This is a genomic window from Streptomyces sp. NPDC001393, from assembly GCF_053597455.1.
In genome coordinates, this window is record NZ_JBSFIH010000022.1 from 1 (window position 1) to 56149 (window position 56149).

Annotated in this window: 53 protein-coding genes and 3 pseudogenes; 37 read left to right on the forward strand and 19 right to left on the reverse strand. The window is 70.1% G+C overall.

Annotation, left to right across the window (positions count from 1 at the left end; all coding sequences use genetic code 11):
* Positions 1-580: 580 nt before the first annotated feature.
* The 3 genes and pseudogenes from ACWC2T_RS23175 to ACWC2T_RS23185 all read left to right on the forward strand — a co-directional run.
* Positions 581-1057 (forward strand): annotated as a pseudogene (locus ACWC2T_RS23175) (replication initiator); the annotation flags it as partial.
* A gap of 372 nt (positions 1058-1429) precedes the next feature.
* The gene (locus ACWC2T_RS23180) at positions 1430-3388 is read left to right on the forward strand and encodes a recombinase family protein (protein ID WP_450672245.1); all 1959 of its coding nucleotides are present in this window, start codon (positions 1430-1432) and stop codon (positions 3386-3388) included.
* Positions 3385-4122, forward strand: a complete 738-nt coding sequence (locus ACWC2T_RS23185; RefSeq protein WP_450672246.1) for an ABC transporter permease — start codon at positions 3385-3387, stop codon at positions 4120-4122. Before ACWC2T_RS23180 ends, ACWC2T_RS23185 begins: the two co-directional genes overlap by 4 nt.
* A 93-nt stretch (positions 4123-4215) precedes the next feature.
* Here the strand turns inward: ACWC2T_RS23185 and greA are convergent, their stop codons facing one another.
* Both greA and ACWC2T_RS23195 read right to left on the reverse strand, forming a co-directional pair.
* Positions 4216-4716, reverse strand: coding sequence for a transcription elongation factor GreA (greA, locus tag ACWC2T_RS23190; protein WP_450672247.1), 501 nt, complete (start codon positions 4714-4716; stop codon positions 4216-4218).
* 191 nt (positions 4717-4907) lie between these two features.
* A complete protein-coding gene (locus tag ACWC2T_RS23195; protein WP_450672248.1) occupies positions 4908-5306 on the reverse strand; it encodes a DUF4307 domain-containing protein in 399 nt (132 codons plus the stop codon).
* Positions 5307-5440: 134 nt separating this feature from the next.
* Between ACWC2T_RS23195 and mca the strand changes: the two genes are divergently transcribed.
* Both mca and ACWC2T_RS23205 read left to right on the forward strand, forming a co-directional pair.
* Positions 5441-6301, forward strand: a complete 861-nt coding sequence (gene mca / locus ACWC2T_RS23200) for a mycothiol conjugate amidase Mca (RefSeq protein WP_450672355.1) — start codon at positions 5441-5443, stop codon at positions 6299-6301.
* A complete protein-coding gene (locus ACWC2T_RS23205) occupies positions 6294-6548 on the forward strand; it encodes a hypothetical protein (protein ID WP_450672249.1) in 255 nt (84 codons plus the stop codon). Before mca ends, ACWC2T_RS23205 begins: the two co-directional genes overlap by 8 nt.
* A gap of 8 nt (positions 6549-6556) precedes the next feature.
* Here the strand turns inward: ACWC2T_RS23205 and ACWC2T_RS23210 are convergent, their stop codons facing one another.
* Positions 6557-9760, reverse strand: coding sequence for a tetratricopeptide repeat protein (locus ACWC2T_RS23210; RefSeq protein ID WP_450672250.1), 3204 nt, complete (start codon positions 9758-9760; stop codon positions 6557-6559).
* A gap of 241 nt (positions 9761-10001) precedes the next feature.
* Here ACWC2T_RS23210 and ACWC2T_RS23215 point away from each other — a divergent pair, with 241 nt between their 5' ends.
* From ACWC2T_RS23215 to ACWC2T_RS23235, 5 genes are all read left to right on the forward strand, one after another.
* Positions 10002-12062, forward strand: coding sequence for a thioredoxin domain-containing protein (locus tag ACWC2T_RS23215; protein WP_450672251.1), 2061 nt, complete (start codon positions 10002-10004; stop codon positions 12060-12062).
* Between the two features lie 215 nt (positions 12063-12277).
* Complete coding sequence (locus tag ACWC2T_RS23220) at positions 12278-13546, forward strand: glycosyltransferase (protein ID WP_450672252.1); 1269 nt, start codon at positions 12278-12280, stop codon at positions 13544-13546.
* Entirely contained in the window at positions 13543-15189 is a 1647-nt protein-coding gene (locus ACWC2T_RS23225; protein WP_450672253.1) for an ArnT family glycosyltransferase, read from the forward strand. Before ACWC2T_RS23220 ends, ACWC2T_RS23225 begins: the two co-directional genes overlap by 4 nt.
* Positions 15186-16355, forward strand: a complete 1170-nt coding sequence (locus tag ACWC2T_RS23230; protein WP_450672254.1) for a glycosyltransferase — start codon at positions 15186-15188, stop codon at positions 16353-16355. The genes ACWC2T_RS23225 and ACWC2T_RS23230 overlap by 4 nt, the downstream gene beginning before the upstream one ends.
* Positions 16352-18757, forward strand: a complete 2406-nt coding sequence (locus tag ACWC2T_RS23235) for a galactose oxidase-like domain-containing protein (RefSeq protein ID WP_450672255.1) — start codon at positions 16352-16354, stop codon at positions 18755-18757. Before ACWC2T_RS23230 ends, ACWC2T_RS23235 begins: the two co-directional genes overlap by 4 nt.
* Here ACWC2T_RS23235 and ACWC2T_RS23240 read toward each other — a convergent pair.
* From ACWC2T_RS23240 to trhA, 4 genes and pseudogenes are all read right to left on the reverse strand, one after another.
* Positions 18754-19476, reverse strand: coding sequence for a Mut7-C RNAse domain-containing protein (locus ACWC2T_RS23240; RefSeq protein WP_450672256.1), 723 nt, complete (start codon positions 19474-19476; stop codon positions 18754-18756). The two genes, ACWC2T_RS23235 and ACWC2T_RS23240, sit on opposite strands and share 4 nt — an antisense overlap.
* A 33-nt stretch (positions 19477-19509) precedes the next feature.
* A complete protein-coding gene (locus tag ACWC2T_RS23245) occupies positions 19510-20145 on the reverse strand; it encodes a TetR/AcrR family transcriptional regulator (protein ID WP_450672257.1) in 636 nt (211 codons plus the stop codon).
* An 11-nt stretch (positions 20146-20156) separates the two neighbouring features.
* Positions 20157-21781 (reverse strand): annotated as a pseudogene (locus tag ACWC2T_RS23250) (MFS transporter).
* A 117-nt stretch (positions 21782-21898) separates the two neighbouring features.
* The gene (trhA, locus tag ACWC2T_RS23255; RefSeq protein WP_450672258.1) at positions 21899-22609 is read right to left on the reverse strand and encodes a PAQR family membrane homeostasis protein TrhA; all 711 of its coding nucleotides are present in this window, start codon (positions 22607-22609) and stop codon (positions 21899-21901) included.
* Positions 22610-22917: 308 nt separating this feature from the next.
* On the opposite strand from trhA, the gene ACWC2T_RS23260 reads away from it, so the two are divergent.
* A complete protein-coding gene (locus tag ACWC2T_RS23260) occupies positions 22918-24738 on the forward strand; it encodes a phosphoenolpyruvate carboxykinase (GTP) (RefSeq protein WP_450672259.1) in 1821 nt (606 codons plus the stop codon).
* Positions 24739-25133: 395 nt separating this feature from the next.
* Here ACWC2T_RS23260 and ACWC2T_RS23265 read toward each other — a convergent pair whose 3' ends face one another.
* Together ACWC2T_RS23265 and ACWC2T_RS23270 are read right to left on the reverse strand one after the other, a co-directional pair.
* A complete protein-coding gene (locus tag ACWC2T_RS23265; protein ID WP_450672260.1) occupies positions 25134-25553 on the reverse strand; it encodes an SCO4983 family protein in 420 nt (139 codons plus the stop codon).
* Positions 25554-25651: 98 nt separating this feature from the next.
* Positions 25652-26863, reverse strand: a complete 1212-nt coding sequence (locus ACWC2T_RS23270; protein ID WP_450672261.1) for a pyridoxal phosphate-dependent aminotransferase — start codon at positions 26861-26863, stop codon at positions 25652-25654.
* A 315-nt stretch (positions 26864-27178) separates the two neighbouring features.
* Between ACWC2T_RS23270 and ACWC2T_RS23275 the strand changes: the two genes are divergently transcribed.
* Both ACWC2T_RS23275 and ACWC2T_RS23280 read left to right on the forward strand, forming a co-directional pair.
* Positions 27179-27790, forward strand: a complete 612-nt coding sequence (locus ACWC2T_RS23275; RefSeq protein ID WP_450672262.1) for a hypothetical protein — start codon at positions 27179-27181, stop codon at positions 27788-27790.
* A gap of 161 nt (positions 27791-27951) precedes the next feature.
* The gene (locus ACWC2T_RS23280; protein WP_450672263.1) at positions 27952-28797 is read left to right on the forward strand and encodes a trypsin-like serine peptidase; all 846 of its coding nucleotides are present in this window, start codon (positions 27952-27954) and stop codon (positions 28795-28797) included.
* Positions 28798-28808: 11 nt separating this feature from the next.
* Here ACWC2T_RS23280 and ACWC2T_RS23285 read toward each other — a convergent pair whose 3' ends face one another.
* Both ACWC2T_RS23285 and ACWC2T_RS23290 read right to left on the reverse strand, forming a co-directional pair.
* The gene (locus ACWC2T_RS23285) at positions 28809-30419 is read right to left on the reverse strand and encodes an N-acyl-D-amino-acid deacylase family protein (RefSeq protein WP_450672264.1); all 1611 of its coding nucleotides are present in this window, start codon (positions 30417-30419) and stop codon (positions 28809-28811) included.
* A 20-nt stretch (positions 30420-30439) separates the two neighbouring features.
* On the reverse strand, positions 30440-31723 hold the full coding sequence (locus ACWC2T_RS23290; RefSeq protein WP_450672265.1) for an alanine racemase: 1284 nt from the start codon (positions 31721-31723) through the stop codon (positions 30440-30442).
* Between the two features lie 161 nt (positions 31724-31884).
* Here ACWC2T_RS23290 and ACWC2T_RS23295 point away from each other — a divergent pair, with 161 nt between their 5' ends.
* The 5 genes from ACWC2T_RS23295 to ACWC2T_RS23315 all read left to right on the forward strand — a co-directional run bounded on the left by ACWC2T_RS23295 (position 31885) and on the right by ACWC2T_RS23315 (position 36343).
* Positions 31885-32925 carry a sugar kinase gene (locus ACWC2T_RS23295; RefSeq protein ID WP_450672266.1) on the forward strand — a complete coding sequence of 347 codons (1041 nt, stop codon included), beginning with the start codon at positions 31885-31887 and terminating at the stop codon, positions 32923-32925.
* Complete coding sequence (locus ACWC2T_RS23300) at positions 32922-33683, forward strand: IclR family transcriptional regulator (protein WP_450672267.1); 762 nt, start codon at positions 32922-32924, stop codon at positions 33681-33683. Before ACWC2T_RS23295 ends, ACWC2T_RS23300 begins: the two co-directional genes overlap by 4 nt.
* Positions 33680-34090 carry a RidA family protein gene (locus ACWC2T_RS23305; RefSeq protein WP_450672268.1) on the forward strand — a complete coding sequence of 137 codons (411 nt, stop codon included), beginning with the start codon at positions 33680-33682 and terminating at the stop codon, positions 34088-34090. Before ACWC2T_RS23300 ends, ACWC2T_RS23305 begins: the two co-directional genes overlap by 4 nt.
* Before the next feature lie 131 nt (positions 34091-34221).
* Positions 34222-35706 carry a GntP family permease gene (locus ACWC2T_RS23310; RefSeq protein ID WP_450672356.1) on the forward strand — a complete coding sequence of 495 codons (1485 nt, stop codon included), beginning with the start codon at positions 34222-34224 and terminating at the stop codon, positions 35704-35706.
* Positions 35707-35773: 67 nt separating this feature from the next.
* Positions 35774-36343, forward strand: coding sequence for a hypothetical protein (locus ACWC2T_RS23315; protein ID WP_450672269.1), 570 nt, complete (start codon positions 35774-35776; stop codon positions 36341-36343).
* Here the strand turns inward: ACWC2T_RS23315 and ACWC2T_RS23320 are convergent.
* Together ACWC2T_RS23320 and ACWC2T_RS23325 are read right to left on the reverse strand one after the other, a co-directional pair.
* Positions 36261-36503, reverse strand: a complete 243-nt coding sequence (locus ACWC2T_RS23320) for a DUF397 domain-containing protein (RefSeq protein WP_450672270.1) — start codon at positions 36501-36503, stop codon at positions 36261-36263. The genes ACWC2T_RS23315 and ACWC2T_RS23320 overlap by 83 nt on opposite strands.
* Positions 36504-36511: 8 nt before the next feature.
* On the reverse strand, positions 36512-37363 hold the full coding sequence (locus ACWC2T_RS23325; protein ID WP_450672271.1) for a helix-turn-helix domain-containing protein: 852 nt from the start codon (positions 37361-37363) through the stop codon (positions 36512-36514).
* Between the two features lie 192 nt (positions 37364-37555).
* Here ACWC2T_RS23325 and ACWC2T_RS23330 point away from each other — a divergent pair.
* Positions 37556-37976: pseudogene (locus ACWC2T_RS23330) on the forward strand (ATP-binding protein).
* 74 nt (positions 37977-38050) lie between these two features.
* On the opposite strand, the gene ACWC2T_RS23335 reads toward ACWC2T_RS23330, so the two are convergent.
* Positions 38051-39775 (reverse strand): chitinase, encoded by a 1725-nt coding sequence (locus tag ACWC2T_RS23335; protein WP_450672272.1) that lies wholly within the window; start codon positions 39773-39775, stop codon positions 38051-38053.
* A gap of 303 nt (positions 39776-40078) precedes the next feature.
* Here ACWC2T_RS23335 and ACWC2T_RS23340 point away from each other — a divergent pair, with 303 nt between their 5' ends.
* The 14 genes from ACWC2T_RS23340 to ACWC2T_RS23405 all read left to right on the forward strand — a co-directional run bounded on the left by ACWC2T_RS23340 (position 40079) and on the right by ACWC2T_RS23405 (position 51236).
* Positions 40079-40960, forward strand: a complete 882-nt coding sequence (locus ACWC2T_RS23340; protein WP_450672273.1) for a hypothetical protein — start codon at positions 40079-40081, stop codon at positions 40958-40960.
* A gap of 58 nt (positions 40961-41018) precedes the next feature.
* Entirely contained in the window at positions 41019-41726 is a 708-nt protein-coding gene (gene cpaB, locus ACWC2T_RS23345) for a Flp pilus assembly protein CpaB (RefSeq protein WP_450672274.1), read from the forward strand.
* A 12-nt stretch (positions 41727-41738) separates the two neighbouring features.
* Positions 41739-42980 carry an AAA family ATPase gene (locus ACWC2T_RS23350; protein WP_450672275.1) on the forward strand — a complete coding sequence of 414 codons (1242 nt, stop codon included), beginning with the start codon at positions 41739-41741 and terminating at the stop codon, positions 42978-42980.
* A 7-nt stretch (positions 42981-42987) separates the two neighbouring features.
* The gene (locus ACWC2T_RS23355) at positions 42988-43368 is read left to right on the forward strand and encodes a pilus assembly protein (protein ID WP_450672276.1); all 381 of its coding nucleotides are present in this window, start codon (positions 42988-42990) and stop codon (positions 43366-43368) included.
* A 1-nt stretch (position 43369) separates the two neighbouring features.
* Positions 43370-43717, forward strand: coding sequence for a TadE/TadG family type IV pilus assembly protein (locus tag ACWC2T_RS23360; RefSeq protein WP_450672277.1), 348 nt, complete (start codon positions 43370-43372; stop codon positions 43715-43717).
* Between the two features lie 16 nt (positions 43718-43733).
* On the forward strand, positions 43734-45071 hold the full coding sequence (locus tag ACWC2T_RS23365; RefSeq protein WP_450672278.1) for a CpaF family protein: 1338 nt from the start codon (positions 43734-43736) through the stop codon (positions 45069-45071).
* A gap of 6 nt (positions 45072-45077) precedes the next feature.
* The gene (locus tag ACWC2T_RS23370; RefSeq protein WP_450672279.1) at positions 45078-46022 is read left to right on the forward strand and encodes a type II secretion system F family protein; all 945 of its coding nucleotides are present in this window, start codon (positions 45078-45080) and stop codon (positions 46020-46022) included.
* A gap of 13 nt (positions 46023-46035) precedes the next feature.
* The gene (locus ACWC2T_RS23375) at positions 46036-46926 is read left to right on the forward strand and encodes a DUF5936 domain-containing protein (RefSeq protein ID WP_450672280.1); all 891 of its coding nucleotides are present in this window, start codon (positions 46036-46038) and stop codon (positions 46924-46926) included.
* Between the two features lie 231 nt (positions 46927-47157).
* Entirely contained in the window at positions 47158-48357 is a 1200-nt protein-coding gene (locus ACWC2T_RS23380; protein WP_450672357.1) for a sensor histidine kinase, read from the forward strand.
* Positions 48354-49094 carry a response regulator gene (locus ACWC2T_RS23385; RefSeq protein ID WP_450672281.1) on the forward strand — a complete coding sequence of 247 codons (741 nt, stop codon included), beginning with the start codon at positions 48354-48356 and terminating at the stop codon, positions 49092-49094. Before ACWC2T_RS23380 ends, ACWC2T_RS23385 begins: the two co-directional genes overlap by 4 nt.
* A gap of 119 nt (positions 49095-49213) precedes the next feature.
* Positions 49214-49411: a Flp family type IVb pilin gene (locus ACWC2T_RS23390; RefSeq protein WP_388764816.1), complete on the forward strand. Its 198-nt coding sequence runs from the start codon at positions 49214-49216 to the stop codon at positions 49409-49411.
* The gene (locus tag ACWC2T_RS23395) at positions 49411-49992 is read left to right on the forward strand and encodes a pilus assembly protein TadG-related protein (RefSeq protein WP_450672358.1); all 582 of its coding nucleotides are present in this window, start codon (positions 49411-49413) and stop codon (positions 49990-49992) included. Before ACWC2T_RS23390 ends, ACWC2T_RS23395 begins: the two co-directional genes overlap by 1 nt.
* 34 nt (positions 49993-50026) lie before the next feature.
* Positions 50027-50608 carry a hypothetical protein gene (locus ACWC2T_RS23400; protein WP_450672282.1) on the forward strand — a complete coding sequence of 194 codons (582 nt, stop codon included), beginning with the start codon at positions 50027-50029 and terminating at the stop codon, positions 50606-50608.
* Positions 50609-50615: 7 nt separating this feature from the next.
* Positions 50616-51236 carry an OmpA family protein gene (locus ACWC2T_RS23405; RefSeq protein ID WP_450672283.1) on the forward strand — a complete coding sequence of 207 codons (621 nt, stop codon included), beginning with the start codon at positions 50616-50618 and terminating at the stop codon, positions 51234-51236.
* Positions 51237-51254: 18 nt separating this feature from the next.
* Here ACWC2T_RS23405 and ACWC2T_RS23410 read toward each other — a convergent pair whose 3' ends face one another.
* Genes ACWC2T_RS23410 through ACWC2T_RS23420 form a run of 3 tightly spaced genes read right to left on the reverse strand, consistent with a single transcriptional unit; the run spans position 51255 to position 52692 of the window.
* Positions 51255-51674, reverse strand: a complete 420-nt coding sequence (locus ACWC2T_RS23410) for a DUF3224 domain-containing protein (protein WP_450672284.1) — start codon at positions 51672-51674, stop codon at positions 51255-51257.
* A 49-nt stretch (positions 51675-51723) separates the two neighbouring features.
* Entirely contained in the window at positions 51724-51915 is a 192-nt protein-coding gene (locus ACWC2T_RS23415; protein ID WP_450672285.1) for a hypothetical protein, read from the reverse strand.
* A 9-nt stretch (positions 51916-51924) separates the two neighbouring features.
* Positions 51925-52692, reverse strand: coding sequence for a DUF5753 domain-containing protein (locus ACWC2T_RS23420; RefSeq protein WP_450672286.1), 768 nt, complete (start codon positions 52690-52692; stop codon positions 51925-51927).
* Positions 52693-52754: 62 nt separating this feature from the next.
* Between ACWC2T_RS23420 and ACWC2T_RS23425 the strand changes: the two genes are divergently transcribed.
* Complete coding sequence (locus tag ACWC2T_RS23425) at positions 52755-53129, forward strand: type II toxin-antitoxin system RelE/ParE family toxin (protein ID WP_450672287.1); 375 nt, start codon at positions 52755-52757, stop codon at positions 53127-53129.
* Positions 53126-53464: a helix-turn-helix domain-containing protein gene (locus tag ACWC2T_RS23430; protein ID WP_450672288.1), complete on the forward strand. Its 339-nt coding sequence runs from the start codon at positions 53126-53128 to the stop codon at positions 53462-53464. Before ACWC2T_RS23425 ends, ACWC2T_RS23430 begins: the two co-directional genes overlap by 4 nt.
* 76 nt (positions 53465-53540) lie before the next feature.
* On the opposite strand, the gene ACWC2T_RS23435 is transcribed toward ACWC2T_RS23430, so the two are convergent.
* Positions 53541-53915: a DUF192 domain-containing protein gene (locus ACWC2T_RS23435; RefSeq protein ID WP_450672289.1), complete on the reverse strand. Its 375-nt coding sequence runs from the start codon at positions 53913-53915 to the stop codon at positions 53541-53543.
* A 163-nt stretch (positions 53916-54078) separates the two neighbouring features.
* Here ACWC2T_RS23435 and ACWC2T_RS23440 point away from each other — a divergent pair, with 163 nt between their 5' ends.
* Positions 54079-54234, forward strand: a complete 156-nt coding sequence (locus ACWC2T_RS23440) for a hypothetical protein (protein WP_450672290.1) — start codon at positions 54079-54081, stop codon at positions 54232-54234.
* A gap of 33 nt (positions 54235-54267) precedes the next feature.
* Here ACWC2T_RS23440 and ACWC2T_RS23445 read toward each other — a convergent pair whose 3' ends face one another.
* Positions 54268-54765, reverse strand: coding sequence for a DinB family protein (locus tag ACWC2T_RS23445; RefSeq protein ID WP_450672291.1), 498 nt, complete (start codon positions 54763-54765; stop codon positions 54268-54270).
* A 52-nt stretch (positions 54766-54817) separates the two neighbouring features.
* Here ACWC2T_RS23445 and ACWC2T_RS23450 point away from each other — a divergent pair, with 52 nt between their 5' ends.
* Positions 54818-55600 carry a methyltransferase domain-containing protein gene (locus ACWC2T_RS23450; protein ID WP_450672292.1) on the forward strand — a complete coding sequence of 261 codons (783 nt, stop codon included), beginning with the start codon at positions 54818-54820 and terminating at the stop codon, positions 55598-55600.
* Positions 55601-56149: the final 549 nt, after the last annotated feature.

Here is a 56149-nt window from a genome sequence, read left to right on the forward strand (position 1 = left end):
GCGAAAGGGCTCCCACTTCCTCGCCTTCCTCGGCCTGGCCGCCGCCCTGACCTGCTACAAGAAACTCGCGAAACTCGCCACGTGAGACAATCTCTAAGCTCGGAGATCTGGCATTTGCCAACGTCGTCGGCTGGAGCTGACACCAGCGTCTGACACCAACAGCAGCAAATGGCAGCGGTCAGTCAGGGATGGCGGCGGACTGCCGATCGAGGCCCGCGGCATGTGGATCGACCCCGAAGATGCTGCGTGATCGAGCTGATATGGAAGAGGCCGGACCGTGAACTCAGTGCCGGTGCCAGCAGTCGATGGCCGCGCTCCCGCCCTGCCTTGGCCATTGCGGGTCCGCTGGCCTTGAAGGTGCATTATTCCACTTTATGTTTCTCCCAGTATTCATCCATTCCCTCAAGGTTGGCGCCTCCGAGGTGATGAGCAGCATCTACTGCGAGGGAGCTGAAATGCTTCAAGATATTCTTAGGGAGGGATATTGAGCCAATGAAGATCCCGGAGTAAAGAACCACGCTGCGGCCGATTTCATTCAGGGAAATCAGTAGGCCGACCTCGTTATAGAGTCCACCAGCCATGGGTGGGCTGGGGCGTACAAGTCGACGTCCGGCCTCTGCACGTACACGGCGATGGCCCCGATGATGACGCGGTGGCCGCGTACGTGGCCAAGTACGTCACCAAAGGAGCGAGTGAGACAGGCGCTGGCGTAGACCACCCATTGACCGGCCGCGCAGAGATCGGGTTGGCACGCGTCAGCGAACATGTCCGCACCTTGATGCGTGCGTGTTGGCATCTCGGCGGCCTCTCCGAGTACGACGCCCTCCGCCTCAGGGCCTGGGCTCATACCCTCGGCTACCGGGGCCACATCCTCACCAAATCCCGGGCCTACTCCACTACTTACGCAGCGTTGCGTGCTGCCCGTGCTTCGCATAGCGCGGATGAGAGGGAGTTGGGAGAGAACACAGTCACAGAAGTTGCCTGGCACTACGTGGGCTCCGGCCACACCCCTGGTGCTGCTCAACTCGCCGCCGGAATCGCCGAAGACCTTAACTAAAACCGAGTGTTCGCCCGGGAAACCATGGCCGATCGAGGGTGGGACGAATGAGCTGCCCGAAGAAACGGAGACAGGCGCACCCCGGAGAAGTGGTTTCGCGATGGCGCGCTGTCGAGTGGGGGGAACATGAAGAGCAGCTTTTGGTCGATCTCTTGTTTGGTCGACTACCCAACAGACCCAAGAAGTCTGATGATTACCAAAATCGGCCTGTCGAGTAGCCGGTAAGACAGCTAACCTGAGTGAGCATCACATAGAGACCCCAGGGGGCGGGCACCCCCTGGGGCCAGGCCGGTCGTGGACCAGCCTGCCAGTCACGAAGGGACTGACATGGGGAAGGGTACCGTCATGCGCGGGCGCAGGACCGCTCGGGGCGTGATTCGGGTAGCCATCTACCTTCGAGTGTCGACAGCGAAGCAGATTGAGGGATACGGCCTCGACACTCAGGATAATCAATGCAAGGCATGGCTGAACTACAAGCTCGGTCCTGGCAAGTACAAGATTCACAGGATTTACGTCGATGGTGGAGAGTCGGGAAAGAAGGACTCTCGCCCCGAACTCGACGCGATGACCGAAGACATCGAAAAGGGTCTCATCGACCTCGTTGTCTTCGGCAAGCTGGACCGCATCGGGCGGACCATGGAGGACATCCACCTCTGGGTGTTCAACGCCACTAAGCACCACGGCATCAGGGTTGCCACGGCGGACGGCCGTCTGGACAGTGATGATGAACTGTTCGGCATCATGCTCAGCCTGCTGTCGTACATGGCAGAGCTGGAGCACACGCTGATCCTTGAGCGAACCATGGGTGGCCGGGATCAGAAGTTGGCGGCCGGCGGTTGGCCTCTCGGACAGCCTCCGTACGGCGTGACCCTCAGCGGCAAGAGAGGCAAGGCGATCCCTGTCCTCTGCGAGGACGAAGTGCAAGTGATCAACATTGCGACGAGTCTGCTCGTAGACCTCGGCTACTCACGTGACGAAGCTGCCGAGCACCTGAACAACCTTGGTTCTCGCACCCGCAAGGGCCTGCCGTGGACCGGTACCAACCTCGCCAAGCGCCTCAACTCCACAGCTCTCGACGGATACGTGGAGTTCCGCATCGAGCGCACCGCCGAAGACGATGAAGAGGAGACCTTCGAGGTCTTTCGGATCGAGGTGCCTCGACCGATCAGTGATCCGAAGCGGGTCGAAGCTCTGCGGAAGGCCCTCAACCGGCGCTCGTTCAAGAAGAAGCATCTGACTCACTACCTGCTCACCGGTCGCATGCACGCGCTGTGCGGCGGCTACTACACGGGTGGAAAGTCCGCCGACTCTCCCATCGGCTACTACCGGTGCATGGGCAAGCGGCTGGGGCTGGAGTGTGAGTGCGCGGAACTCCCTGCACCCGACGTCGAGAAGGCGGTCTGGGCCGAGATTGAGGCCCTACTCTCCGACGTGGGCAAGTTCAGGGCTCTTGCCTCGAAGTGGTTGGGGGCGATCCCGGCGCGCGCTGAGACGTACCGGAGGCGACTCGCTGAGCTGGACGCGCAGATCGAGAAGAAGCGGTCCAGCCGCAAGGGGCAGATCCTCGCGAAGCTCACCCAGCTCTTCGAAGACGAGCTTGGCGAGGGCGCCGGAGGTGAGATCGATGAGGACACCATCCGGGAAGTGAAGCAAGCCCTCCAAGCGAAGGAAGACGAGCTGACCGCTGAACGGGAGCGCTTGGCTCGCTGGCTCCGAGAAGCCGAAGAACAGCAGCACCGCGCCGACGAGATCATTGTCTTGGTGGAGGAGCAGGCAACCGAGATGGGCTCCTTCACGGCCGATCAGCGCCGGGACCTACTTGATCTTCTGGACATCCGCGTACAGATGACCGGCAAGGGACAGACGCGTCGGAAGGGGATCGCCGACCCCCTCACCGAGTGGCACAGGGAGACGGGCACGCTGGTGCCTCTCAAGGTCAGTGATCAGGAGTGGGAGACGGTTGACGCCGTCCTCCCGGACTCTCGCCAGAACTGGACACCGAAGCGTGAGATGTTCGAAGCGATCTTGTGGAAGCTTCGGACCGCTGCCCGATGGAACGAGGTGGAGGTCTCCGGGAACTCCTGGAGCGCCGTGCGACGGCGTGCGGAGGGCTGGCGCACCTCGGGTGCTTGGCAGGCTGCCATGGGCGCTCTGAAGGGCGCTGGCGGCGTCCCTGTCCCGCCGCTCTTGGTCCTGCCTCCCATGGAGGTCACGGGCAGTATCGATCCGAAGTTCGCGGCCCTGGAGCTGGAGGCGCTGGAGACCCACGAAGACGACGACGGGGCCTGCTGCAACCAGAACCACACCCACGCACACTCTTCCCCGAGATGATCATCTACGGGCTCATCCAGCCGATCATGTTCGTGGTGCTGTTCAGCTACGTCTTCGGCGGCTCCATGCAGATCGGCGGCTCGGCGAGCGCCGTGGACTACAAGAACTTCCTCATGGCAGGGATCTTCGCGCAGACCGTCACGTTCGCCACCGCGAGCTCCGGCGCAGGCATTGCCGACGACATGCACAAGGGGCTCATCGACCGCTTCCGCTCCCTGCCGATGGCACGCGGCGCCGTGCTGACCGGGCGCACCCTCGCCGATCTGGTGCAGACGGCCGTGACGCTGGTCGTGCTCGCCGTGGTCGCCCTGCTGGTCGGCTGGCGTGTCGGGTCCGACGGTGACACCAACGTCGGCAAGGTGCTCGCCGCCTTCGGCCTGCTGCTCCTGCTCGGCTATGCGTTCACCTGGATCGGCGCGCTGATCGGTATGTCCGTGCGCACCCCGGAGGCGGCCACGTCCAGCGGACTGATCTGGCTGTTCCCGGTGACGTTCATCTCCAACGCCTTCGTGGACCCCGGCCACATGACGCCGTGGCTGCGGCACATAGCCGAGTGGAACCCCTTCAGTGCAACCGCCCAGGCCTGCCGTGTGCTCTTCGCCAACCCTGGCCGGTCCACCTCGCACGCCTGGCCGATGGAGCACCCGGTCTGGGCCTCGCTGATCTACTCAGTCCTGATCATCCTCGTCTTCCGCACCCTCGCGGTCCGCAAGTACCGCTCGGCCACCGCCTGACGGCTCCGGGCACGGCTTCGGCATGACGCAGCCCCCGGTGTCGGGCGGGATCCGCCGGACGCCGGGGGCTGGAGGTCACATGGGGTGGGTGGATCAGCCCGAGTACGGCTCGGCCTTCAGGATCCGCACCGAGGCCTTCTTGCCGTTCGGCAGTTCGTACTCCGCGTCCTCGCCGACCTTGTGGCCGATGACGCCGGCGCCCAGCGGGGACTGCGGCGAGTACGTCTCGATGTCGGCGCTCGCGTACTCGCGGGAGGCGAGCAGGAACGTCATCGTGTCGTCCTCGTCACCGTCGAAGGCGATCGTGACGACCATGCCCGGCGCGACGGCACCGTCGGCGGAGACCGGGGCCTCGCCCACCTGGGCGTTCTCCAGAAGCTGGGTCAGCTGCCGCACACGCAGCTCCTGCTTGCCCTGCTCCTCCTTGGCCGCGTGGTACCCGCCGTTCTCACGCAGGTCGCCCTCCTCGCGCGCGGCCGCGATCTTGGCGGCGATCTCCGTGCGCGCAGGACCAGTAAGGTACTCAAGCTCGTCCTTGAGCTTGTTGTACGCCTCCTGGGTCAGCCAGGTGACGTTCTCGCTGGTCTGGGTCACAGGGTGCTCCTCGTCGGTACTGGGAATACAAAGCATCGCCCTACCCAGAAGAATGTTCCCTCTCGGGTGGGCGAAACCACGAGCCTAACAATTCAAGGCCGGAAGGGGGAGGACATAAGCCATCAGAATCACATCAACGCAGGTCAGCGTGTACGTATTCCGGGTGAAGCCGGGGAGTGTCCCGGCCCCGGTCAGCCGGTATGGCAGCCGAGCAGCTCGGCCGTGGTGCCCTTCGCCGTCGTACGCAGCGTGACGACCTGGTCGATACGCGTGGCCGACCCGGTGAAGCGGAAGTCGGCCCGGCCCACCTCGGAGCCGTCCGCCGCCTGGGAGCGCAGGGTGCAGTAGCCCGAGGTGCCGGAGTCCTTGCGGACCTCCAGGTGCACTTTCACCGCGTTGTCGGTGGCGTCGAAGGCGATCACCTGGGCGCTGATCCTGCTCTCCACCACATAGTGGTAGGCGAAGTAACCGACCAGTGCGAGCAGGGCCGCGCCGAGCACCGCACCGGCGACCTTGAGCTTGCGGTCGGCACGCTCGTCCGAGGAACGGCCGTAGCGCCCCTCGGGCAGCCGCGCGCTCGCCGTGCTCATGATCGTCCTCTCGGCAGAACCGGTCCCGGAATTATTCGCCCCCCGATTCCGTCACTATAGAAGCCGCCGATCGCGCCGAAGACACGGGGCGCCGACTGACCGAGGATTGAGTCTTGACTGACCAGCTGCGACTGATGGCCGTTCACGCGCACCCCGACGACGAGTCGAGCAAGGGCGCGGCCACCATGGCGAAGTACGTGTCCGAGGGGGTGGACGTGCTGGTGGTGACCTGCACCGGCGGAGAGCGCGGGTCCATCCTCAATCCGAAGCTCCAGGGCGACACGTACATCGAGGAGCACATCCACGAGGTACGCAAGAAGGAGATGGACGAGGCCCGGGAGATCCTCGGCGTGGGGCAGGAGTGGCTCGGCTTCGTCGACTCCGGCCTGCCCGAGGGCGACCCGCTGCCGCCGCTGCCCGAGGGCTGCTTCGCCCTGGAGGACGTCGACAAGGCGGCCGGTGAACTGGTCCGCCGGATCCGCTCCTTCCGCCCGCAGGTGATCACCACCTACGACGAGAACGGTGGCTACCCGCACCCCGACCACATCATGACCCACAAGATCTCCATGGTGGCGTTCGAGGGGGCGGCGGACGCCGAGAAGTACCCGGAGTCCGAGTTCGGCCCCGCCCACCAGCCGCTGAAGCTGTACTACAACCAGGGCTTCAACCGCCCCCGCACCGAGGCGCTGCACCACGCGATGCTCGCGCGCGGCCTGGAGTCGCCGTACGGGGAGTGGCTCAAGCGCTGGGACGAGATGCAGCGCACCGAGCGCACCCTGACCACGCACATTCCGTGCGCGGACTTCTTCGAGATCCGCGACAAGGCGCTGATCGCGCACGCCACGCAGATCGACCCCGACGGCGGCTGGTTCAAGGTGCCGATGGAGATCCAGAAGGAGGTCTGGCCGACGGAGGAGTACGAGCTGGCGAAGTCGCTCGTCGACACCTCCCTCCCCGAGGACGACCTCTTCGCGGGCATCCGGGACAATGCCTGACATGAGCGCAAGCGTGAGCCTGGCAGTGACGCATCTGGTCCCCCTCGCCAAGGAGGTGGACCAGAACAAGGTCACCCCCGGTGTCCTCGGCTTCATCGTCTTCGCGGTGATGGCCCTGGCGGTGTGGGGCCTGATGAAGTCGATGAGCAAGCACATGAACAAGGTCGACTTCAAGGAGCCCCCGGACCCCGAGGCCGAGCAGGCCGGGAAGGCCGAGAAGGCCGACTCCGCGGCCGAGCGGGGCTGACCCGGACCTCAGCGCTCCGCCGGCACCGCCACCCCCATCACCTCCCGGGCATGGCGGTCCGGAGTCATGCGCAGCCGCCAGGCCTGCCAGCCGTCCTCCAGACTGACCCCGCGCTCCAGCAGCAGGGCGTACGCCGGGACGTAGTCGGCCAGCTTCTCGTCCCGCAGCGGATGGCCGGCGCGGGCCAGCTGGGCCAGCTCCTCCTGGGCCACCGCCGTGCCCACCTCCGCCCCGCCGGGCGCCGCGTAGGGCAGCAGGGTGCAGCGCAGGAAGCGGGCCCAGTCCTCGCCGCGCCGGTCGCCGTAGGAGGCGAACAGCTCCAGCGCCTCGTCGCACAGGGCCAGCGCGGCCTGGGTGCGGGCGTTGCCCGCGTCGACCACCGCGAGCTCCAGGCAGGTCCACGCCTCGCCGTGGGCGACACCGATGCGCTGGAAGTCGGCCCGGGCGTCCATCAGGAGCTGCCGGGCGAAGCCGGAGTTGCGCAAGCCGCCGGTCTGCGCGGCCCGCTGGTCGCGGGTGACCCGCGCCGAGTGGTGCCGGGCGCAGGCCAGGCCGTAGCCGTCCCGCATCCGGGAGAACATCGTCCGGGACCGTTCCAGGTCGCGCACCGCGAGATCCAGGTCGCCGGTCTCCTCCAGCGCCTGGCCCAGGTAGTACAGCGTCCAGGCCTCGCCGCGCGCGTCCTCGTTCTCCCGGTGCCGGGCGGCGGCCTGCCGGAGGCCTTCCACGGCCGGTGAGGCGTCGCCCGCCACCAGACGGGCCCGGGCCAGCTGGGTCAGCGCCCAGGCCTCGCCGCGCGCGTCGTGCGTCCGGCCGTACCGCTGCAGGGCCGCCCGCAGCTCGGTCTCCGCACGCGGTACGTCTCCCATCCGCAGGGCCAGCTGGCCGAGCTGGAAGTGCGCCCAGGCCTCGCCGTGCACCGAACCGCCCTCGTGGTGCAGGACCAGTGAGCGGGTGAGCAGGTCCTGTGCCTCCGCGAGCCGGGCTCGGTCGCGCTGGACGGCGGCCAGGGCGTGCATCGTCCAGGCCCGGTCCGTGGCCAGCTCCGGCGCCGCCTGCAGATCCAGCGCCTCCTGCAGCCTGGCGGCGGCCTCGGTGAGGTTGCCCTGGTGGTGCAGGGTGATCCCGAGCGAGCACAGGGCGCGGGCCGCCCCCGCGTCATGGTGTGCCTCCCGGTACAGGTCCACCACCGAGGCCAGCGTGGTGCGCGCCTTGTCCAGCTCGCCCAGCTGCCGGGCCGCGATACCGGTGCGCCACTGCACCGAGCGCATCAGCAGCCCCTGGTCCACGGCCTCGGCCAGCTCGCTGATCTCCCCGAGCCGGTACAGGTCGCCGCGCAGCAGGCAGTAGTCGCACAGCGCGCCCAGCAGGTTCTGCACCGCCGACTCGTTCACGCCCTCGGCGTGGCGCAGGGTCGCGGTGATGAAGCTGGACTCGTCGTCCAGCCAGCGCAGCGCCTCGTCCAGCGAGGTGAAACCGTGCGGGCCGAACTGGTGCGAGCGCGTCGACACGTTCCCGTCGACCAGGCGCAGCACCGAGTCGGCCAGGTCGGCGTAGTTCACGATCAGCCGCTCCTGCGCCGCCGCGCGCTCGGCCGGGTCCTCCTCGTCCAGCAGCCGGGCCTGGGCGAAGGCACGCACCAGGTCGTGCAGCCGGTAGCGGCTGCCGCGCACATGGTCGATCAGGCCCGCCCGGGCCAGGGCGACGAGGTGGCGCATGGCCTCGGCCTCGTCCGTGGCGAGCAGCGCGGCGGCCGCCGCGGCGCCCAGCGAGGCCCGCCCCGCGAGCGCGAGCCTGCGCAGCAGCCGGCGCGCGGGCTCCGGCTGGTCGGTGTAGCGCAGCCACAGGGCCCGCTCCACCGGCTCCACCGGGCCGTACGCGCCCAGGTCCGTGGCCAGCTGCCGGGGCGAGCGCGGGCCGAGCGCGGAGCCGGCGATCCTCAGCGCCAGCGGCAGCCCGCCGGTGAGGTCCCGGATCCGGTCGGCGGACTCGGCGTCGTACGGACCCGTCGCGTCCTCGGCGACGGCGCTGAGCAGGTCCTCGGCACCCGCCGCGTCCAGCGGCTCGACCGGCAGATCGTGCACCCAGGCCGGCAGGTCCGCGGGCAGGTCCAGGGCGCTGCGGGCGGTGACCAGGACCAGGCTGTCGGAGCGCTCGGGCACCAGCGCCCGCACCTGCTCCGGGTCCGAGGCGTCGTCCAGCACGATCGTCACCGGCAGGCCGGACAGATGCTGGTGGTACAGCTCGCCGAGCCGCTTGACCTGCTGGTCCGGGGAGGAGCGCTCCCGGAACAGCAGTTGCTCGCGGGGCGCACCGAGCCGGTTGAGCAGGTGGAGCAGGGCGTCCCGCGTCGCCAGCGGCGCCTCTTCCCGTGTGCCGCCGCGCAGATCCACCACCACCGCGCCACGGAAGTGGTCCCGCAGCTCGTGCGCCGCGCGCACCGCGAGCGTGGTCCGGCCCGAGCCGGGCTCGCCGTGCAGCACGACCACCGTGGGCCGGGTCTCGGTGGCCGCCCGCGCGGCCTGCGCCCACTGCCGGATCCGCGCCAGCTCCGCCCGGCGCCCCGCGAACGGACCGTCCGCGACCGGCAGCTGCCCGAACGACTGCTCCAGCACCGTACGCCGACGGGCCGCCGCGCTCTTGTCCGCGCCGCGCAGCGTCGGGCCGCCCTTCTTCTTCGGGGCGGTGGAGGCGGTCAGCACCCGCTGCTGGTCGAGGAACGGGCGGATGCCGCGCACCTCGAGCGCGGTGAGCCACTGCAGCCGAAGCTGCTCGGGCCCACCGGGCTGGCCGGCCGCGCCCGCGCGGTGGTGCGCGGCGGGCAGATGGGCGCCGGCCACCTTCACCACGGAGGCGGCGGCACCGACCACGCCCGCGGTGACACCCGCGCCGACGGCCGGGCCGACGCCGGTGCCGAGGCAGAGGTCGGCCACGCCCGCGGCCACCGCGGCAGCCACCGCCACCAGCAGGGCGGTTCCGGCGCCCGCGCGGGCGTACCGCTGGCCGAAGGTCAGCCGGCCCGCCTCGGTCTCTTCTAGTGCGCGGACGTACGCTTCGTACTCCTCGCCGGCCGCCCCCGCCATCGCCTCCAGCGCACCGCGCGCCCGCGACAGCAGCAGCTGGCCGTCGATCCGCCCGCCCGAGCGCCGTACCTCCTCCTCGACGGCCCGTACCAGCAGCCGCTCGGCCTCCGCTCGATGGCCGTCCCGCATGTCCCGTCCCCCTCCGGTGCCAACTCCGTTGTCTACGAGTGTCCTTCGGGTGAGACGGGATGGCGAGGGGGTGACGATCAGCGGGTGCGGTGAGGATTTCGTGCCGACCGTCCGACGGGCGGCCGGCTTCGCAGCGGAGGACGGGTTCCGACCCCGCCACGATGACCACGCACGAGTGCGCCCGGTCCGCAAGGCCGAGCCGTCGCAGGACTGACCGGAACGTGTGGGGCAGGATGGAGGCATGCCGAACCGACTGGCCCACGAGACGTCCCCCTACCTCCTCCAGCACGCCGACAATCCGGTCGACTGGTGGCCCTGGTCGGCTCAGGCGTTCGACGAGGCGCGCAGGACGGACAAACCCGTCCTGCTGAGCGTCGGTTACAGCAGCTGTCACTGGTGCCACGTCATGGCGCACGAGTCCTTCGAGGACCAGGCCACCGCCGACTACCTCAACGAGCACTTCGTCAACATCAAGGTCGACCGCGAGGAACGCCCGGACGTGGACGCCGTCTACATGGAGGCCGTACAGGCCGCCACCGGGCAGGGCGGCTGGCCGATGACCGTCTTCCTCACCCCGGACGCCGCGCCCTTCTACTTCGGGACCTATTTCCCGCCCGCGCCCCGGCACGGCATGCCCTCCTTCCGGCAGGTGCTGGAGGGTGTGCAGCAGGCCTGGAGCACCCGTCGTGACGAGGTCGCGGAGGTCGCCGGGAAGATCGTCCGCGATCTCGCCCAGCGGGAGATCAGCCACCAGGGCGCCCAGCCGCCCGGTGAGCAGGAGCTCGCCCAGGCCCTCCTCGGGCTCACCCGCGAGTACGACCCGCAGCGCGGCGGATTCGGCGGGGCGCCGAAGTTTCCGCCGTCCATGGTGCTGGAGTTCCTGCTGCGGCACCACGCCAGGACCGGCGCCGAGGGCGCGCTGCAGATGGCGCAGGACACGTGTGAGCGGATGGCCCGCGGCGGGATCTACGACCAGCTCGGCGGCGGGTTCGCCCGCTACTCGGTCGACCGCGACTGGGTCGTGCCGCACTTCGAGAAGATGCTGTACGACAACGCGCTGCTGTGCCGTGTGTACGCCCACCTGTGGCGGGCCACCGGATCCGATCTCGCCCGGCGCGTCGCCCTGGAGACCGCCGACTTCCTCGTCCGCGAACTGCGCACGGACGAGGGCGGGTTCGCCTCCGCGCTCGACGCCGACAGCGACGACGGCACCGGGCGGCACGTCGAGGGCGCGTACTACGTGTGGACGCCCGAGCGGCTGCGCGCCGTCCTCGGCGACACAGACGGCGACCTCGCCGCCCGGTACTTCGGCGTGACCGACGAGGGCACCTTCGAGCACGGGCAGTCCGTCCTCCAACTCCCGCAGCAGGACACGGTCTTCGACGCCCAGAAGATCGCCTCCGTCAAGGAGCGCCTGCTCCAGGAGCGGCGGCGGCGCCCCGCACCCGGCCGGGACGACAAGGTCGTCGCCGCCTGGAACGGCCTCGCCGTCGCGGCGCTCGCCGAGACCGGCGCCTACTTCGGCCGGCCCGACCTGGTCGAGGCCGCCCTCGCCGCCGCCGACCTGCTCGTCCGGGTGCACCTGGACGAGCACGCCCGGCTCGCCCGCACCAGCAAGGACGGCCGCGTCGGCGCGAACGCCGGCGTGCTGGAGGACTACGCCGACGTCGCCGAGGGCTTCCTCGCGCTCGCGTCCGTGACCGGCGAGGGCGTCTGGCTGGACTTCGCCGGACTGCTCCTCGACCAGGTGCTCGCCCGCTTCACCGACCCCGCCTCCGGCGCGCTCTTCGACACCGCCGCCGACGCCGAGCGGCTGATCCGCCGGCCGCAGGACCCCACCGACAACGCCACCCCGTCCGGCTGGACCGCCGCGGCGGGCGCACTGCTGGGCTATGCCGCGCACACCGGGTCCGAGCCGCACCGGACCGCCGCCGAGCGGGCGCTGGGCGTCGTGAAGACCCTCGGGCCGCGCGTGCCCCGGTTCATCGGCTGGGGGCTCGCCGTCGCCGAGGCCCTCCTCGACGGGCCCAAGGAGGTCGCCGTCGTCGGACCGGGACCCGGAACCGGAGCCGTATCCGCCCTCGCGGACGAGAAGACGGCCGCCCTGCACCGTACGGCACTTCTGGGCACCGCCCCGGGTGCCGTCGTCGCCGTCGGGGCTGCGGACAGTGACGAGTTCCCGCTCCTCGCCGACCGGCCCCTGCAGCAGGGCGAACCGACCGCGTACGTCTGCCGTAACTTCACCTGTGACGCGCCGACGACCGATCCGGAACGGCTCCGTGCGTCCCTGAACAGCGCCTGAGCATCCGGAATCCCGGCGCGGGACGGTGTGAACTGTCCGAAAGGGAGCACGTGTTCGGATAGATCCCGCTACCCGCACCACCGTTCCGAAACAATCTATTTATCGGAAGAGCTCCCGCGCTTCACAGATCCCCCCTAGTCTCTCCACAGCGGGTTGACGGGTGGTCACTCACCGTTGCCTGCACAGGGGGTAATTGGGGATCTGGGGGGATCTTTTTGCTCACGTCTGTCTTCATCGCTGCCGTCTCGCTGGCCCTGTTCTGGATGGCGGCCTTCACCCTGTGGTGGCAGATGCACGCGTGGCGTACGCCCGAGGTGCTGGCCTCCACCCGGTTCGGCAGACCGGACGGCGACGAACACCTGTCGTTCTCACTGCTGCTGCCCGCCCGGCACGAGCAGGCGGTGCTGGACCACACCATCCAGCGGCTGCTGGAATCCACGCACACCGACTTCGAGATCATCGTGATCGTCGGACACGACGACCCGGAGACCACCGAGGTGGCCGAGAAGGCCGCCGCACGGGACGCGCGCGTCCGGGTCGTCGTCGACACCCACGAGAAGAAGAACAAGCCGAAGGCCATGAACACGGCGCTGCCGCACTGCCGCGGTGACGTCGTCGGGGTCTTCGACGCCGAGGACCAGGTCCACCCGGAACTGCTCGCCCACGTCGACCACGCCTTCCGGACGACGCAAGCGGACGTGGTCCAGGGCGGCGTACAACTCATCAACTTCCACTCCAGCTGGTACAGCCTGCGCAACTGCCTGGAGTACTTCTTCTGGTTCCGCTCCCGGCTGCACCTGCACGCGCAGAAGGGCTTCATCCCGCTCGGCGGCAACACCGTCTTCGTGCGGACCGGCGTCCTCAGGGAAGCGGACGGCTGGGACCCGAACTGCCTCGCCGAGGACTGCGACCTGGGCGTCCGGCTGTCGTCCGTCGGCAAGAAGGTCGTCGTCGCCTACGACTCCGACATGGTGACCAGGGAGGAGACCCCGGGTTCCCTCATGTCGCTGCTCAAGCAGCGCACCCGCTGGAACCAGGGCTTCCTGCAGGTGTACCGGAAGAAGGACTGGCGGCAACTCCCGGGATTCGGACAGCGGTTGCTCGCCCGGTACACCCTGATGACCCCGTTCATGCAGGCGTTCTCCGGCGTGATCATCCCGCTCAACGCGGCCGTCGCGCTCTTCCTCGATGTGCCCGTCGGGGTCGCCTTCCTCACCTTCCTGCCGCTCGTCACCGCCGCCGTCACCTTCGTCTTCGAGGTGGTCGGGCTGCACGACTTCGGCAAGCAGTACGGCCTGAAGGTCCGACTCGTCCACTACGTGAAGCTCATCGTGGGCGGGCCCTTCTACCAGGTCCTCCTCGCCGGAGCCGCGATCCGCGCCGTGTGGCGCGAGCAACGCGGCCGTAACGACTGGGAGTTGACCACGCACGTCGGCGCGCACCTCACCGCGGCCGAGCCCATCCGAGAGGACGTTCCTGCGTGACCTCCACACTTCCCGCGGTGACCGCAGCGAAGGTCCCCGCGCAGCGCCCACCTGTGCCGGAGGGCCGTTCGACCGGCCGGACAAACCCGCCGCCGCGACTCCGCTCCTCCCGCCCCGACCTGCTGCTCTGCGGCCTGCTGCTCACGGCGATCCTCGTCGTCCAGGGCTGGAACATCGCCGCCTACCCGACCCTCAGCGACGACGAGGGCACCTACCTCGCCCAGGCCTGGGCCGTCCAGCAGGGCCGGGGCCTCGCCCACTACACCTACTGGTACGACCACCCGCCGCTCGGCTGGATCCAGATAGCCCTGCTCAGCTGGATCCCCTCGGCGATCAGTCCCGGCTCGATGACCGTCGGCACCATGCGGCTCACCATGCTGCTCGTCAGCGGCATCAGCGCGGTCCTCGTCTACGTCCTCGGCCGCCGGCTGTCCCTGCCCCGCTGGGCCGCCGGACTCGGCATGGCCCTGTTCGGGCTCTCCCCGCTCGCGGTCGTCCTGAGCCGGGAGATCTTCCTCGACAACATCGCCGTGATGTGGCTGCTGCTGGCGTTCTGCCTCGCCGCCTCGCCCAGCCGCCACCTCTGGCACCACTTCGGCGCGGGCCTCGCCGCCGCCACGGGCGTGCTCACCAAGGAGACGATGCTCGTCGTCCTGCCCGCCCTGCTGGTCACCATGTGGCGGCACAGCCACCGCGACACCCGCAAGTTCGCCCTCACCGGAGCCGTCACCGCGTGCGTTCTGGCCGGCTTCTCCTACCCGCTGTTCGCCCTGCTCAAGGGCGAGCTGTTCCCGGGCGCCGGGCACGTCTCGCTGTGGGACGGCATCACCTACCAGATGTCCAGGCCTGGCTCGGGGTTCATCCTCGACGCGGGCTCCGGCTCCTACGGTGTCCTGCACTCCTGGCTGTACTACGACCGCGTCCTGCCCCTCGGCGGCCTCGCCGCGGCCCTGCTCCTGCTGCTCACCCGGCGCTGGTCGGTCACCGCCCGGGCCCTGGCCGGACCGGCCGCCACGGTCGCCGTGCTGGCCGCGGTGGCGCTGCGTCCGAGCGGCTATCTGCCCGCCATGTACGTCATCGGCGCGCTGCCCTTCCTCGCCCTGGTCCTCGCGGGCGCCACCGCCTCCGTCGCGCACGCGGTCACCGCCAGATGGCGCCGGCAGGACGAGAAGCGGTACGTCACCGGCGGCCGGTACGCGCTCGCCGCCGTCCTCGCCCTCGCCGCCGGCGCCTATGTCGTACCGCACTGGTACGACGGCGACCGCACCGCCGTCACCGCCGACGCCAACCGGCCCTACCGGCAGGCCTCCCACTGGCTCGGCACCGAGGTGGCGGACCCGGAGCACACCCGCGTGCTCGTCGACGACGCCCTCTGGCTGGACCTCGTGCACGCCGGATACCGTCCCGGGCTCGGCGCCATCTGGTTCTACAAGGCCGACCTCGACCCGGCCGTCACCAAGACCATGCCGCACGGCTGGCGGGACATCGACTACGTCGTCGCCTCACCGACCGTCCGCCGCGACGCCAGGAACCTGCCCAACGTCAGGGCCGCCATCCGGCACTCCACGCCGGTCGCCACGTTCGGCAGCGGGCCCGACCGCATCGAGATCCGTCAGGTCCAGACAGCGGGGGGCACCCGATGAGCGAGTACACGGCACCGGTTCCCGGTCTGGAAGCCACCGAGGTGCCCGAACCCGGCGCCGTCACCATCGTCGTACCGACCTTCAACGAGTCCGCGAACATCCGGCAGTTGCTGCACCGGATCACCGAGTCGGTGCCCGCGCGGCTGCCCTGCGAGGTCCTCTTCGTGGACGACTCCACCGACGACACCCCCGAGGTCGTCCGCGCGGCCGCCCGGGACTGCCCGTTCCCGGTGGCGGTCCTGCACCGCGAGGAACCCGTCGGCGGACTCGGCGGGGCGGTGGTCGAGGGACTGCGGGCGGCGACCTCGCAGTGGATCGTCGTCATGGACGGCGACTGCCAGCATCCGCCGTCCCTGATACCGGAGTTGGTGGCCACCGGCGAGCGGGCGAACGCCGGGCTGGTCGTCGCCTCCCGGTATATTGCCGGGGGCAGCCGGGCGGGTCTGGCCGGCGGCTACCGGGTGGCCGTCTCGCGCGGCGCGACCTGGCTGGCCAAGGCCCTCTTCCCGCGCAGACTGCGCGGCATCAGCGACCCGATGAGCGGCTTCTTCGCCATCCGCCGCAGCGCGGTCACGGCGGAGGCCTTGAGGCCCCTCGGCTACAAGATCCTCCTGGAACTGGCCGTACGCAGCCGCCCCCGGCAGGTCGCCGAGGTGCCGTTCGTCTTCCAGGACCGGTTCGCCGGCGAGTCCAAGTCCACCGCCCGGGAGGGCTTCCGCTTCCTGCGCCACCTGGCGGGCCTGCGCACCGCCTCCCCGGTGGCCCGCCTGGTCGGCTTCGGGCTGATCGGCGCGAGCGGGTTCGTACCGAACCTCGCCGGGCTCTGGGCGCTCACCGCCCTCGGCCTGAACTACGTGCCCGCCGAGATCCTCGCCAACCAGCTCGGGGTCGCCTGGAACTTCCTGCTCATCGAGCAGCTGCTGTTCCGCGACCGGCGCGCGCACCGCCGCTGGTGGGACCGGCTCGGCCGGTTCGCGCTGCTGGCCAACGCCGACCTGCTGCTGCGCATCCCGCTGATCGCCCTGCTCGTCGGGCGGTTCGGCATGGGCGCCCTGCCGGCCACCGCGCTCGCGCTGGTCATGACGTTCGCCCTGCGCTTCGCCGGCACCGAGGCGCTGGTCTACCTCCCCCGTCGCCGGGGGAGCCGAGCAAGGAGAGCCGTGTGAGCAGCAGATACCGCAGACGGACCGCGCTGTTCGGGGTGGGCGCCCTGACCGCCGGTCTGCTCCTGGCCTCGCCGCAGAGTGCCGAGGCCGCCAACCTGATCAAAAACCCCGGCTTCGAGACCGCCGGCAGCGACGACATGCCGTACTGCTGGGAGAAGTCGGGCTGGGGCGACAACGACTTCACCTTCGAGACGACCTCGGACGCGCACTCCGGGACCAGGGCCATGAAGGTCACGCTGACCCGCCGCGTCGACGGCGACCGCAAGGCCATGATCACGGAGTCCGTCGACTGCGCGCCGGCCGTCTCGGTGGGCAAGCAGTACGACCTCGGGCTCTGGTACAAGACCACGACGCCGGACGCCAACATCACCCTCTTCCGGCACGACACCACGGCCGGCTGGCAGTACTGGACCGACCTCAAGACCCTCGACATGGCGTCGGCCTGGACGCAGGCCACGGTCCGCACCCCGCAGATCCCGGCCGGCACCGACCGCATCACCTGGGGTGTCTCCGTCTACGGCACCGGTTCGGCGACCACCGACGACTACACCATGGACCAGGTCCCGGACCCGCTCCCGCCGGCCCAGTGCACGGGCACCACCGACCAGTGTGCGAACGGCAGTTGGCAGGTCCTGCCGACGCAGAACCCGGTCCGCTCCATGCACTCGGTCGTGCTGAACAACGGCAAGGTGCTGCTGATCGCCGGCTCCGGCAACAGTGAGGAGAACTTCAACGCGGGCACGTTCACGAGCGCGGTGTACGACCCGGCGAACGGCACGTACAAGGTGATCCCCACCCCGAAGGACATGTTCTGCGCGGGCCACGTCCAGCTGCAGGACGGGCGGGTGCTGGTGCTGAGCGGCAACAAGGCGTACCCGGTCGCGGGCGGGCACGGCTACGAGGGGTTCAAGGACTCGTACATCTTCGACCCGGCGACCGAGACCTACACCAGGACCAACGACCTCAACGACGGCCACTGGTACCCCTCGGCGACCGAACTCGGCAACGGTGACGTCATCTCCTTCGGCGGGCTGCGGGAGGACTCCACCGGCTCGGTGACCGCCGAGAAGTTCAGTTACGCGCAGAACCAGTGGCTGCCCATGTCCCAGGTCAACCAGACCTGGTCGTACTGGGGCCTGTACCCGGCGATGATCCTGATGCAGGACGGCCGCCTCTTCTACACGGGCAGCCATGTCTTCGGCAACAACATCCCCGGCACCGGCTCGGCGATCTACGACTACGACGCCAACACGATCACACAGATCCCGGGGCTGCAGAACAAGGACGAGCGCGACCAGTCGGCGTCCGTACTGCTGCCCCCGGCGCAGGACCAGCGGGTCCTCACCATCGGCGGCGGCAACATCGACTCCAACCCCGACGCGAACCGGCTCACCGACCTGATCGACCTCAAGCAGGCGAACCCGTCGTACGTCGCCGGGCCGCCGGTCCCGCAGGGCACGGTCGACCTCGGAGGCGGGCCCCAGCCGGAGACCGGCAACCAGGGCAAGATGTACGTCTCCGCGGTGCTGCTGCCCGACGGCAAGGTGCTGGAGACCGGCGGCGCCCTGCACAACCGCGCCAACCCGGTGTACGAGTCCTCGCTCTACGACCCGGCCACCAACGCCTTCGACCCGGTCGCGGCCGACCCCGAGTCCCGCGGTTACCACTCCTCGGCGTTCCTGCTGCCCGACGGCCGGGTGATGGCGACGGGCGACAACCCGGGCAACGGCAGCTGGAACCACAACGTGTCGATCTACACCCCGCCCTACCTCTACAAGGGCACCCGGCCGACGATCACCTCGGTGATCAACCAGGAGTGGAAGTACGGCGACACCCAGCGGATCACCGTCGACCGGCCCATCGCCAAGGCGGAGCTGATCCGCCCGGCGGCGGTCACGCACTCCTCCGACCCGAACCAGCGGTTCGTGGATCTCCCGCTGTCGGTGGACGGCGACAACGTGGACCTGAACGTCACGAACAACCCGAATATCGCCCCGCCAGGCTGGTACATGCTCTTCGCGGTCGACGCCAACGGGGTGCCTTCGGTGGCCCAGTGGGTGCACCTGACGGGCCCGGCGGCCCTCGGCGCCGCCTCCCCGCACATCCACGCCTTCGCCGACTCCCTGTCCGGCACGGTGTCGGGCCCCGGCAGGAAGAAGACCTCACAGCAGGTCAGCCCCACCCTCTCCGGCTGCGACCGGCACTACGGCTCGGTCAACGTGTGCGTGCCGACGGTGTTCCCGCCGGAGGTGAAGAGGACAACAGCCGCCCGCTGCACCTGGCTCCAGCAGAACCACTACGGCCGCCTGAAGGTCAACGGCGGTGACGACCCCCTGGGGCTGGACCGGAACCGGGACGGCATCGCCTGTGACAAGGGGGATGTGGCCAGGCGCCAGCGCTAGCCACGCTCTGCCAGGGCGCGCTCCACGATCGCCTCCAGCTGGTCGTGGTGGGCGCCCTTCCAGTAGGCGCGGCCGCATTCGGTGCACTGGGCGAAGACGTCGTAGGTGCGCTGGGTGCCGTGTTCGAGCTGGTCGGCGACCTCGGCCTTGGTGGCCTGTTTCAGCAGGCCGTTGCAGGCGGTGCAGCGGGTCCAGGGGTGCAGGGCGGGGGCGAAGCGGTCGAGGACGTCGTGGAGTTGGTCGTCGGGGCGGGTGCTGTAGACGAAGGCCCCGGCCCAGAGTTCGCGGCGGCGCAGCAGGCCCCGGTCGCGGCTGAGCATGACCCGCTTCTCGGCCGCCGAGCGGGTGGCGAGGGCCGCGTCGCCGATGTCCGTCGACTCGTACGCCGAGTCCACGCCGAGCAGCCGCAGCCGGCGGGCGAGCGTGCCGAGGTGGACGTCGAGGAGGAAGCGGAGGGGGGCGCCGGGGACCCGCTGGGGGCGGGTGACCGGGCGTACGTGCACCGCCTCGCCCGCCCGCGGGATGTGGGACGGCGGCACCTCGCGGCCGTCCACCACCAGCGCGCCGACCTCGGTCAGCGGGACGCCGAGGGACTCGATGACATGGCCGAGCGTCGAGACGCCGTCCGTGGCCAGGGGCGTGGCTCCGGCACGCCGGGCGTGCGGCACGAACAGATGCAGTGCGGAGGCGACTTCGACGTGGATCTCGGGTCGGTTCACCCCGTCAGCATCGCACGGGACGGCGCCCGCGCCTCAGCGGTTTTCGCTGGGCAGGCCGTGCTCCATGACGTCCAGAGCGCGGTCGATCAGGGCCGTGAAGTCGTCCCGGTGGTCGTTCTCCGCCCAGTACAGGGAGGTCTCCATGAGCCCGCCGATCAGACACATGGCGTAGACCCGGACCTCCAGGCCGTCCGGGTCGCGGCCGGTGCGCTCGCCGATGGCCTGACAGAGCATGCGGCCGGTGGTCGACATGCTCTCCACCATCCGCGAGCGCACCGCGGGGACCTGGACCATGAGGTGGGTGCGCAGCCGGGTCACCGCGGGCTCGTCGGCCATGGCGAGCCCGACGGCCCGGTGCAGGACGTACCGGATGGTCTCGGACCAGGGTTCGCCGGCGGGCCGTGCCTTGATCTCCTCCAGGATGACCGGGTCGTACTCGTCCGTGAGGACGATGTCCTCCTTGGTCGGGAAGTACCGGAAGACGGTCGACGGCGACACCTCGGCCCGCTCGGCGATCTGGTCGATCGTCGTGGCGTCGTAGCCCTGCTCCCGGATCAGTGCGTACGTCGCCGCGCGGATCGCCTCCCGGGTCTTGATCTTCTTGCGTTCCCGCAGGCTGAGGCGGGGCCGGTCGGCGGGGGAGGTGCTGGGGGTGCGTGCGGCCGTCATGACGGTCATTGTCAGGCATCCGCGACGGGGGCGGCCACGGCCGGGGTCTCCTTCCGCCCGGCGCGCTGCACCGCGGGGGTGTCCGGCAGCAGCAGCGCCGCGAGCAGGGCCGAGAGGAGGGAGGCGATGCCGCACACCAGCAGCACCAGGGTCAGGCCGTGGACGAAGGCGCTGTTCGCGGAGGCCGCGAGGTGGGCGGAGTGGGCCTTGACGGCGACCATTTGCGCGGCGACCACGGACTCCTTGGCGGTGTGCGCCACCGGACCGGGCAGCCCGGCCACGTCGAGCCGGTCGCGGAAGGCGCTCGCGAGGAGGCTGCCGAGCAGGGCGACCCCGATCGCGCCGCCGACCTGACGGAAGGTGCTGAGCAGCCCGGAACCTCCCCCACTGCCCGAAAGGCGTGGGGGGACCCCCAGCCGGCCCGGTCGGCGGGCAGGGCACCGAGGGCGCCGTCCATCGCCGGGACGACGGAGAAGCCGAAGCCGAGGCCGGCGAGAGCCAGCCAGAGCGCGGTGAATCCGTAGCCGGAGTCGGCCGTCGAACGGCTGCCCAGCAGGGCGGCGAAGGCCAGGACGACCAGGCCGGCACTGACCACCGCGCGGGCCCCGAACCGGGCGACGGCGGCCTGCGCACCCTTGGCGGCGACCATCAGCCCGCCCATCATCGGCAGCAGCCTCAGTCCGGTACCGAAGGCGTCGTGGCCGAGGACCGCCTGGAGGTACGTCGGCACCGCGAACATCAGGCCCGACAGGACGAACATCACCAGGGTCGCGGCGACGGTGTTGAGCAGGAAGCCGCGCCGGCCGAGCAGGGCCATGTCCAGCATGGGGCGGGCCGTCCGGCGTTCGCGCAGGACCAGGGAGGCCAGCAGGACGGCGGCCGCCGCGAACATGGCCAGCACCAGCGCATCGGTCCAGCCGCGGTCCGGGGCCTCGATGACGGCGTAGATCAGGGCGCCCAGTCCGGTCGCGGTGAGCGCGGTGGAGACGAGGTCGACCCTGGGGCTCGCCGGGTCGCAGGTCTCGGGCAGCAGGAACGCGCAGGCGGCGATGCCGATCGCGGCCATCGGGATGTTGATCAGGAAGACCGAGCCCCACCAGAAGTGGTTCAGCAGCCAGCCGCCGACCAGCGGGCCGAGCGGCATGCCGAGCGCCGAGGCGGCGGAGATCATGGCGACGGCCTTGCCGCGCTCGTCCGGGCGGAACAGCGCGGGCAGCACGGACAGCGACAGCGGCATGATCAGCGCGGCGCCGATGCCCATGACCGCGCGGGCGGCGATCACGGTGGTCACCTCGCCGGCCAGGGCGCCGAGCACCGAGCCCGCCAGGAAGACCAGGAGTCCGGCGATCAGCATCAGACGGCGGCCGAAGCGGTCGCCGAGCAGGCCTGCCGGGAGCATCAGCGCGGCGAAGGCGACGATGTACGCGTCCATCATCCTCCCCCAGTGCTAAACGCCTGGGGGGACCCCCAGCTGCTGCCCGGTCGTGGCGCCGAGCTGCCCGGCCATGGTGGGCAGGGCCACGTTGAGGATCGTCGAGTCGAAGGCGAGCACCAGCATGCTCGCGACCAGGGCCCCGAGGGCCCACCAGCGGCGGGGGTCGCGCCGCGTCTCGTCCGCGTGAATGACAGTAGCCATGAAATGAGAGTAGCTATCAAAATCATGGGACTGTCAATCGGTAGCCGATGGCAGGCATACGAAAACGGCCACGGCTGACGAGCCGTGGCCGAAGAGGGGTGGGGGCGGGGTGGTGGGTCAGGCGTGCTGGTAGGCCACCAGCGAGATGCCGACGTAGTGGACGACGAACGCGGCGAGGGTGAAGGAGTGGAAGACCTCGTGGAAGCCGAACCAGCGCGGTGAGGGGTTCGGGCGCTTGATGCCGTAGATCACGCCGCCGGCGCTGTAGAGCAGACCGCCGACGATCACGAGGACCAGGACCGCGATGCCGCCGGTGCGCATGAAGTCGGGCAGGAAGAACACGGCCGCCCAGCCCATCGCTATGTAGCAGGGCGTGTAGAGCCATCGCGGGGCGCCCACCCAGAAGACGCGGAAGACGATGCCGGCCGCGGCGGCGCCCCAGATGCCCCACAGCAGCCAGCGGCCCTTGGTTCCGGGCAGGAGCAGCAGGGTCAGCGGGGTGTAGGTGCCCGCGATGATCAGGAAGATGTTGGCGTGGTCCAGGCGGCGCAGGACGCCGTCCATGCGGGGGCTCCAGTTGCCCCGGTGGTACAGCGCGCTGACGCCGAAGAGCAGGCAGGCCGTCAGGACGTAGATCCCGCAGGCGATGCGGCCTCTGGTGGAGTCCGCGAGGGCGGTGAGCACGAGGCCCGCTATGAGCACGGCCGGGAACATGCCGAGGTGCAGCCAGCCGCGGAGCTTCGGCTTGACCTGTTGCGGCAGCGAGAGCGCGGGACCGCGGCCGGCGGCCGGCGTGTCCGTGGGCGCGTCGGGGACGGACGCAGTCATGCGGGGCATGGTACCTACGGCACCGTAAGTCGGGTGTCAGAGCGGGACTTGGTTCATCGAACGCAAAAAGACCTTCAGGTGACGCAAACCTGGACGTAAAGGGAACGCAAACGGGCCTGGAAACCGTGGCCTTCCTCACTTCGCTCACCTGTGAGGCCCCCTGGACGGATGCGCACTCTGGGCGGATGATCAAATGAGTGCGGTCGGCACCGGATGAGCATCCCGCGAAGCGTCCGGGTCGCAGCCCCCACGGGGCAACAAGGACAAAATCCCTCACCAGGGTATAAATCCCTCACTTAGGAGCAACCGTGGCGCGCGACAACTCGGCTACCAGCGTTCCCACCAACCACCAGGAACTGATCTCCTGGGTCAACGAGATCGCCGAACTGACGCAGCCGGACAGTGTGGTCTGGTGTGACGGGTCCGAGGCGGAGTACGAGCGGCTGTGCGAAGAGCTCGTGGCCAAGGGCACCTTCAGGAAACTCGACCCGATCAAGCGCCCCAACTCCTACTACGCGGCCTCCGACCCGACCGACGTCGCGCGCGTCGAGGACCGGACCTTCATCTGCTCCGAGAAGGAGGAGGACGCGGGTCCGACCAACCACTGGAAGGCCCCCGCCGAGATGCGGGAGATCTTCAGCGGCGAGAAGGGCCTGTTCCGTGGCTCCATGCGGGGCCGCACCATGTACGTCGTCCCGTTCTGCATGGGCCCGCTCGGCTCCCCGCTGTCCGCGATCGGCGTGGAGATCACCGACTCCGCCTACGTCGCCGTCTCCATGCGCACGATGACGCGCATGGGCCAGGCCGTCCTGGACGAACTCGGCGACAGCGGCTTCTTCGTCAAGGCCGTCCACTCCCTCGGCGCCCCGCTGGAGCAGGGCCAGCAGGACGTGCCGTGGCCGTGCAACTCCACCAAGTACATCTCGCACTTCCCCGAGGACCGCGAGATCTGGTCCTACGGCTCCGGCTACGGCGGCAACGCCCTGCTCGGCAAGAAGTGCTACGCGCTGCGGATCGCCTCGGTCATGGCGCGTGACGAGGGCTGGCTGGCCGAGCACATGCTGATCCTCAAGCTCACCCCGCCGCAGGGCGAGTCCAAGTACGTCGCCGCCGCCTTCCCGAGCGCCTGCGGCAAGACCAACCTCGCCATGCTGGAGCCCACGATCTCCGGCTGGACCGTGGAGACCATCGGCGACGACATCGCCTGGATGCGCTTCGGCGAGGACGGCCGCCTGTACGCGATCAACCCGGAGGCCGGCTTCTTCGGCGTCGCGCCCGGCACCGGCGAGCACACCAACGCCAACGCCATGAAGACCCTGTGGGGCAACTCGGTCTTCACCAACGTCGCCCTCACCGACGACGGCGACGTGTGGTGGGAGGGCATGACGGAGGAGACCCCGGCCCACCTGACGGACTGGAAGGGCCGCGACTGGACCCCGGAGTCCGCCGAGCCCGCCGCGCACCCCAACGCCCGCTTCACCACCCCCGCCTCGCAGTGCCCGATCATCGCGCCGGAGTGGGAGGACCCCAAGGGCGTGCCGATCTCGGCGATCCTCTTCGGTGGCCGCCGCGCCTCCGCGGTGCCGCTGGTGACGGAGTCCTTCGACTGGAACCACGGCGTCTTCCTCGGCGCCAACGTGGCCTCCGAGAAGACCGCCGCCGCCGAGGGCAAGGTCGGCGAGCTGCGCCGCGACCCGTTCGCGATGCTGCCGTTCTGCGGCTACAACATGGGCGACTACATGGGTCACTGGATCGACGTGGCCAAGGGCAGGGACCAGTCCAAGCTGCCGAAGATCTACTACGTCAACTGGTTCCGCAAGAACGACGAGGGCAAGTTCGTCTGGCCGGGCTTCGGTGAGAACTCCCGCGTCCTGAAGTGGATCGTGGACCGCCTGGACGGCAGGGCCGAGGGCGTCGAGACTCCGATCGGCGTGCTGCCGACGAAGGCGGCCCTCGACACCAGCGGTCTCGAACTCTCCGACTCCGACCTGGACTTCCTGCTCACCGTCGACAAGGACGTCTGGCGCGAGGAGGCGGCGCTCGTGCCCGAGCACCTCAACACCTTCGGCGACCACACCCCGAAGGAGCTGTGGGACCAGTACCACGCGCTGGTGGAGCGCCTGGGCTAGTCCCCCCCCTGAGACTCCACGGCCGGCCGCCGTGCCCTGACCAGCGATCGTCCCGGCCGGCCGTGGTGACATACCGGCGAGGCCCGCACAACGGCGTGGGGGTCCTGGGCCTGTCGTCACGTCCCCGCCGCCCCGCGGGAACACGACGGCAGGCCCTCGCCCATGTACGGCAACGCGCCCCGAAGGGGCGCGGGGAACTGCGCGAGCAACCACGAACCACAGGCAGCCGCAGAACGACCTCAAGCCCCTACGGCGAGACGCGGCCCGACCCACCGCACCGACGAAACGCCCCGCACCCCAAGAACCCGGCCAAAGCCAGCGCAGTGTATGGCGCCCGGTCCGCGCGTCGCTGCGGGTGCACGCGGACCGGGGCCGATCGTGGGACCCCGGCGGGGTCAGGCGGTGGTGCTCAGTTCCTTCGGCTCCGACAGCGCGTCGGCGTGCGCGTCCATCCGCTCGGCCGCGAGGATCGCCGCCGCGGTGTCGGCGCGCGAGGCGGCGACCACGAGCGCACGCCCGGCGAGGGCGTGCGCCCGCCGGTGCAGCGCCACGGCGTCGCCGGCGGCGGACGGCGTCGCCCGCAGCGGGGCGCGGCCTCCCCGGAGCCGGGCCACCTGCTCGGCGAGCCGCTCGGCGGAGGCCTCCAGGTCGGCCGACGGGGTCAGCCCGCGCAGCTCGTCGGTCACGGCGAGCAGCGCGGCGAGGTGGCCGGCGAGCTGGATGTCCAACTCCTCCTCGCGCGACCGGTGGGGGAAGTCGGAGGCGGTGCCGGCCATCTTGCTGTGGACCGACTTGGTGCGGATCGGTTCGTACATGGGGATGGCCTCCTGTGCTCTGACAGGAAGCCATCCTAGCTTGGATTTCGTCTAAAGTTGAGTCGGGTCACGGTAAGGAGTCCCCAGGACTCTCTCCGCTACGGCTGGCCGTACCCGTCCAGGAAGTTCCCGATCCGGGTGATCGCGTCCCGGAGGTCGCCGACCGACGGCAGGGTCACCACCCGGAAGTGGTCCGGCTCGGGCCAGTTGAAGCCCGTGCCCTGGACGACCATGATCTTCTCCTGGCGCAGCAGGTCCAGGACCATCTGGCGGTCGTCCCTGATCTTGAAGACCTGAGGGTCGAGCCGCGGGAAGAGGTACAGCGCGCCCCTGGGGCGGACGCAGCTGACGCCCGGGATCTGCGTCAGCAGCTCGTACGCCGTGTCCACCTGCTCCTTCAGCCGCCCGCCCGGCAGCACCAGGTCGTTGATCGACTGCCGTCCGCTGAGCGCGGCGACCACCCCGTGCTGTCCCGGCATGTTGGCGCACAGCCGCATGTTCGCCAGGATCGTCAGGCCCTCGATGTAGGAGTCGGCGTGGGCGCGCGGGCCGGAGATCGACATCCAGCCGACCCGGTAGCCGGCCACCCGGTACGCCTTCGACATGCCGTTGAAGGTGAGGGTGAGCAGATCCGGGGCGATCTTCGCGGTCGGGGTGTGCGTGGCGCCGTCGTAGAGGATCTTGTCGTAGATCTCGTCCGAGCAGACCAGCAGGTTGTGCCGGCGGGCGATGTCCGTCAGCCCCTTGAGCACGGCCTCGTCGTAGACGGCGCCCGTCGGGTTGTTCGGGTTGATGATGACGATGGCCTTGGTGCGGTCGGTGACCTTGCGCTCGACGTCGGCGAGGTCGGGCATCCAGTCCGACTGCTCGTCGCAGCGGTAGTGCACCGCCGTACCGCCGGAGAGGGAGACGGCCGCCGTCCACAGCGGGTAGTCCGGGGCCGGTACGAGGACCTCGTCGCCGTCGTCGAGCAGCCCCTGCATCGCCATCACGATCAGCTCGGAGACGCCGTTGCCGATGAAGACGTGCTCGACGTCCGTCTCGATGCCGATGGTCTGGTTGTGCATGACGACGGCGCGGCGGGCGGCGAGCAGGCCCTTGGCGTCGCCGTAGCCGTGCGCGGTGGAGACGTTGCGGAGGATGTCCTCCAGGATCTCCGGGGGGCACTCGAAGCCGAAGGCGGCCGGGTTGCCGGTGTTGAGCTTGAGGATGCGGTGCCCCGCCGCCTCAAGCCGCATGGCCTCCTCGAGAACCGGGCCCCGGATCTCGTAACAGACGTTGGCGAGCTTGGTCGACTGGATCACCTGCATGTGGTGAGCTTACGGCCCGGTAATGCCTCATGGGTCGTGTTTTCCGACACGCGAGACACATTGGTTTGTCCCGGTATGTCCATCGGCTGTCTCAGCGGTCACTCACGTCCCTAGAATGCGGTGCCGCCGGGCGCCGGGTCCGCACGGCGACGGCGCGGGGCGGGGAGGTACACAGGGATGGGGACGGACGGCGGACACGGGCCGGACGGCGGCCGCACACCGGCTCCTGCACCCGGGAACCACTCGCACCCTCCGGCACCGGCACCGGCTCCGCCGCAGGCGGGCCACGCGGCACCGGACGCGCTCCCGCCGAATGTGTACCTTCCGCAGTCGGCCTCCGTTCCGGCGTACGACGAGTACGCCGACCCCGCGGCCGCTCACGGCTGGCAGGACGCCTATGACCAGGCCCGCGAGAACGGCCGGACCCGCGAGCTGCCCGCGGTCCCGGCGCCGGGCGAGCCGGACGTTGCCGTCAGGGGGCGCGCCGCGCGGCGGCGGCAGCAGCGGCGGCCGACCGCTCGGCGCCGGGTGGTGGTCGTCGCCGGCGCGCTGGGGGCGGCCGGCACCCTCGCGGTGATCGCCGCGCTGGCGGGCGGCTCGGACTCTCCCGCCCCGGACGGGTCCGGTCCGGCCGTCGGCCGGTCCGTCACCGCGAGCCCCGGCACGGACACCGGCTCCCCGGCCGCGGGCGCGTCGACGGCTGCCGCCGGTTCCCCCGCGCACCCACCGTCGGGCTCGGCCTCCTCCCCGGACCGGGAGTCCCAGGGGTCGTCGAGCGACGGTCCGACCGCCTCGGCGTCCGCCGCGGCCCCCGCCACGTCCCGGGCGCCCGCGCCGACGGCGACCGCGGCCGCTCCGACCACTTCCGAGCCCGGCCTCCCCGGCGGCCGGGGCCATGGCCACGGAGCCACGAAGCACCCGCACTGACCGGCGGACCCCGGCCTTCACGCCAACTCCGGTCACTCAGGGCCAGTTGTCGTGCCGAGCTCTCCACAGAGGGAAACCCCTACGACCTGGCCCGGCTTCTTGTTCCCGCCCCCCTCTCGCAATGACAATGCACATGACAATGTCGTAGAGGGGACCCCCACATGAACAAGCCTCTCCTTGCCGCACTCTCCTCCCTGGCCATGGCCGGGCTGGGCGCCACCCCCGCCGTCGCCGCGCCGCACACCACCCTCAAGCCCGCCACCAAGCCCGCCGTGACCGTCAACTTCGCCGGCACCGTCGCGCTCAGCGACTGCTCCGGCTCCGTCATCCGCTTCCCCAACTCGGCCGACAGCGACCCGGCGCTCGTACTCACCAACGGCCACTGCCTGGAGACCGGCTTCCCGGACCCCGGCCAGGTCATCACCGGCCAGTCCTCCAGCCGTACCTTCGGCCTGCTGAACGCCTCCGGCGGCAAGGTCGCCACCCTCCGCGCCAACCAGGTCGTCTACTCGACCATGACGGACACGGACATCACGATCTACCGGCTGACCACCACCTACGCCCAGATCAAGAGCGCGTACGGGATCAGCCCGCTCACCGTGAACGACACCCACCCCACCGCCGGTACCGCCATCAAGGTCGTCTCCGGCTACTGGAAGCGCACCTACAGCTGCAGCATCGACGGCTTCGTCTACCGGCTGAAGGAGGGCGACTGGACCTGGAAGGACTCCCTCCGCTACACCTCCTCCTGCAACACCATCGGCGGCACCTCGGGTTCCCCGGTCATCGACACCACCACCGGCAAGGTCGTAGCCGTCAACAACACCGGCAACGAGGACGGCGAGACCTGCACGGTGAACAACCCGTGCGAGGTGGACGAGAGCGGCAACGTCACCATCCACCAGGGCATCAACTACGCCGAGGAGACCTACCAGATCCCCGCCTGCTTCACCATGGGCAACAAGCTGGACCTGAGCGCGACCGGCTGCGTCCTTCCCAAGCCGTAACGGTCATACGGTCACACGGGAGTACGGCGGACGGACCGGCCCGCGAGCACGTCCGTCCGCTTCCCGTCCTCGATGACGAACCGGCCGTCGACCAGGACGTACGGGATGCCGGTCGGCGGCGTGCGGGGCGCGGCGTACGTCGCGCCGGGCGCCACCGTGTCCGGGTCGAACAGCACCAGGTCGGCCCGGTACCCCTCGCGCACCAGCCCCCGGTCCGGCAGCCGCAGCCGGGCCGCGGGCCGGGACGTGAGATGCGCGACGCACTCCTCCAGTGACAGGATCCCCAACTCCCGTACGTAGTGGCCGAGATAGCGCGGGAAGGTGCCGTAGGCGCGCGGGTGCGGCTTGTCGCCGCGCAGGATGCCGTCCGAGCCGCCGGTGTGGGTGCGGTGCCGCATGATCGTGCGGACGTTGTCCTCGTGGCCGACGTGCTGGAGGATCGTCGGGCCGAGCCGGTCCCCAACCAGCAGCCGCCGGGCGGTGTCCCACGGCGCCTCGCCACGCAGGCCGGCCGCCTCCCGGACCGTACGGCCCACGAGATCGCCGAGTGCCGGGTCGGTGACGCCGGAGATCTCGATGGTCTCCCACTCCACCGGCACCCCGTGGCAGCCGTCCGAGCCCGTCACCTCCAGGTCGTGCCGGATCCGCGCGGCCGTCGCCGGGTCGGTGAGCCGCGCCAGGATCTCCTCAGGGCCGCCCTCGCTCGCCCAGCTCGGCAGCAGCGCGGCCAGGGTGGTGCAGCCGGGGGTGTAGGGGTAGGTGTCGAGGGTGATGTCCGCGCCGGCATCCAGCGCCCGGTCCAGCAGGGCCAGCAGCTCCGGCGCCCGGCCCTCGTTCACGCCGAAGTTCATCGTCGCGTGGGCCAGGTGCAGCGGACAGCCGGCCTCCCGCGCCAGGGCGACCATCTCGGCGTACGCCTCCAGCGCGCCGGCACCGTAGGAGCGGTGGTGCGGGCAGTAGTAGCCGCCGTACGCGGCCACCACCCGGCACAGCTCGGTCAGTTCGGCGTCCGGGGCGTACATGCCGGGCGTGTACGTCAGCCCCGAGGACAGCCCGACCGCGCCCTGCTCCAGCCCCTGCGCGACCAACTCCCGCATCCGGTCCAGCTCTTCCGGCGTGGCCGCGCGGTCCTCCCAGCCCACGACGAGCGCGCGGACCGTGCCCTGGGGGATGAGGTAGGCCGCGTTCACGGCGATCCCGCGATCCAGCCGGTCGAGGTACTCACCCACCGACCGCCAGTCGAAGTCGATGTCCTCGCCGTACCCGTTCCACCCGGTGATCGCCCGCCGCACCTCCTGAAGCGTGCGGTCGTCGACGGGCGCGTACGACAGCCCGTCCTGCCCGAGGACCTCCAGCGTGACCCCCTGCGCGGCCTTCGCGCTGTGGTCGGGGTCGCGCAGCAGGGCGAGGTCGGAGTGGGCGTGCATGTCGATGAAGCCGGGGGAGAGGACCAGGCCCTCCGCGTCCAGCTCCCGCATGGCGCGCGGGCGCTGGCAGCCGGCCGCGGCGGCCTCCTTGACGATTCCGGCGATCCGGCCGCCGTCGATCACCACGTCGGCCCGGTACGACGGATCGCCGCTGCCGTCGACGACGTCGGCGTCCCGGATGACCAGGTCCTCCATGCCAGGCCTCCTGAGATTCTCTAGAAGAACGTGCGGATGTACTCGACGACCGTCCCGTCAGCCTCGGCCACCGGGATCAGCGGCCACTTGTCGAACGACGTGCACGGGTGGGACAGACCTAGCCCGATCCAGTCGCCGACCTGGATGTCCGCGTCCGGTTCCGTGCGCAGCCACAGATGCTGGTCGGACAGGGCGGTCACCTCGATGCCGGTCGCCGGGAGCTCGGTGCCGTTCCGGCGCACCACGTGCGCCACCGGCAGGTCGAGGTCGTAGGCGGCGTCCCGCTTGCCCGCGTTGACGAACGCCTCCGTGGCAGAGGGTCGGGAGATCACCTGCGCCCACAGCCGGAACGCGGGCTCCAGGGCACCCTCCTCGGGCACCCGGTTGAACGGTGTCAGCCTGCTGTAGTGCACGTCGTCGTGCGTGACGTAGGCGCCGGAGCGCAGCAGCTTCAGGACGGGGAAAGACAGTTCGGGTACGGCGGCGAAGACGTCGGCGACCGCGTCGAACCATTCGCTGCCGCCCGCGCTGAGCACGATCTCGGCGGCGTCGGCGAACCGCCCGGCCTTGTCGAGGTCCACGGCGAGCGCCACCAGGCGGCCCAGCCACTCCCGCACCCGTTCCGGGGAGGCGTCCGGCACCTGGGCCTCGTACCCCGCCACACCGACGAGCCGCAGCGCCTGCGCACCGGCCACCGCCTCGGCGACGGCCAGAGCCTCCGCCTCCGTGCGTACACCGGTACGGGCCCCGTCGCCCGCGCCCAGCTCGATCACGACCTCGACGGGCCGGGCGCAGTCCTTCAGCGCGGCGTCCATCAGCTCGACGCCGCGCACGGAGTCGACGTAGCAGACGAACCGGAAGGCGGGGTCGGCGGCGAGTTCGGCGGCGATCCACCGCAGCGCCGGGGCGTCGACCAACTCGTTGGCGAGGAAGACCCGCTGGATGCCGAACGCCCGGGCGACGCGCACCTGGTGGGGCACCGCCAGGGTGATGCCCCAGGCGCCGTGCTCGATCTGGCGGTGGAAGAGCTGCGGGGCCATGGAGGTCTTGCCGTGCGGGGCGAAGGCGAGGCCGTGCCGGGCGGTGTACGTCTCCATGAGCGCCAGGTTGTGCGCGAGCCGCTCGGCGGAGAGGACGAGGAGGGGAGTGGTGAAGCCGCCGGTTCCGGCTTCTTCCGTGAAGAGGTTGCGGCGCTGGGCGGTCAGTTCGCCGACGGTGAGGCCGTCGGCGTCCGGCGGGAGGCCCTTGAAGCGGTGGTCGACACGTTCCTCGGCCAGCCGGGCGAGCGCTTCACTGCTGCTCATGGAGCCCCTCTCTCGACGCGTTGCACTATCTGCAACGGTCATTGCATGTATTGCTGCTTGGTGTCTAGCATCTCGCCGACACCGGGTCAACGGAGCCGTCGCCCGGGCATCGAACAGGAGTCATCATCAAGGACGCTGCTTACGGCGTGAAGGGTTCGGCCATGGATGCCGTGGACGTGGTGGCGCTCGGCGAGTCCATGGTCACCTTCCTGCCCAGCGGGCCGGGCCGCCTCGCGGACGTGCCCTCCTTCGACCGCGCGATCGGCGGTGCCGAGTCCAACGTGGCCTGCGTGCTGGCCGCCGCCGGACACACCGTCCGCTGGGTCGGCCGGGTCGGCGCGGACGGCTTCGGCGACCACCTGGTGGAGCGCATCGCCGGCTACGGCGTCGACGTCTCGTCCGTCTCCCGGGACCCGGACCGCCCGACCGGCGTCTACTTCCGTACGGCCGGCGACCGGGGCACGGGTGCGCATGAGGTGGCGTACTACCGGGCGGGTTCGGCGGCGTCGGCGATGTCGGTGGGAAACGTGGACCTCGGCGCGGTGCGGGCGGGCCGGGTGTTGCACCTGTCGGGGATCACGGCCGCACTGTCCGGCGAGTGCCTGGACCTGATGCGTGAGCTGACGGCACCCCGCCCCGGCCGTCCGCTGGTGTCCTTGGACGTCAACTACCGGCCCGCGCTGTGGCGCGGCGCCGACGGACCGCGGGTCCTGCTGGACCTGGCGCGGCGCGCGGACATCGTGTTCGTGGGGGACGACGAGGCACGTGACGCCTGGGGGCTGCACGGCGGACGGTCCATCGTCGGGGCGCTGCCCGAGCCGGCGATGGTCGTCGTCAAGCAGGGCAAGGGCGGCGCCACCGCCTTCTGCAGGACCAGCGACGGTATGGAGGACGCCGACGGCACCGCGACGTTCGTCCGCGCTCCCCAGGTGGACGTCGTCGCCCACGTCGGCGCGGGAGACGCCTTCGCCGCCGGCTTCCTTTCCGCCACTCTCCGCGACCTGCCCGTACGGGACTGCCTCCGCCACGGCCACCTCTTCGCCGCCGCGGCCCTCACCACCCCCGGCGACCTGGCCGCGCCGCCCGCCCGGGACCACGCCGACCGCCTGACCGCCCTGGACGACACCGCATGGGGGAGACTTCGACTCGCCCCCGGCTGGACGCAGGCCGAGCGGGCCACACAGGAGGCGAACACCCCATGAGTCAGACCGTAGACCGGGCCCTGAGCATCCTGCCGCTCCTCGCCGAGGGCCCGGCGGACCTCGGCCAGGTGGCCGACCGCCTGGGTGTGCACAAGTCCACGGCCCTCCGCCTCCTGCGCACCCTGCACGAACACGGCCTGGTCTACCGCCAGTCCGACCAGCGCTACCGCCTCGGCGCCCGCCTCTTCGCCCTCGCCCAGGAGGCGATGGAGAACCTCGACGTCCGCGAGATCGCCCACCCCCACCTCGTACGGCTGAACGAGGCCTGCGGGCACACCGTGCACCTCGCCGTGTACGAGGAGGGCGAGGTCCTCTACATCGACAAGGTGGACAGCCGCTACCCGGTCCGCATGTACTCGCGGATCGGCAAGCCCGTCGCCATCACCGTCGCTGCCGTGGCCAAACTCCTCCTCGCCGACCTGCCCGAAGCCGAGCGCCGCGCCCTCGCGGACAAGCTCGACTACCCCCTGTACACGCCCCGTTCGACCCCCAACGCCCCGGCCTTCCTGCGGGAGTTGGAGAAGGTGCGCGAACAGGGCTGGGCCACCGACCTCGGTGGCCACGAGGAGTCCATCAACTGTGTCGCCGCCCCCATCCGCGGCGCCGACGGCCGCGTGGTCGCCGCGATGTCGGTGTCCGCGCCGAACGTGGTCGTCACCGCCGAGGAACTCCTCACCCTGCTCCCGCAGGTCCGCCGTACCGCGGACGCGATCAGCGGTGAGTACTCCGGAAGAACGCCAGTAAAGGACCCCGAATGACGGACAAGATCGCGCTCACCCCGAAGACCCACACCACCCCGCCCGCCCGGTTCTCCCACGGCGTGAAGAAGGGCAACATCCTCCAGGTCGCCGGCCAGGTCGGCTTCCTGCCCGCCGAGGAGGGCAAGCCCCCGACGCCGGCCGGTCCCACCCTGCGCGAGCAGACCCTCCAGACCCTCGCCAACGTCAGGGCGATCCTCGAAGAGGGCGGCGCGAGCTGGGACGACGTGATGATGATCCGCGTCTACCTGACCGACGTGGACCACTTCGCCGAGATGAACGAGATCTACAACGCGTACTTCGAGGAGCAGGGCCTCACCCAGCCGCCCGCCGCCCGGACCACGGTCTACGTCGGTCTCCCGGCCGGCCTCCTCATCGAGATCGACGCGCTCGCCGTACTCGGCTGAGCGTCTGACGGTCCCTCACCTCCCGCACGCCCTCTCCCGGTACGACGGCCCCCACCTTCGGGCCGCCGTACCGCGATCCCCCCTGCCCGAAAGCACCATGTACTTACCCAGAGGACCCCCGAATGCCCCCTATGTCCGCCCCCCTTGCCGCAACCGCCCCCGCCACACCACCACCCCACACCGGAGGCCTGCTCCTCCTCCTCGACGGCACCCCCGGCCTCCTCACGGTCGCGGCCCTCGGCATAGCCCTGCTGCTCTTCCTGATCATCAAGGTCCGGCTGCAGCCCTTCGTGGCCCTCCTGGCCGTCTCCATAGCCGTGGGCCTGCTGGCCGGCCTGTCGGTCACCGAGCTCTTCGGCACGGTCCAGCGTTCCGACGCCGTCTCCACCATCGAGTCCGGCATGGGAGGCATCCTCGGTCACGTCGCGATCATCATCGGCCTGGGCACCATGCTCGGCGCGATCCTGGAGGTCAGCGGCGGCGCGGAGGTGCTGGCGGCCCGCCTGCTGGCCCTGTTCGGCGAGCGGCGCGCGCCCCTGGCCATGGGCCTGACCGGCCTTGTCTTCGGCATCCCGGTCTTCTTCGACGTGGGCATCTTCGTCCTGGCCCCGCTCGTCTACGCGGCGGCGAAGCGCGGCGGCAAATCGATCCTCCTCTACTGCCTCCCCCTGCTGGCCGGCCTCTCCATGACCCACGCCTTCCTGCCCCCGCACCCGGGTCCGGTCGCCGCCGCAGGCCTCCTGCACGTCCAGCTCGGCTGGGTCATCCTCATGGGCATCGTCTGCGGCATCCCGGCCGTACTGGCCGCCTGGGCGTACTCCGCCTGGATCGGACAGCGGATCTTCGTCGCCGTACCGCAGGACATGGCCGAGGCGGCAGAGGAAGCGAAGCGGGCGGTCGCGGCCGAACAGCGGGCCCAAGGAGTGGAACCCCAGGAGCATCCGGTCCCGCTCGCCACGGTCCTGGCCATCATCGGCACGCCCCTGGTCCTGATCCTCGCGGCCACGTTCTCCTCGATCGCCCTGGACCCGTCCCCAACCCGCTCGGTCCTGGAGTTCTTCGGCCACCCGTTCGTGGCCCTGACCATCGCGTTGCTGATGGCCTACTACCTGCTGGGCATCCGCCGCGGCTGGTCCCGCAAGTCCCTGGAGGCGGTGTCCACTTCCTCCCTCAAGCCGGTCGGCAACATCCTGCTGGTGGTCGGTGCGGGCGGGGTCTTCGGCGCCGTGCTGAAGGCGAGCGGCGTGGCCCAGGCCCTGTCGGACACGTTCCACGGCGTGGGCCTGCCGGTGATCGTCCTGTCGTACCTGATCTCACTGGTCCTGCGGGTGGCCCAGGGCTCGGCGACGGTGGCGATCGTGACGACGGCGGGCATCGTGGCGCCCCTGCTCTCGGAGGGCCACCACTCCCAGGCCTTCGTGGCCCTGGTCATCATGGCGATCTCCGCAGGCTCCATCTTCGCCTCGCACGTCAACGACGGTGGCTTCTGGATGGTGGCCAAGTACTTCGGCATCAGCGAACGCGACACGCTGCGCACCTGGACGGTGCTGGAGTCGGTGCTGTCGGTGGCGGGGTTCGCGGTGGCGGCGGTAGTCGGTTTGTTCGTGTGTACGTGACGTGAGTGAAACCGGGGATGAGCGGGCTGACTGGTTCCGGCACAGGGAAGTCGTCCATACTGCCGCCGTGGAGCAGCGCATAGGAGCGAGCAGCAAGCCGTCCGGGGCCGAGCCGTTGAAGGCCGAGCCCGTGACGGGCGCCGGTTTCGACCCGGCGTTCATCCCCGGGATCACGGCCCCGGCGTCGGCGAGGCCGGACGAGCCGGAGCCGCGGGACGCGGAGCCGTCGGCGGAGTCGGCAGAGCCGGAGGACTCGAAGGCGCCCGAGGAGACATCGGAGACCGGCGAGACCTCGGAGACCGACGCGAGCACGGACGACGACGGCCCCGACGACGGCCCGGTCTTCGAGGCCGCCGACCGCCGCGCGAAGATCGTGGCCGACCGCAAGGGCGTCCGCCTCCGTCTGGACGAGGAGTCCTGCGAGTTCCGCTGGGACGAGATCGCGGCGGTGGAGACGGAGATCCCCCGCTTCGGCAAGCGCTACACGATCACCGTCCACACACCGGAGCGCCGCTGGTATCCCATCGAGATCGAGGCGACGTCGAAGTCCCTCTTCAAGGAGTGGGACGAGCAGCTGGACGCGGTGCTGGACGCGTACTTCGAGGACGCCGAGGAGTCGCCTTCAGAGAGTCGATGAAGGGGACGAAGGCCCCGGCCGGGAAGGTGAGGGTGGCTCTGGCCGGGGTTTTGGAGTCGCGGATGGCTATGTGGGTGTGGCGGTCGGCGATCTCTACGCAGGCGTTGCCGTCGCCGCTGCCGGAGTAGGAAGACTTCCGCCAGTTGTCCCGGGTGGTCACGGTGCACCTCACAGTTCCTTGGTCAGCCTGTGGATGAGGTCACGCGACCGAATGGGGTCGAGTGACACGCCCTTAACTCTACGGAAGAGTGTTCGGAAGACCCCGAGTTGCGCTTCGGAGTCGATGAAAAAAGAGCCATGGGGGCCGTCGCGTACGACGGTGTCCAGCTGAGGGACAGGGCCACCGGCGTACACCATGGTGGCTGTGATGTCGGCGAAGTCGTCCAGCTCGAAGGGGATGACGCGTACGGTCACATGGTCTGCTTCGGAGAGTTCCAGGATGCGGGCCAGCTGAGCCCGTGCGGCGACTCGACCGCCTACCCGGATGCGCAATGCCGCCTCGTGCACCAGCACCTCGTACGGGACCGGTTCGACTCGCTCGAGGATGACCCGCCGCCGCATCCGGTGATGTACCCGCAATTCGACGTCGCCTTGAGGAAGTTCGGGAACTCGCCGGGAGAAGATCGCCCGTGCGTAGTCCTCGGTCTGGAGGAGGCCGGGGATGTGCAGGAAGTCCACGTCCCACCGGAAGGTGGCGTGGTGTTCCAGCTCCGACAGGTCCAGGAACGACGTGGGCAGGCGGCCCCTGTACTCCTCCCACCAGCCCTGGGTCCGGTCGGCAGCCATTGCTGCCAAGGCAGCGACCAGTTCACGGTCCGTGCAGGCGTAATGCGCGGCAAGTTGTCGCACCCGCTCTCCGCTCACACCCGCCGTGCCGAACTCGATCTGACTCACCTGAGCCGAGTCCGTCCCGAGCAACGCAGCGGCTTCGCGTCCCTTGAGGCCTGCGGCTTCACGTAGTTTCCGCAGCTCGGCACCCAGACGCTTGTGACGTTCGGTGGGCTCTTTCCTGCGTGCCATGCCTTCCTCCCGCGCTCAACTGCCCTCGTTCGAGGGGCAGATTACGGCAACGGCTGGCGCGGTCCCAAATTATGGCCTTACCGTCGGTGATGTAACGCACACCCAGCGGAAGCGCACCGCTTCGTCCTGCCATGGCGGCTGCGGCAATGCCACCGCGTGCGAACTCCCCTCAGCGACCGGAGTCGATGACGCATGCCCGAAAACGAGCCCATCGAGACCTGGGACTACACGCTCTACATCCCGAACGACCTCAGAGCCGTGACCGTCTGTCGCCGCACCCTGCGCCTGATCCTGACCCTGCACGGCCTGATCGGCCTGGTGGACACGGCGGAGCTGCTGGCGACGGAGCTGGTCTCGAACGCCGTACGCCACACGAAGGGACCGGCCGCGCTCAGGGTCCGCCGAACCCCGGAGGGCACCGTGTGGATCGGGGCGTGGGACAGCAACCCGGCGCCGCCGGACCCGCCGCGTCCACTGGAACAGGTGGGGGAGCTGGAGGACGGGCGGGGGCTGGGGCTGGTGAAGGCGTGTGCGGAGTACTGGGGATGGCGGCCGACGGCCAGGTTCGGGGGACAAGGGCAAGTACGTGTGGTGTGAGCTGGGGGCCGCATGACCGGAGTTGCTCGTCAACGAGCGACGCCCGAGCCCCTCCCGAGGCCCGGGCGCCGTAGCTGAGCGAAGCGCGCGTCAGGGCAACGCGTGCACATGCGCCCCCACCGCGCTCGACCACGCGTTCCCCGCCGACGCGTCCCAGTTCGTCGACCAGGTCATCGCGCCCCGCAGGTCGGGATAGGTCTTGGACGGCTTGAAGGAGCCGCAGTTGGTGCCGGCCGTCAGGCAGTCCAGGGCGTTGTTCACCACCGTGGGGGAAACGTAGCCGCTGCCCGCCGCGCTCGTCGAGGCCGGCAGGCCCAGGCCGACCTGGGACGGGGCGAGGCCGCCCTGGAGCTGGATGCAGGCGAGGGCGGTGAGGAAGTCCACGGAACCCTGGCTGTAGACCTTGCCGTCGCAGCCCAGCATGGAACCGCTGTTGTAGTACTGCATGTTGACGACCGTGAGGATGTCCTTCACGTTCAGGGCCGTCTGGAAGTACGCGTTCGACGTCGACTGCATGTCGATCGTCTGCGGGGCCATCGTGATGATCAGGGACGGGCCGGCCTTCGCGGACAGGGCGCGCAGCGCCTGGGTCATGTACGTCGCGTCGAGGCCGTTCTCCAGGTCGATGTCGACGCCGTCGAAGCCGTACGTCTGCATGAGGGAGTAGACGGAGTTCGCGAAGTTCGTCGCCGACGTCGGGTCGCTCACCGACACCGTGCCGTTCTGGCCGCCGATCGAGATGACGACCTTCTTGCCGGCCGCCTGCTTGGCCTTGATGTCCGCTTTGAACTGGTCCACGGTGTAGCCGCCCAGGCCGGACGAGTCCAGGTTGAAGGTCACGGCGCCCGGCGTCGACGTGGCGTCCGCGAAGGCCACCGCGATGATGTCGTACGACGACGGCACGTCCGACAGCTTCTGGACCGTCGCGCCGTTGTTGAAGTTCTGCCAGTAGCCGGTCACCGCGTGCTTGGGCAGGGAGCCACCGCCACCGCCACTGCTGCCGCCGGAGGCCGTCGTGGCCGTCACCGAAGCGGACTTCGCCGACTCGCCCGCCGCGTTCGTCGCCGTCACCTGGAAGGAGTACGAGGTCGACGGCGTCAGGCCCGTCACCGTGGCCGCCGTTCCCGTCACCGCCGTCACCTTCGTGCCGTCGCGGTAGACGTTGTAGCCCGTCGCGCCCGACACCGGGGACCAGGACAGGGAGACCGAGGAGGAGGCCGTACCCGAGACGGTCAGGCCGGTGGGGGCCGAGGGGACCGTGGGCGTCGGGTCGCCGCCTCCGCCGCCGTCGGGGCCGTAGACCGAGACGTCGTCGGCGTAGTAGGCGGCCTGGCCGTACCACCCGTGCGTGTAGATCGTGACCGAGGTTGTTGACGCGCCGGTCGTGAACGTCGTCGACAGCTGTTTCCAGGCGGAGGTGTCCGGCGTCCACGTGGACACGTCCGTCGTGCCCGTGCCCGTCACGCCCAGGTAGGAGTAGCCGCCCTGCACCCACGCGCTCAGCGTGTACGTCGAGTTGGGCTGGACCGCGACCGTCTGCGTGCACTGGGCGTCGTCCTGCCCGGCCGGGGTCGCCTTCAGCGCGGCGGAGCCGGAGTGCACCGGGGAGGAGACCGTCGTGCCGCTGCCGGCCGTGCACGTCCAGCCGGACAGGCCCGACTCGAAGCCCGCGTTCTGCACGTTGTTCACGTCCGCGGCGGAGGCGGGGCCGGCGGCCGCGGTGAGGCCTGCCACGGAGAGGGCCAGCGCCGTGGCGGCGGACCACAGGGTGATTCGCCGTCCGCGGGGTCTGGGTATGCCTGGTGCATGGTCCACTGGGGCCTCCGGTGGGGAAGGGGAGTTCGGCGAGAGAGCCATGACGGGGAGGGGAGAGAGGCGGTGGCCACCGTTGGGCATACAAGTTGGTCCAGACCAATCCGGGTGTCAAGAGGTCCAGACCAGAACCGTTTCCGGGCCATGCCGCAAGCTGTCCGTATTTGGCCGGAGTTGTGCCCGGAGAGTTCCACGCGAGCTTCACAAACGATGTTCTCCGGCCATACGGCCGTGGATACAGTGCTCACGTAGTCACGCAGTGAAGTCGTCCCGGCGCACGGGAGTTACCTCCGTGGGCCGGCGGGTGTGAAGAGCGGGGAGCTGCGCGTGCCAACTGCCATTGCCGTGACCAGTGCCGACATGGCACTGCCGGCGCAGGACGAACGGACCATGCCGGCCGTCGTGCTCAGCGGCCTCGACCAGCGGCCCCTGGAGCACGCGCTCACCGAACTGCACACCCTGACCGAGCAGTACGGATACCTGGTCGTCGTCTGCTCGGCCGCCACTCCGCAGCGTGTCGTACGGCGGCTGCACACCCTGCGCTCGCTGCTGGAGAGCGACCGCATCGCCGTCTTCAGGCCCGCGCTTCCGCCCCTCGGCATCGCCGTGCTCGCCCGGCAGCTGCGGCAACTGGCCTCCTGCGATCTCAGCCCGGGCGTCCTCGCCTCCGCCGGGCGGCTGCTCACCCACTACGTCCACGCCGGGGCTGTGCTCGGCTCGGTCGCCCGGCTGGACCGGGTGCCGGTCGGGCTGAAGGCGCACGCCAAGTCCTGGGTGCCCGGCAGCCAGTTCGCCGTACTCGCGCACCCCGAGCCGCAGCTCGAGCGCATAGCGCCCGGTGTCACCCTCAAAGGGCCCGAGTTCAACACCTGGATGCTCGTCGCCAGGGGACAGCTGCCGGGTGACTGGGTCGCCGGGCTCGCCGGGCAGTGGAGTGTGCACGGGCTGCGCGAGGTCCCGCTGCCCGCCGAGTCCCCCGTGTGGTGGGGGACGGCCCGTATGACCGAGTTCTGCAGCTACCTCTCCGATCTGTCCGTCCTGTACCAACTGGTCACGTCGGTACGGCAGACCGCCTGCCACTGGTGCGGGCTGGACGTCATCGGCGACCGCTGCGTCTTCTGCTCCGCCACCCCGCCCGCATACGAACCCCAAGCGCCCCGCGCCCTGGAACAGCGCACGCCCGCCTGACCCGCCCCGCACGTCCCCAGCCCGCTCGACCGATTCCCCCAATGAGGTTGCACGGTTCATGAACTCCCGTCAGCGCCGCGGCGTGATACTCCTGATCCTGTCGGTCCTGTGCGCTCTCGGCGCGTTCGCCGGCGTGCTCTCCGTCGTCCATGACGTCGATTCCAAGGTCGGGCCGGAGGTCACCGCCTATCGGGTGCGGTCCGACGTGAAGCCGTACACCACCCTGGACGCCGGCCAGTTCGAGAAGATCGAGATGCCCAGGCGGTGGCTGTCCGGCAACGCGGTCACGGACCTGCGGCAGATCCAGGGCAAGATCGCGGTCACCACCCTGCGCGCGGGCTCCCTGCTCCAGACCGACATGATCGTCGACCAGCCCGCCCTGCAGCCCGGACAGCAGGAGGTCGCCATCATGATCGACGCGGCGACCGGCGTGGCGGGGAAGATCACCCCGGGATCGCACGTCAACGTGTACGCCACCTTCGCCGGAAAGAAGGAAGGCGACCCGGACCAGTCGAAGATCATCGTCACCGACGCCCGGGTCCTCGACGTCGGCCAGATCACCGCCCTCGACCCGGACCAGAGCAAGAACCAGCAGCAGCCCAGCCAGGCCGTCCCCATCACCTTCGCGCTGTCCACCCTCGACGCCCAGCGCATCACCTACGCCGAGTCCTTCGCCCAGCGCGTCCGGCTCGCCCTGGTGGCGCCCGGCGGCGAGACCAGCGTCCCGGACAAGGACCGCACCTACGAACTCGCGACGGACAAGTGAGAGGCGGCCCGCATGCCTACCAGGATCCTCCCGGCGGGAGCCGACCCGGACGCCGTACGCTCCCTCACCACCCTGCTCAGCCAGCTCCCCGACGCCGAACCCCAGCCACCGGTCGGCGACTCCACCCAGCTGGTCGACACCCTCGCCCGGCTCGCCGCCGAGTCCGTGGACGACCTCCCGGAAGTCGTCGTGGTCCACGAGCGGATCGGCCCGGTCCCGGCCCTGGAGCTGATCCGCGAGGTCGCGCTCCGCTTCCCCGCCGTCGGCGTCATCCTCGTCACCACCGACGCCGGCCCCGGTCTGTTCGCCGCCGCCATGGACGCCGGCGCCCGCGGCCTGGTCGCGCTCCCGCTGTCGTACGAGGAACTCGCCAGCCGGGTCCAGGCGGTCGCCCAGTGGTCGACGGGGGTACGGCGCCATCTCGGCCACGGCGCCTCCGACATGTTCGGCGGGGTCGGCGGTACGGTCGTCACGGTCAGCGGCGCCAAGGGCGGCACCGGCGCGACGCTGACGGCGATCCAGCTGGCCCTCGCCGCACAGGCCTCCGGCCGGGCCACGGCCCTGGTCGACCTCGACCTCCAGACCGGGGACATCGCCTCCTACCTGGACGTCCAGTTCCGGCGGTCCGTGGCCGACCTCGCCGCCATCACGGACATCTCGCCCCGCGTCCTCGCCGACGCCGTCTTCCGCCACGACACCGGGCTCGTCCTGCTCCTCGCCCCCGCCGAGGGCGAACGCGGCGAGGAGGTCACCGACCGCGCCGCCCGCCAGATCGTCAGCGCCCTGCGCTCCCGCTACGAGGTGGTCGTCGTCGACTGCGGCGCCCAGCTGAGCGGTGCGGGCGCCGCGGTGGTGGAGATGGCCGACCTCGCGCTGCTTCTCACCACGCCGGACGTCGTCGCCGTCCGGGCCGCCAAACGGACCGTACGGATGTGGGACCGGCTGCAGATCCGCAAGGCCGAGGAGACGACGGTGGTCGTCAACCGGCACGCGCGCAGTACGGAGATCCAGCCCGCGCTCGTGCAGCGCATCACCGGCACCGCGCTGGCGCGTACGACCATTCCCGCCAACTTCAAGGAACTTCAGGCCGTTGTGGATGCCGGGCGGGTGCACGAGCTGGACAGCAAGAGCACGGTGAAGCAGGCGCTGTGGGGGCTCGCGGGGGAGCTGGGGCTGGTGCGGGCTGCCGAGGCGGCCGCGGGCCATCGGGGGAGCGGGCGCGGTCCGGTCGGGTTCCGGCGGCGGAAGGAGTGAGCGGGCCATGAGGAGGCCGGGTGGGGACCGGGGGCAGGTGAGCATCGAGTTCCTGGGCATGACGCCGCTGATCGTTCTGACGTTGGTACTGCTGTGGCAGGCCGTGCTCCTGGGGTACACCTTCACGCTGGCCGGGAATGCTGCGGACGAGGCGGTGCGGGCGGGGACGGCGGCGGCGCCGGGTGGTGCACGGCAGGCGGCCTGCTCGGCGGCGGGGCTGAAGGACCTGTCGGCGGCGTGGAGGGGGAGTGCCAAAGTGACCTGCAGCCCGAGTGGTTATGTGACGGCAGACGTCGAGCTGCACGTCCCCGTCCTCTTCCCCGGCGTGATCGACTTCCCTGCCACGGTGACCGGCCACGCCGGTGCCGTCGAGGAGGTGAAGCACTGAGATGTCGTACCGGCGCGGACGGCGGGACAGGGGCCAGGTCGCCATCGAGTACCTGGGGTTCATCCCGGTCCTCCTCATCGTGGCCATGGCCGGCATCCAGATCGGGGCCGTCGCCTATGCCGCCGAGCAGGCCAGTACGGCGGCCAGAGCGGGGGCGCGGGCGGCTTCTCTGGAGCAGGACGCCCAGCAGGCGTGCTCCGAAGCCGTCAGTGGCCCCCTCACGGTGACGTGCGGCCGGACCGGGCGTGGGGACGGCACGGTCACCGTCACCGCCAGGGTCAGGATCCCGCACATCGTCTGGGACTTCGGCGACGCCACCAAGTCCGCCACCATGCCGCTCGACCACTAGGGGAGGAGATGCCGACATGAGCCTGCGGGCACGCATCAGCACTCCGGAGGAGCACGGCAGCCGGGGCGAGGACGGGCATCTGGTCGCCTCCTACCGGGCCAAGCTGCTGGAGGAGATCGACCTCGCGGAGATGAGTTCGCTGGCGGCGGCCGAGCGCCGGGCGCGCCTGGAGCGGGTGCTCGGGCACATCATCAGCCGTGAGGGCCCGGTGCTGTCGACCGTGGAGCGCGCGCAGCTGATCCGCCGGGTGGTGGACGAGGCACTGGGCCTCGGCATCCTGGAGCCCCTCCTCGAAGACGCCTCGATCACCGAGATCATGGTGAACGGCCCCGACGCGATCTTCGTCGAACGCGGCGGCCGCGTCGAGCAGTTGCCCCTGCGGTTCGTCTCGGCGGACCAGCTGATGCAGACCATCGAGCGGATCGTGTCCACCGTCAACCGGCGGGTGGACGAGTCGAACCCGATGGTGGACGCCCGCCTGCCCTCCGGCGAGCGCGTCAACGTCATCATCCCGCCCCTGTCCCTGACCGGGCCGATCCTCACCATCCGCCGCTTCCCGCGCTCCTTCACCCTCCAGGAACTGATCTCCTTCGGCTCGCTGGACGAGCACATGGTGTATCTGCTGGCGGGGCTGGTGCAGGCGAAGTTCAACATCATCGTCTCGGGCGCGACCGGCACGGGGAAGACGACCCTGCTGAACGCCTTGTCGGGGCTGATCCCACCCCACGAACGCATCATCACCATCGAGGACTCCGCCGAGCTCCAGCTCCAGCAGACGCACGTGGTCCGGCTGGAGTCGCGGCCGCCGAACGTCGAGGGCCAGGGCCAGGTCACCATCCGCGACCTGGTCCGCAACTCCCTGCGCATGCGCCCGGACCGGATCGTGGTCGGTGAGGTCCGCGGCGGCGAGTCCCTGGACATGCTCCAGGCGATGTCGACGGGCCACGACGGATCGCTGGCGACCGTGCACGCCAACAGCGCCGAGGACGCCCTGACCCGGCTGCAGACCCTCGCCTCCATGTCCGACGTCGAGGTGCCCTTCGTCGCCCTGCACGACCAGATCAACAGCGCGGTCGACGTCATCGTCCAGCTCACCCGGTTCGCCGACGGCGCCCGCCGGATCACCGAGATCGCCCTCCTCGACAGCCACGGCGGGGAGCCGTACCGGCTCACGACCGTGGCCCGGTTCGACGCCCGGCCCATGACCCCCGACGGCCGCGTGTACGGCAGCTTCCAGTACTTCCCGCTGCCCCGCCGCAGCGCCGACCGCCTCTACATGGCGAGCCAGCCCGTCCCGCAGGCCTTCGGAGTCGCCCACTCCGTGGACCAGCTCGCCACCCGAGAAGCCAGGTAGGCCCCCATGGAACTCCACACCCTCGTCCAGCTCACCACCGGGGTGACGCTGCTGACCTGCGTCCTGGCGGTGGCCGGTGTGCACGCCTACGCCTCGGGCCGGGCCCAGCGCGCGGCCCTCGTGGACCGGCTCACCCACACCGGCCCGGTCCCGGCGACCGGCCGCACCCGCCGCTTCCGCGACCTGGACCGGCGACTGCGCCGTACCCGCCTCGGCCGCCGGCTGGAACTGCGCCTGGCGGCGACCGGCCTGGACGTCACCCCGGGCGAGTTCTTCGTCTACATGCTCGCCACGGTCGCCGCGCTCTGGCTGGTCGGCCAGGCCACCCTGGCCCCCTTCTTCGGCCCGCTGGCCGGCCTCCTCGGCATCGGGGCGGCGGTCCAGTTCCTCAACTGGCAGCGCCAGAAACGCATCGAGCGCTTCATCAACCAGCTTCCCGAACTCGCCCGCATCCTGGCCAACGCCACCCAGGCCGGCCTCGCCCTGCGCACCGCGATCGGCATGGCGGCGGAGGAGCTGGAGGCCCCGGCGGGCGAGGAACTGGCCAAGGTCTCCGACCAGTTGGCCATCGGCCACTCCCTGGACGACGCGCTCGGTGAGCTCGCGGACCGGCTGCCGTCCCGGGAACTGGTCGTCCTGGTCACCACCCTGATCCTGTCGAACCGCGCGGGCGGCCAGGTGGTCTCGGCCCTGCGGAACCTGACCGAGACCCTGGAGGAACGCAAGGAGACGAGGCGCGAGATCCGCACCCAGCTGAGTCAGGTGACGATGACGTCGTACGCCGTCCCGGTCCTGGGCGTCGGCGCCCTGTTCCTGATGAACGGCGTCAAGGACGGCGCGCTGGCCCGCATGACCGGCTCACCGGTCGGCCAGGCCTGCGTGCTCATCGCCTTCGCGATGTACACGGTCGGATTCGTCCTCATCCGGCGCCTGAGCCGGATCGACGTGTGAGGGGGGCGGCCCGATGACCGGATTCCTGCTCGCCCTGCTGATGGGGCTCGGCGTCTGGGGTGCCTTCGCGGGCATCCGCATGTACCGCGCGGACGCCAAACTCCCCGGTGACCTGGCCGTGGCCCTGGAGGTCGGCGCCACCCGCACCGGCGCGGTCGGCTCGGTCATCGACCGGATGGGCATGCGCTACGCCCCCGCCGTGCTGCGCCTGATGGGCCCGCGCCTGGTGGCCAAGTACCGCCGCAGGATCGACCTCGCCGGCAACCCCGGCGGCCTGACCATCGACCGCTACGCGGCCCGGCGGGCGGTGTACGGCGCGCTGGGCGCGGTCGGCTGCCTGGTGTTCCTGCTGCGCGGCCAGTGGTTCGTGGCCGTACTGCTCCTGCTGTTCGGCGCGTTCTGGACGGAGGTCGGCATCTGGTCGGCGATCCGGGTCCGCAAGGACGTCATCGAGCGCACGCTGCCGGACTTCCTGGACGTGCTGGCGGTGGTGGTCAGCGCGGGGCTGGGCTTCCGCCAGGCCCTGGACCGCGTGGCCTCCCGCTACGAGGGTCCCTGGGCGGACGAACTGCGCATCACCCTGCGCCAGATGGACCTGGGCATGAGCCGCCGCCAGGCCTTCGCGGAGCTACGCCGGCGCAACGACTCCGAACAGGTCGCGATGTTCGTGACGGCACTGCAGCAGGGGGAGGAACTGGGCGCACCGATCGTCGACACTCTGGTCTCCCTGGCCAAGGACATGCGCCGCACGGACGCGCAGAACGCCCGCCGCAAGGCCGCCCGCGCGGTGCCCAAGGCCACGCTGATGATCACCACGTTCATGGTCCCGGCCACGATGCTGCTGCTGGGCGCCGGCCTGATCCTCGGCTCCGGCGTGGACTTCGGCTCACTCACGGGGAAGTGAGCGGGCGTGACGGTGACGGGGCTGACGGGACGCGGAGGAGGGACCTTCTCCGGCGGCAGGGTGAGAGAAGTCCTCGGCCGGCTCCGGGACCGGTCGAGGGGGACCACAGACCGCTTCCTGCGCCGCCGAAGGGGGACCACGGACCGCTTCCTGCGCCGCCGAAAGGCGAGGACCGGTGCCGCAGCCGCCCCCGAACCCTCCGAGAAGATCCAGATCAGCGCGCTGCAGGCGATGTGCCGGCAGGTCTTCGGCTTCCGCCTGGCCATGATCGCCCTGGCCGCCCCCGCCGCGCTGCTCCACGCGGCCCCCGGCCTGGGCGCACGCCTGGTCGGCGCGGCCGTCGTCGTCACCTTCATGGTGTCCTACGTCCTCTTCCGCGACTGGGAACGCTTCGGCCCGCTCCTCCTGCGCCACCCCAGCCTCCTGGCCGCCGACACCCTCTTCGGCTCGCTCCTTCTCGTCTCGGCGGGCCCGGACACCACCCTCGCCTACGTCAGCGTCTGCACCCCGCTCCTGGCGGGCCTGGTCTACAGCTGGCGCGGCGCGGCGTTCTTCGCCTCCCTCCAGTCCCTGATCCTGCTGCTGGTCCACGCCACCCTGAAGGCGGACCGTCAGGCGGGCGTGGCCGAGTCGCTGCTGTTGCCGGGCCTGTGCGTGATCGCGGGGGCGATGGGTTCGACCCTGCGCAACCTGATGCTCCGCTTCGGCGCAGCGACCCACGCCCTGACGGCGGTCCAGGCGCGCCTCGCGGCGGCGGAGGCGGTGAGCGCGGAACGCGCCCGGCTGGCCCGCGAGATGCACGACTCCGTGGCCAAGACCCTGTACGGCGTGGCGCTGGCGGCGGACGGCCTGGCGGCCACGGCGTCCTCCGGCACCCCCGACCCCGACCGCATCCGGCAACAGGCGGAACTGGTGTCCCGCTCGGCGCGCAGGGCGGCGGCGGAGTCGCGGGAGCTGCTGCGGGACCTGCGCCGGGAGGCAGGGCAGGAGATACCTCTCTGGCCGGAACTCCAGTCGTACGCAAGGGACTTCACATCGCGTACGTCGCTGCAGGTCACGTGCTCGTTCCCACCGCCGGACACCCCTGATCTGCCCGCTGTGCCGGCCCGTCACCTCCTCTCCATCACGGCGGAGGCGCTGGAGAACGCCCACCGGCACGCGGACGCGACTCACGTGGACGTCCGCGCGACCGTCCATGGCGACATGCTCCGCCTCTCGATCCACGACGACGGCCGCGGCCTGCCGCCGGACACCACGCTCGAACGGCTCCGCGCGTCCGGCCACTTCGGCCTGCTCGGCATGGTGGAGCGGGCGGCGCAGGCGGGCGCCAGGATCCGCATCGGCCGGGGCGACCGCGAACGAGGCACGGAGGTACGCGTGGAACTCCCCCTACGAGCCTGGCCGGCCCGAGAGGAGGCACCGCACCCATGAACCCCTTCCCGTCACCCCCTCCCGCCGCCCCGCCGCTGCGGCTGCTGGTGGCCGACGACAACCCCGTGGTCCGTGCGGGCCTGACGGCCCTGCTGTCCGGGCGCCCGGACACCACGGTGGTGGCCGAGGCGACGAACGGTCAGGAGGCGTACGAGGCGGCCGTACGGCACCGCCCGGACGTCATCCTCCTCGATGTCCGCATGCCCGGGGTCGACGGAATCTCGGCATTGCCGCACCTGGTGCGCCTCGCGCCGGTCATGATGCTCACCTACAGCCACGAGACGGAGACCGTTCGGGAGGCGTTGCGGCTGGGGGCGGGGGGATACCTGGTCCACGGCGAGTTCACGACGGAGCAGCTGGTGCGCGCGGTTCGGGATGTCCGGGAGGGGCGGCCGCATGTGACTCCGGGGGCGGCGAAGGCGCTGCTGACAGCTCTGCGGGCAGATGCAGATGCACATGCGGATCCTCAAGTGCCGCAATTTTTAGGGAAAAGTGAACCCCAAGTCCTTTCGCAATTGCAATCTACCGTGCCACAGTCATTCCGTTCGAGTTTCCGGCTGAGCACGAGGGAGGCGGAGATCATGGACCTCATCGCGTCCGGCATGACCAACCAGCAGATCGCCGCCGCCTGCTTCATCTCCGAGAAGACGGTCAAGAACCACATCAACCGCATCTTCGCCAAGCTCCAGACCACCACGCGGTCCCAGGCGGCGGCGAAGTGGTTGGGGGTGGGTTGAGGTGGGGGTGTGGGGGAGGAGCGCGGAATGGGCCTGGAGTTGGGCCCAGGGGCCCTTCGGCGACCGGAGTGTCGGGTCGTACGTTGCCCGGATCGGAGGCGAGTCCGGAGGGGACCACCATGAACAACTGGTTCAACACCACCGTCGCGTATCTGCAGGCCCGTGTTGCTCGCAGCGACAGGGGGCAGACCGCGGTGGAGTACCTCGGCATCATCGCGGTGGTGGTGGCGATCGTGTTGGCGATCACCGGCACGAGCATCGGTCAGACGATCTTCGACGCGATCAGGACCAAGATCAGCCAGGTCACCGGCGGCTGATTCCTCCACGCCGAGACACAGGGCAGGCCTTCCCCATCTACATCACGGTGGTGGCAGGCCTGCTCTTTCTTGCGTTGGCCTATCTCGCGGTCGGCCAGGCTGCAGTGAACCGGAGCGGCACTCAGACGGCGGCGGACGCGGCGGCTCTGGCGGCCGCTCAAAAGACCCGTGACCAGCTTGCGGGCAAGTGGGTGGACGACCTACACGACCCGGCCCAGTGGCAGGCCATCTTCGCCGGAGCCGGAGGCGGTGACTTCTGCTGGCGAGCCGTCCAGCTTGCCGCGCAGAACGACGCGACGGCGTCTTGCACGCCCGAGGGGCCGCTGAGGTATGTGGTCGACGCCAAGGCGAACAAGCCCGTGGGCAACTCGGTTGTGCCTGGCACCGAGAACACGCACTCGACTGCCCATGCAACTGCCGTGATCGAAGCGCTCTGCAAGCCCCCGCTGCCCGGTGAGGGCGATGGAAAGAACGAGCTGCCCCAACTCTCCTGCAAGGACAAGGTCTGGCATCTGAAGCCGGACGACCCAACGGGGCTGCCCAAGCCCGAAGACCTCTTCGACGTCCACCTGGCCGACTGACGAGCGAACGATCAATGACGAAGGAAGCGGAGCGATGAGCATGCGGTTCACTGCGAAGGCCCGCAGGGGGATGGTCGCATTGACCGTTGCGGCTGGTCTTGCCGTCGGTGTGGCCGGCTGCGGCGGGGGCGCCGGCAATGACAAGAAGCCGCACAGTTCCGCGTCCGCTTCCCAGGGCGGCAACTCCGGTCCGAGCGCCCAGGAGGGCCAATCGGACCAACCGCTGGCCGAACTCAAGGGCTCGAATGGCCTGCTTCTCCAGATCACTTCCGTGCAGCGTGATTCTGGTGGCTTTGTCACCGTCAACGGCGCCCTGAAGAACGACGGGGCCGGTGATCTGCTCATCCCGTCCGCCCTCAGCGGCAATGAAACCGAGATCACCAAGAACGGCCCCTCCCTGGGCGGAGCCACCCTCGTCGACTCCAAGGGCAAGAAGCGCTACTACGTACTGCGCGACACAGAGGGGCGCCCGCTCACCACAACGGGCCTCGGCACGCTCAAGTCCGGCCAGTCTCTGCCGGTCTTCATGCAGTTTCCTTCACCGCCCACGGACACCACCGAGGTGACCCTCCAACTGCCTACCCTCTCCTCCGCCACCATCAAGATCTCCGGGTGAGCCCCAAATGACCACCCCCCGTCTCGCCCTCACCCTCACCACCGCCATCCTGCTGGCCGCCGGCAACCTAACCCTGGCCCACGCGGACGACACCGGGCCGAGTCAGCCCCCCGTCACCGAGCCGTCCGCCGGCGCGCCGGTGAAGATCGACCCGCACGACCCCGACCTCAAGCTCCCCGAAGGCGCCACCCTCGCCGCGCCCAAGGTGCTGGACATCAAGTCGGTCGTCGAGGACCAGAGCGGGGACGAGCGACGCGAGGACACCAACGCCGATGTCACCTTCGCGCTGCAAGCCGAAGTGCTCTTCAGCAAGGACAGCGCGAAACTCAGCGACGAGGCGAAGAGCCGTATCGCGACCATCGCCGACGAGATCAAGAAGCAGAACGCGACCCAGGTTCGCGTCTTCGGCTTCACGGACAACCTCGGCTCCTCCGCCCACGGCGACATCCTGTCCCGGCAACGCGCCAACGCCGTACAGGCCGTCCTCGACCAGGACCTGAACGACCCGAACGTCACCTTCGAGGTCCGCGGCTACGGAGAGCAGTTCCCGATCGCCGACAACTCCACCGAGGAGGGAAGGAGGAAGAACCGCCGAGTCGAGGTGTCCTTCCCCCGCACCCAGGGGTGAGCCGACGACGAAGGCGGCCTACTCGCCCTCGCCCACCTCGTACTCGAACCAGATCCGATGGGTGCCGTCCGCGTCGATCCGCAGACCGCCGGCCCCTCGGATCCCGGCCAGCGCCCCCGTCCCGCTCCCCGGCACGATCACGAAGTGCTCGGCCTCCCTGCCCTCCCCGAGGGTCGTCGCCGAATGGGCGAAGTTGAAGGTGCCGCTCAGCTCACCCAGCGTGCCCTCGAAGGACTCCATGGCGACGTACGTGCCGGTCCCACTGGACTGGTCGTACGCCGCGGTGAACAGGGTCTGCGACACCCCGGCGACCTCACCCTCGTACCGCTTCCGCATCGTGGCCACCCCGACCGGCACCGCCGTCTCGACCACCGGCTCCGGCAGCCGCACGTCCGCCGGAGTGAACTCCTCGACCTTGAACGTCCCTGAAGCTCTCATGCCGCGATGCTAGGACGCACCACTGACAAACAGGGACGTCTGCAGGCGGCTACAGCAGGTGGTCCGCCTTCCCCGCCTTGATCTCCAGGATTAGGGCGCGCAGGGCCTCACGGCTGTCGGTGAGGTGGTTTTCCTCTTGGCCGGCTACGGCGATGTAGGCGTTCCCTGTCGAGTCGGTACCTATGCGGAAGCAGTTGGCACCCTCAGCGCAGAAGGGATCTTCCCAGTCGATTTCGCTCATCGTGGCTCCTCAGAGGTGGCTGGCGATGCTGTGCATGAAGCCGCGTGAGACGTCGGACGGGAGGGAAGCTGTTTCCATCCAGTCCAAATGAGCGCGATACTTGTCCAGTTGGGACTGGCCGTGCAAGAACTCGGGACCATGGGCTGAGTCGAGTTCCACGGTATCGAGCTGAGGTACCGATGCTTCGGCGTAGATCACCGCTTGCCCCGCGCCCGGGAACGCCCCCGCCGTGAACGGGATCACTCGCACGTCGATGTTCTCACGCTCGGACAGGTCACACAGGTGCTCGAGCTGGGCGCGCATTACCTTGCGACCACCGAACTCGACGCGCAGGGCGGCCTCGTGTACATAGCCGACATACGTGATCGGGTCCTCTCGGTACAGCACCTGCTGGCGCTGCATGCGGAGGGATACACGCAGTTCGATCTCCGCCGGCGCGAGAGGAGGAAGCGCGGCCGCGAACAGGGTGCGGGCATAAGCGTCGGTCTGAAGGAGGCCGGGTACGTGCATTGCCAGGCCGGCCCGCACCCCCTTGGCCTGCCACTCGAGTTCTGCGATATCGAGGAGGCCGGCGGGGAGTTGCCCCCGATAGGCCTCCCACCACCCACGTCTACGGTCACCCGCCATGCTGACCAGCGCCTCGACGTACGCCTGGTCACGGCAGTCGTAGTTGCAGGCGAGCGTCCTCAGGCGATCCGGGCTGATGGTTCGAACGCCCGCTTCGATGTTGGAGATGCCGCGTGTGGGGGCTTGCGCGTATGCAGTTGAGGGACGCACGTGTGGGTGACTGCACCCGCGAAGCGGAGGGCTGGCTTCGGGGAAGCATCTACGTTCGCGGTGTGACCGAGTCGTATGTGATCGAGCTGGAGCCGGAAGTGCGGTCCTGGCTGGAGGGACTGTCGGCGCAGCACTACCGCCAGGTGGAGGAGAAGGCCGAGCTGCTCGCCCAGTACGCTGCGACGCTGGGCGAGCCGCACTCTCGTAATCTGGGGGAAGGCGTGCGTGAGCTGCGGTTCATCCTGAGTGGCCAGGCCATACGGGTGACGTATTGGCTGGCGTCAGGTCGGCGGATCGTCCTGCTCACGGTCTTTCGGAAGACCAGAATGAGGGAGGAGCGAGAGGTCAAGCGCGCCAGACTGGCCAAGGAGCTGTGCGAGGCTGAGCATGGACCCGCGCACGACGAGTTCACTCGTGAGTTCCGGGAGGAGCTGTGAACCACACCCGGTGGAAGCTGTCGCGGCAGCGGAAGACTGCCGAGGGCGGCGTCGAGCCGCCCGAAGTGGTCGCGGAGCGTGAGCAGATCCGGTTGGCCCACGCGCTGGGGCAGCTGGTGTACGACCGCCGGGCTGTCCTCGGGCTGTCGCAGTCTGCTCTGGGTGAACGTCTCGGGATGAGCGTCGATGAAGTGGAGGCCGTGGAGCTGGGAGGCATGCTTCCCGTCACGGCGGACCTGCTGGTGAGGTTGGCCACGGCGCTCGACGTCACTGTGGATCTGCATGTTGTTTCCGGTGGGCAGAACACCGTGGTGTTCGCAGAACACGCAGCGTGACAGGCGGGACACACGGTCACCGCTGGCTCAGACCGATCACTCGCCACCCGTAGTCGGCCTCGTCACCTCCCTGTCTCTACTCGGTCTCGACGGCGACCCGAACTCCTGCTTTGACTCCCCACCCCGCCATCGCCCCCGCCTCCGCCTCCAGCACATGCCGGGCCCGCAGCCGGGGCAGGCCCAGGCGGCCCGGGGGCATGGTGTGGACGGCGAGGACGGTCAGGTGGCGGTCCAGGTAGGCGACGTCGATCGGGATGCGCATGCCGAAGGTGTGCACACCGCTCGCCGGTGACAGCAGCATCGCCCCGGCGATCGAGTCCCGGCCCAGCAGACCCCTCGTCCGGGCCCGGTAGGAGGCGGCGATCTCCAGGGGGAGGACCAGCGGGTCTTCCGGTCCCTCACCCCGCGGCACGATCAGTCTCCCGACCCCGTCCCGCCGGCGTCTCCCCATGTCCGTCCCCTCCCGCGATCCCTCGGTGCCGACAACTCTCCGTCGGCCAGAACCGGTTGTCACCCCACGTCCTCCCCACTAGGAAGAGGTCCATGTGCCGCGAGGGCCCGCTGGAGGGGCCGCTCAGGCCGCTCGCCCGGTTCGGCGCGCTGCTCATGCGGCTGTGGGAGGCGCGGTACGGACCGGACCGGAGCGGGGCGCGGACGGTGCGGGCGCGCGGGAGTCCCGGCGGCTGCTGGACACGGGGCTGCTCGCCGCACCGACCGCCGAGGCGGCGTACGGCCTCGGCGCCCCGGCGCTGACCGGCCCCCGTGGATGACGCGCCCCGGCCGCCCCGGCCGCCCCGCCCTGCTCAGTTCCTGCCCGTGACCGGCGGATGGTCCCCGGTGGCCCCGTCGATCAGTTCCCGCAGGATGTCCATGTGGCCGGCGTGCCGTGCCGTCTCCTCCACCATGTGGACCAGGGTCCAGCGCAGGGTCACGGTGATGTCCCGCCAGGCCGGGCTGCCCTGGGCGTCCAGCGGCAGCGCGGTGATCACGGCGTCGGCCGCGGCGCGGGCACGGCCGTAGAAGGCGACGATGCGCTCGGTGGTCTCCTCGGGGGTGACCCGCATGTCGTCGTGCGGATCGAACCACAGGGGCTCGGCCTCGCCGCCGAACGTCTCCACGAACCAGCCGTACTCGACGGCGGCCAGATGTTTCACCAGGCCCAGCAGGTTGGTGCCGGACGGTGTCATCGGCCGGCGCAGCTGCTCGTCGTCCAAGCCGTCGAGCTTCCACAGCACGGCGTCCCGGTGCCGGTTCAGGCTCGCGTGCAGGGTCTGCTTCTCTCCGGCGGAGTATGTCGTCATGCGGGCGGAAAATAGCAGGCCGCACCGGCAGCGCCCTGGGATCATGGACGGCATGTCAGCGAACCGCTCCTTCGAGGACCTCGTGGCCGAGGGCGCCGCCGTGCCCACCGAGGGATGGGACTTCTCGTGGTTCGCGGGGCGGGCCAGTGAGGAGCGGCCCTCGTGGGGGTACGCCGTGTCGGCAGGGGAGCGGCTGGCCCGGGCCGAGGCCGTGCTGGACGTCCAGACCGGCGGTGGTGAGGTGCTGGACTTCGCGCTGGGCAGGGCCGCGCCCGCCCGGCCGGTGCTGGCCGCCGCCACGGAGGGGTGGCCGCCGAATGTGGCCAGGGCCACCGCGCTGCTGCGGCCGCGCGGAGTGGTGGTCGTCGCCGCTCCGGACGACGCGCCGCTGCCGTTCGCCGACGAGACGTTCGACCTGGTGCTCAGCCGGCATCCGGTGCGGCCGTACTGGGACGAGATCGCCCGGGTGCTGCGCCCGCGAGGCACGTACTTCGCCCAGCATGTGGGGCCGGCCAGCGTCTTCGAGCTGGTGGAGTACTTCCTCGGGCCGCTGCCCGAGGAGGTGCGCTCGGGCCGGGACCCCGAGCGTGAGCGGGCCGACGCCGAGGCGGCGGGCCTTGAGGTGAGGGGCCTGCGGGCGGAGCGGCTGCGGATGGAGTTCCACGACATCGCCGCCGTCGTCCACTTCCTGCGCAAGGTGGTGTGGATGGTCCCGGGCTTCACGGTCGAGGCCTACGAGCCGCGACTCCGCGCGCTGCACGAGCGCATCGGGACGGAGGGGCCGTTCGTGGCCCACAGCACCCGGCACCTCTTCGACGTCCGCAAGCCCGGCTGATTCACCCGCAGTTCGCCGACGGTTTCCACATCGTTATCCGGTGCGGTTCACATCAGCCTCATCCTTCACATAAGTTCAGACCAAGTTAATTCGCGCAGGCAAACCCGCGCGGGTGGCACCGCGCAGTGGAGGGGGCTGCGCGGTGCCCTGAAACCCGGCGATCCTCCGGGCCGCCGTAGCGGAGCCGTCAAGTCACCGTTCGCTGACCGGGTAGCCCGTCGGGGGGACCCCGGGGCAACTCGCCGAAATGTCACCAAGATGGCGTAAGCGGGTCGGATCTCTACGAACTGTTTCGTATCTGATCGGTTTTCCCTGGGAATCCGCTGTGAACCGGCCATGCGGCACCCCTGAATCCGGCATTCCGCAGCCATCGGGGCGTCGCCGGGCGATTCCGGAGAGTAGTTGTGTCCCGCCAATGCACCCACCATCCCTTACGAAGGGTTATGGTGGAAACCCCCCCTCGGGCCGGTCCGTCTCCCCCCCACGGACCGGCCCGTTTTTCATGCCGCCGCCGGCGGATCGCCGCAAGGGGCTCCGGGAACCTCTCGG

Excerpts from the sequence above, each read along its gene's own strand:
- ACWC2T_RS23185 (WP_450672246.1), top strand. The coding sequence starts at position 3,385 with ATGATCATCTACGGGCTCATCCAGCCGATCATGTTCGTGGTGCTGTTC.
- ACWC2T_RS23195 (WP_450672248.1), bottom strand. The coding sequence starts at position 5,306 with ATGAGCACGGCGAGCGCGCGGCTGCCCGAGGGGCGCTACGGCCGTTCC.
- mca (WP_450672355.1), top strand. The coding sequence starts at position 5,441 with ATGGCCGTTCACGCGCACCCCGACGACGAGTCGAGCAAGGGCGCGGCC.
- ACWC2T_RS23205 (WP_450672249.1), top strand. The coding sequence starts at position 6,294 with ATGCCTGACATGAGCGCAAGCGTGAGCCTGGCAGTGACGCATCTGGTC.
- ACWC2T_RS23210 (WP_450672250.1), bottom strand. The coding sequence starts at position 9,760 with ATGCGGGACGGCCATCGAGCGGAGGCCGAGCGGCTGCTGGTACGGGCC.
- ACWC2T_RS23215 (WP_450672251.1), top strand. The coding sequence starts at position 10,002 with ATGCCGAACCGACTGGCCCACGAGACGTCCCCCTACCTCCTCCAGCAC.
- ACWC2T_RS23230 (WP_450672254.1), top strand. The coding sequence starts at position 15,186 with ATGAGCGAGTACACGGCACCGGTTCCCGGTCTGGAAGCCACCGAGGTG.
- ACWC2T_RS23245 (WP_450672257.1), bottom strand. The coding sequence starts at position 20,145 with ATGACGGCCGCACGCACCCCCAGCACCTCCCCCGCCGACCGGCCCCGC.
- trhA (WP_450672258.1), bottom strand. The coding sequence starts at position 22,609 with ATGACTGCGTCCGTCCCCGACGCGCCCACGGACACGCCGGCCGCCGGC.
- ACWC2T_RS23265 (WP_450672260.1), bottom strand. The coding sequence starts at position 25,553 with ATGTACGAACCGATCCGCACCAAGTCGGTCCACAGCAAGATGGCCGGC.
- ACWC2T_RS23270 (WP_450672261.1), bottom strand. The coding sequence starts at position 26,863 with ATGCAGGTGATCCAGTCGACCAAGCTCGCCAACGTCTGTTACGAGATC.
- ACWC2T_RS23280 (WP_450672263.1), top strand. The coding sequence starts at position 27,952 with ATGAACAAGCCTCTCCTTGCCGCACTCTCCTCCCTGGCCATGGCCGGG.
- ACWC2T_RS23285 (WP_450672264.1), bottom strand. The coding sequence starts at position 30,419 with ATGGAGGACCTGGTCATCCGGGACGCCGACGTCGTCGACGGCAGCGGC.
- ACWC2T_RS23290 (WP_450672265.1), bottom strand. The coding sequence starts at position 31,723 with ATGAGCAGCAGTGAAGCGCTCGCCCGGCTGGCCGAGGAACGTGTCGAC.
- ACWC2T_RS23295 (WP_450672266.1), top strand. The coding sequence starts at position 31,885 with ATGGATGCCGTGGACGTGGTGGCGCTCGGCGAGTCCATGGTCACCTTC.
- ACWC2T_RS23300 (WP_450672267.1), top strand. The coding sequence starts at position 32,922 with ATGAGTCAGACCGTAGACCGGGCCCTGAGCATCCTGCCGCTCCTCGCC.
- ACWC2T_RS23305 (WP_450672268.1), top strand. The coding sequence starts at position 33,680 with ATGACGGACAAGATCGCGCTCACCCCGAAGACCCACACCACCCCGCCC.
- ACWC2T_RS23310 (WP_450672356.1), top strand. The coding sequence starts at position 34,222 with ATGTCCGCCCCCCTTGCCGCAACCGCCCCCGCCACACCACCACCCCAC.
- ACWC2T_RS23325 (WP_450672271.1), bottom strand. The coding sequence starts at position 37,363 with ATGGCACGCAGGAAAGAGCCCACCGAACGTCACAAGCGTCTGGGTGCC.
- cpaB (WP_450672274.1), top strand. The coding sequence starts at position 41,019 with ATGAACTCCCGTCAGCGCCGCGGCGTGATACTCCTGATCCTGTCGGTC.
- ACWC2T_RS23350 (WP_450672275.1), top strand. The coding sequence starts at position 41,739 with ATGCCTACCAGGATCCTCCCGGCGGGAGCCGACCCGGACGCCGTACGC.
- ACWC2T_RS23355 (WP_450672276.1), top strand. The coding sequence starts at position 42,988 with ATGAGGAGGCCGGGTGGGGACCGGGGGCAGGTGAGCATCGAGTTCCTG.
- ACWC2T_RS23360 (WP_450672277.1), top strand. The coding sequence starts at position 43,370 with ATGTCGTACCGGCGCGGACGGCGGGACAGGGGCCAGGTCGCCATCGAG.
- ACWC2T_RS23365 (WP_450672278.1), top strand. The coding sequence starts at position 43,734 with ATGAGCCTGCGGGCACGCATCAGCACTCCGGAGGAGCACGGCAGCCGG.
- ACWC2T_RS23370 (WP_450672279.1), top strand. The coding sequence starts at position 45,078 with ATGGAACTCCACACCCTCGTCCAGCTCACCACCGGGGTGACGCTGCTG.
- ACWC2T_RS23375 (WP_450672280.1), top strand. The coding sequence starts at position 46,036 with ATGACCGGATTCCTGCTCGCCCTGCTGATGGGGCTCGGCGTCTGGGGT.
- ACWC2T_RS23380 (WP_450672357.1), top strand. The coding sequence starts at position 47,158 with ATGTGCCGGCAGGTCTTCGGCTTCCGCCTGGCCATGATCGCCCTGGCC.
- ACWC2T_RS23385 (WP_450672281.1), top strand. The coding sequence starts at position 48,354 with ATGAACCCCTTCCCGTCACCCCCTCCCGCCGCCCCGCCGCTGCGGCTG.
- ACWC2T_RS23390 (WP_388764816.1), top strand. The coding sequence starts at position 49,214 with ATGAACAACTGGTTCAACACCACCGTCGCGTATCTGCAGGCCCGTGTT.
- ACWC2T_RS23400 (WP_450672282.1), top strand. The coding sequence starts at position 50,027 with ATGAGCATGCGGTTCACTGCGAAGGCCCGCAGGGGGATGGTCGCATTG.
- ACWC2T_RS23405 (WP_450672283.1), top strand. The coding sequence starts at position 50,616 with ATGACCACCCCCCGTCTCGCCCTCACCCTCACCACCGCCATCCTGCTG.
- ACWC2T_RS23410 (WP_450672284.1), bottom strand. The coding sequence starts at position 51,674 with ATGAGAGCTTCAGGGACGTTCAAGGTCGAGGAGTTCACTCCGGCGGAC.
- ACWC2T_RS23415 (WP_450672285.1), bottom strand. The coding sequence starts at position 51,915 with ATGAGCGAAATCGACTGGGAAGATCCCTTCTGCGCTGAGGGTGCCAAC.
- ACWC2T_RS23435 (WP_450672289.1), bottom strand. The coding sequence starts at position 53,915 with ATGGGGAGACGCCGGCGGGACGGGGTCGGGAGACTGATCGTGCCGCGG.
- ACWC2T_RS23445 (WP_450672291.1), bottom strand. The coding sequence starts at position 54,765 with ATGACGACATACTCCGCCGGAGAGAAGCAGACCCTGCACGCGAGCCTG.
- ACWC2T_RS23450 (WP_450672292.1), top strand. The coding sequence starts at position 54,818 with ATGTCAGCGAACCGCTCCTTCGAGGACCTCGTGGCCGAGGGCGCCGCC.